The organism is Metabacillus rhizolycopersici (assembly GCF_020075705.1).
The window spans coordinates 57,672-114,271 of record NZ_JAIQUM010000011.1 but is presented as its reverse complement, the minus strand read 5'-3'; the positions used below and the strand labels follow the sequence as shown (position 1 = coordinate 114,271).

47 protein-coding genes, 2 tRNA genes, 2 pseudogenes and 1 riboswitch (1 of these 52 only partly in view) are annotated in these 56,600 nt (G+C 35.9%); of the genes and pseudogenes, 38 read left to right on the top strand and 13 right to left on the bottom strand.

What is annotated here, in order from left to right; all coding sequences use genetic code 11:
• The first annotated feature begins 48 nt into the window (after positions 1-48).
• Both K9V48_RS07710 and K9V48_RS07705 read left to right on the top strand, forming a co-directional pair.
• Positions 49-125 (top strand) — tRNA-Asp (locus K9V48_RS07710).
• A 136-nt stretch (positions 126-261) separates the two neighbouring features.
• Positions 262-334: transfer RNA gene (locus K9V48_RS07705), tRNA-Phe, on the top strand.
• A gap of 208 nt (positions 335-542) precedes the next feature.
• Here K9V48_RS07705 and K9V48_RS07700 read toward each other — a convergent pair.
• Positions 543-1,616: a DctP family TRAP transporter solute-binding subunit gene (locus K9V48_RS07700; protein ID WP_224138117.1), complete on the bottom strand. Its 1,074-nt coding sequence runs from the start codon at positions 1,614-1,616 to the stop codon at positions 543-545.
• A 204-nt stretch (positions 1,617-1,820) separates the two neighbouring features.
• On the opposite strand from K9V48_RS07700, the gene K9V48_RS07695 reads away from it, so the two are divergent.
• The 12 genes from K9V48_RS07695 (at position 1,821) to K9V48_RS07640 (ending at position 15,374) form a co-directional block, all read left to right on the top strand.
• Positions 1,821-3,422 (top strand): ATP-binding protein, encoded by a 1,602-nt coding sequence (locus K9V48_RS07695; RefSeq protein WP_224138116.1) that lies wholly within the window; start codon positions 1,821-1,823, stop codon positions 3,420-3,422.
• Complete coding sequence (locus tag K9V48_RS07690; RefSeq protein ID WP_224138115.1) at positions 3,412-4,110, top strand: response regulator; 699 nt, start codon at positions 3,412-3,414, stop codon at positions 4,108-4,110. Before K9V48_RS07695 ends, K9V48_RS07690 begins: the two co-directional genes overlap by 11 nt.
• Positions 4,111-4,225: 115 nt before the next feature.
• Positions 4,226-5,503 (top strand): C4-dicarboxylate transporter DctP, encoded by a 1,278-nt coding sequence (dctP, locus tag K9V48_RS07685; RefSeq protein WP_224138130.1) that lies wholly within the window; start codon positions 4,226-4,228, stop codon positions 5,501-5,503.
• Positions 5,504-6,614: 1,111 nt separating this feature from the next.
• Positions 6,615-7,322, top strand: a complete 708-nt coding sequence (yycF, locus tag K9V48_RS07680; protein WP_111617238.1) for a response regulator YycF — start codon at positions 6,615-6,617, stop codon at positions 7,320-7,322.
• Between the two features lie 3 nt (positions 7,323-7,325).
• Positions 7,326-9,161 (top strand): cell wall metabolism sensor histidine kinase WalK, encoded by a 1,836-nt coding sequence (walK, locus tag K9V48_RS07675; protein WP_224138114.1) that lies wholly within the window; start codon positions 7,326-7,328, stop codon positions 9,159-9,161.
• Positions 9,154-10,503 carry a YycH family regulatory protein gene (locus K9V48_RS07670; protein WP_224138113.1) on the top strand — a complete coding sequence of 450 codons (1,350 nt, stop codon included), beginning with the start codon at positions 9,154-9,156 and terminating at the stop codon, positions 10,501-10,503. Before walK ends, K9V48_RS07670 begins: the two co-directional genes overlap by 8 nt.
• Positions 10,490-11,305, top strand: a complete 816-nt coding sequence (locus K9V48_RS07665; protein WP_224138112.1) for a two-component system regulatory protein YycI — start codon at positions 10,490-10,492, stop codon at positions 11,303-11,305. The genes K9V48_RS07670 and K9V48_RS07665 overlap by 14 nt, the downstream gene beginning before the upstream one ends.
• Before the next feature lie 19 nt (positions 11,306-11,324).
• Positions 11,325-12,119, top strand: a complete 795-nt coding sequence (gene yycJ, locus K9V48_RS07660; RefSeq protein ID WP_224138111.1) for an exodeoxyribonuclease YycJ — start codon at positions 11,325-11,327, stop codon at positions 12,117-12,119.
• 278 nt (positions 12,120-12,397) lie between these two features.
• Entirely contained in the window at positions 12,398-13,612 is a 1,215-nt protein-coding gene (locus K9V48_RS07655) for a S1C family serine protease (RefSeq protein WP_224138110.1), read from the top strand.
• Positions 13,613-13,724: 112 nt separating this feature from the next.
• On the top strand, positions 13,725-13,880 hold the full coding sequence (locus K9V48_RS07650) for a CxxH/CxxC protein (RefSeq protein ID WP_224138109.1): 156 nt from the start codon (positions 13,725-13,727) through the stop codon (positions 13,878-13,880).
• An 82-nt stretch (positions 13,881-13,962) separates the two neighbouring features.
• On the top strand, positions 13,963-14,442 hold the full coding sequence (gene rlmH / locus K9V48_RS07645) for a 23S rRNA (pseudouridine(1915)-N(3))-methyltransferase RlmH (RefSeq protein WP_111617231.1): 480 nt from the start codon (positions 13,963-13,965) through the stop codon (positions 14,440-14,442).
• A gap of 83 nt (positions 14,443-14,525) precedes the next feature.
• Positions 14,526-15,374 (top strand): MBL fold metallo-hydrolase, encoded by an 849-nt coding sequence (locus K9V48_RS07640; RefSeq protein WP_224138108.1) that lies wholly within the window; start codon positions 14,526-14,528, stop codon positions 15,372-15,374.
• Positions 15,375-15,722: 348 nt separating this feature from the next.
• On the opposite strand, the gene K9V48_RS07630 is transcribed toward K9V48_RS07640, so the two are convergent.
• Positions 15,723-16,904, bottom strand: coding sequence for a NupC/NupG family nucleoside CNT transporter (locus K9V48_RS07630; protein ID WP_224138107.1), 1,182 nt, complete (start codon positions 16,902-16,904; stop codon positions 15,723-15,725).
• A gap of 1,088 nt (positions 16,905-17,992) precedes the next feature.
• Here K9V48_RS07630 and K9V48_RS07625 point away from each other — a divergent pair.
• Together K9V48_RS07625 and K9V48_RS07620 are read left to right on the top strand one after the other, a co-directional pair.
• Complete coding sequence (locus K9V48_RS07625; protein ID WP_224138106.1) at positions 17,993-19,570, top strand: histidine kinase N-terminal 7TM domain-containing diguanylate cyclase; 1,578 nt, start codon at positions 17,993-17,995, stop codon at positions 19,568-19,570.
• Positions 19,571-19,968: 398 nt separating this feature from the next.
• Complete coding sequence (locus K9V48_RS07620; RefSeq protein WP_224138105.1) at positions 19,969-20,847, top strand: radical SAM/SPASM domain-containing protein; 879 nt, start codon at positions 19,969-19,971, stop codon at positions 20,845-20,847.
• A 249-nt stretch (positions 20,848-21,096) separates the two neighbouring features.
• Here K9V48_RS07620 and rluF read toward each other — a convergent pair whose 3' ends face one another.
• On the bottom strand, positions 21,097-21,804 hold the full coding sequence (gene rluF / locus K9V48_RS07615; RefSeq protein ID WP_224138104.1) for a 23S rRNA pseudouridine(2604) synthase RluF: 708 nt from the start codon (positions 21,802-21,804) through the stop codon (positions 21,097-21,099).
• 296 nt (positions 21,805-22,100) lie between these two features.
• On the opposite strand from rluF, the gene K9V48_RS07610 reads away from it, so the two are divergent.
• On the top strand, positions 22,101-22,247 hold the full coding sequence (locus K9V48_RS07610; protein WP_224138103.1) for a hypothetical protein: 147 nt from the start codon (positions 22,101-22,103) through the stop codon (positions 22,245-22,247).
• Between the two features lie 482 nt (positions 22,248-22,729).
• Here K9V48_RS07610 and K9V48_RS07605 read toward each other — a convergent pair whose 3' ends face one another.
• From K9V48_RS07605 to K9V48_RS07595, 3 genes are all read right to left on the bottom strand, one after another.
• Positions 22,730-23,260, bottom strand: a complete 531-nt coding sequence (locus tag K9V48_RS07605) for a DoxX family membrane protein (RefSeq protein WP_224138102.1) — start codon at positions 23,258-23,260, stop codon at positions 22,730-22,732.
• Between the two features lie 581 nt (positions 23,261-23,841).
• On the bottom strand, positions 23,842-24,684 hold the full coding sequence (gene pgoN / locus K9V48_RS07600; RefSeq protein WP_224138101.1) for a glyoxal/methylglyoxal reductase: 843 nt from the start codon (positions 24,682-24,684) through the stop codon (positions 23,842-23,844).
• Between the two features lie 73 nt (positions 24,685-24,757).
• Positions 24,758-25,969 carry an MFS transporter gene (locus K9V48_RS07595; protein ID WP_224138100.1) on the bottom strand — a complete coding sequence of 404 codons (1,212 nt, stop codon included), beginning with the start codon at positions 25,967-25,969 and terminating at the stop codon, positions 24,758-24,760.
• Positions 25,970-26,151: 182 nt separating this feature from the next.
• On the opposite strand from K9V48_RS07595, the gene K9V48_RS07590 reads away from it, so the two are divergent.
• Positions 26,152-26,523 (top strand): winged helix-turn-helix transcriptional regulator, encoded by a 372-nt coding sequence (locus tag K9V48_RS07590; protein ID WP_224138099.1) that lies wholly within the window; start codon positions 26,152-26,154, stop codon positions 26,521-26,523.
• Positions 26,524-27,052: 529 nt separating this feature from the next.
• On the opposite strand, the gene K9V48_RS07585 is transcribed toward K9V48_RS07590, so the two are convergent.
• Positions 27,053-27,949, bottom strand: a complete 897-nt coding sequence (locus tag K9V48_RS07585; RefSeq protein ID WP_224138098.1) for an EamA family transporter — start codon at positions 27,947-27,949, stop codon at positions 27,053-27,055.
• 280 nt (positions 27,950-28,229) lie between these two features.
• Between K9V48_RS07585 and K9V48_RS07580 the strand changes: the two are divergent.
• The 10 genes and pseudogenes from K9V48_RS07580 (at position 28,230) to psiE (ending at position 37,955) form a co-directional block, all read left to right on the top strand.
• Positions 28,230-28,666: pseudogene (locus tag K9V48_RS07580) on the top strand (helix-turn-helix domain-containing protein).
• A gap of 126 nt (positions 28,667-28,792) precedes the next feature.
• Positions 28,793-29,200 carry an ABC transporter substrate-binding protein gene (locus K9V48_RS07575; protein ID WP_224138097.1) on the top strand — a complete coding sequence of 136 codons (408 nt, stop codon included), beginning with the start codon at positions 28,793-28,795 and terminating at the stop codon, positions 29,198-29,200.
• A 315-nt stretch (positions 29,201-29,515) separates the two neighbouring features.
• The gene (locus K9V48_RS07570; RefSeq protein WP_224138096.1) at positions 29,516-30,265 is read left to right on the top strand and encodes a methionine ABC transporter ATP-binding protein; all 750 of its coding nucleotides are present in this window, start codon (positions 29,516-29,518) and stop codon (positions 30,263-30,265) included.
• Positions 30,258-30,920 (top strand): methionine ABC transporter permease, encoded by a 663-nt coding sequence (locus tag K9V48_RS07565; RefSeq protein WP_224138095.1) that lies wholly within the window; start codon positions 30,258-30,260, stop codon positions 30,918-30,920. The genes K9V48_RS07570 and K9V48_RS07565 overlap by 8 nt, the downstream gene beginning before the upstream one ends.
• An 18-nt stretch (positions 30,921-30,938) precedes the next feature.
• Positions 30,939-31,766: a MetQ/NlpA family ABC transporter substrate-binding protein gene (locus K9V48_RS07560; RefSeq protein ID WP_224138094.1), complete on the top strand. Its 828-nt coding sequence runs from the start codon at positions 30,939-30,941 to the stop codon at positions 31,764-31,766.
• Between the two features lie 436 nt (positions 31,767-32,202).
• A complete protein-coding gene (locus K9V48_RS07555; protein WP_224138093.1) occupies positions 32,203-33,273 on the top strand; it encodes a FecCD family ABC transporter permease in 1,071 nt (356 codons plus the stop codon).
• Positions 33,274-33,276: 3 nt separating this feature from the next.
• The gene (locus K9V48_RS07550) at positions 33,277-34,038 is read left to right on the top strand and encodes an ABC transporter ATP-binding protein (RefSeq protein WP_224138092.1); all 762 of its coding nucleotides are present in this window, start codon (positions 33,277-33,279) and stop codon (positions 34,036-34,038) included.
• A 16-nt stretch (positions 34,039-34,054) separates the two neighbouring features.
• Positions 34,055-35,077, top strand: coding sequence for an ABC transporter substrate-binding protein (locus tag K9V48_RS07545; protein ID WP_224138091.1), 1,023 nt, complete (start codon positions 34,055-34,057; stop codon positions 35,075-35,077).
• A 167-nt stretch (positions 35,078-35,244) separates the two neighbouring features.
• Positions 35,245-36,963: an ABC transporter ATP-binding protein gene (locus tag K9V48_RS07540; RefSeq protein ID WP_224138090.1), complete on the top strand. Its 1,719-nt coding sequence runs from the start codon at positions 35,245-35,247 to the stop codon at positions 36,961-36,963.
• Between the two features lie 548 nt (positions 36,964-37,511).
• The gene (psiE, locus tag K9V48_RS07535; protein WP_224138089.1) at positions 37,512-37,955 is read left to right on the top strand and encodes a phosphate-starvation-inducible protein PsiE; all 444 of its coding nucleotides are present in this window, start codon (positions 37,512-37,514) and stop codon (positions 37,953-37,955) included.
• 120 nt (positions 37,956-38,075) lie between these two features.
• Here the strand turns inward: psiE and K9V48_RS07530 are convergent, their stop codons facing one another.
• From K9V48_RS07530 to K9V48_RS07515, 4 genes are all read right to left on the bottom strand, one after another.
• Entirely contained in the window at positions 38,076-38,864 is a 789-nt protein-coding gene (locus K9V48_RS07530; RefSeq protein ID WP_224138088.1) for an ABC transporter ATP-binding protein, read from the bottom strand.
• 15 nt (positions 38,865-38,879) lie between these two features.
• Positions 38,880-39,893, bottom strand: coding sequence for a FecCD family ABC transporter permease (locus K9V48_RS07525; RefSeq protein ID WP_285872162.1), 1,014 nt, complete (start codon positions 39,891-39,893; stop codon positions 38,880-38,882).
• Positions 39,890-40,894, bottom strand: a complete 1,005-nt coding sequence (locus K9V48_RS07520; RefSeq protein ID WP_224138087.1) for a FecCD family ABC transporter permease — start codon at positions 40,892-40,894, stop codon at positions 39,890-39,892. The genes K9V48_RS07525 and K9V48_RS07520 overlap by 4 nt, the downstream gene beginning before the upstream one ends.
• A gap of 85 nt (positions 40,895-40,979) precedes the next feature.
• Complete coding sequence (locus K9V48_RS07515) at positions 40,980-41,939, bottom strand: ABC transporter substrate-binding protein (protein ID WP_410429649.1); 960 nt, start codon at positions 41,937-41,939, stop codon at positions 40,980-40,982.
• A 704-nt stretch (positions 41,940-42,643) separates the two neighbouring features.
• Between K9V48_RS07515 and K9V48_RS07510 the strand changes: the two genes are divergently transcribed.
• Positions 42,644-43,798, top strand: a complete 1,155-nt coding sequence (locus tag K9V48_RS07510) for a M20 metallopeptidase family protein (RefSeq protein WP_224138086.1) — start codon at positions 42,644-42,646, stop codon at positions 43,796-43,798.
• A gap of 880 nt (positions 43,799-44,678) precedes the next feature.
• Positions 44,679-46,187: a DUF8451 domain-containing protein gene (locus tag K9V48_RS07505; protein ID WP_224138085.1), complete on the top strand. Its 1,509-nt coding sequence runs from the start codon at positions 44,679-44,681 to the stop codon at positions 46,185-46,187.
• A 263-nt stretch (positions 46,188-46,450) separates the two neighbouring features.
• On the opposite strand, the gene K9V48_RS07500 is transcribed toward K9V48_RS07505, so the two are convergent.
• Positions 46,451-47,641 (bottom strand): coenzyme F420-0:L-glutamate ligase, encoded by a 1,191-nt coding sequence (locus K9V48_RS07500; protein ID WP_224138084.1) that lies wholly within the window; start codon positions 47,639-47,641, stop codon positions 46,451-46,453.
• 126 nt (positions 47,642-47,767) lie between these two features.
• Here K9V48_RS07500 and K9V48_RS07495 point away from each other — a divergent pair, with 126 nt between their 5' ends.
• From K9V48_RS07495 to K9V48_RS07475, 5 genes are all read left to right on the top strand, one after another.
• Entirely contained in the window at positions 47,768-48,658 is an 891-nt protein-coding gene (locus tag K9V48_RS07495; RefSeq protein WP_224138083.1) for a LysR family transcriptional regulator, read from the top strand.
• A gap of 54 nt (positions 48,659-48,712) precedes the next feature.
• Positions 48,713-49,387, top strand: a complete 675-nt coding sequence (locus K9V48_RS07490; protein ID WP_224138082.1) for a YdeI/OmpD-associated family protein — start codon at positions 48,713-48,715, stop codon at positions 49,385-49,387.
• Positions 49,388-49,636: 249 nt separating this feature from the next.
• A riboswitch (Lysine riboswitch) is annotated at positions 49,637-49,820 on the top strand.
• A gap of 243 nt (positions 49,821-50,063) precedes the next feature.
• Positions 50,064-50,891 (top strand): transporter substrate-binding domain-containing protein, encoded by an 828-nt coding sequence (locus K9V48_RS07485; RefSeq protein WP_224138081.1) that lies wholly within the window; start codon positions 50,064-50,066, stop codon positions 50,889-50,891.
• Positions 50,892-50,956: 65 nt separating this feature from the next.
• The gene (locus K9V48_RS07480; RefSeq protein ID WP_224138080.1) at positions 50,957-51,685 is read left to right on the top strand and encodes an amino acid ABC transporter permease; all 729 of its coding nucleotides are present in this window, start codon (positions 50,957-50,959) and stop codon (positions 51,683-51,685) included.
• 20 nt (positions 51,686-51,705) lie between these two features.
• Complete coding sequence (locus K9V48_RS07475; protein WP_224138079.1) at positions 51,706-52,440, top strand: amino acid ABC transporter ATP-binding protein; 735 nt, start codon at positions 51,706-51,708, stop codon at positions 52,438-52,440.
• A gap of 179 nt (positions 52,441-52,619) precedes the next feature.
• Here K9V48_RS07475 and K9V48_RS07470 read toward each other — a convergent pair whose 3' ends face one another.
• On the bottom strand, positions 52,620-53,381 hold the full coding sequence (locus K9V48_RS07470; protein ID WP_224138078.1) for a DeoR/GlpR family DNA-binding transcription regulator: 762 nt from the start codon (positions 53,379-53,381) through the stop codon (positions 52,620-52,622).
• A gap of 246 nt (positions 53,382-53,627) precedes the next feature.
• Here K9V48_RS07470 and K9V48_RS07465 point away from each other — a divergent pair, with 246 nt between their 5' ends.
• From K9V48_RS07465 to K9V48_RS07455, 3 genes and pseudogenes are all read left to right on the top strand, one after another.
• On the top strand, positions 53,628-54,380 hold the full coding sequence (locus tag K9V48_RS07465) for an ABC transporter ATP-binding protein (protein WP_224138077.1): 753 nt from the start codon (positions 53,628-53,630) through the stop codon (positions 54,378-54,380).
• Positions 54,373-55,977, top strand: a pseudogene (locus K9V48_RS07460) (ABC transporter permease subunit); the annotation flags it as partial. The gene K9V48_RS07465 and the pseudogene K9V48_RS07460, both read left to right, overlap by 8 nt.
• Positions 55,978-56,025: 48 nt before the next feature.
• Positions 56,026-56,600: the 5' portion of an extracellular solute-binding protein gene (locus tag K9V48_RS07455; RefSeq protein ID WP_224138125.1), read on the top strand. The gene runs 418 nt beyond the window's last position; only the first 575 of its 993 coding nucleotides appear in the window; its start codon is at positions 56,026-56,028; its stop codon lies beyond the right edge, outside the window.

The following is a 56,600-nucleotide window of genomic DNA, read 5'->3' as shown; positions in this document are numbered from 1 at the left end:
TCATAACCCGAAGGTCGCAGGTTCAAATCCTGTCCCCGCAACCAAAATGGTCCGGTAGTTCAGTTGGTTAGAATGCCTGCCTGTCACGCAGGAGGTCGCGGGTTCGAGTCCCGTCCGGACCGCCATTTACATAATTGGTAGAACCTATTCTCAAGCAAAAGGGTTTCAATAAGCAAACACCGGAGCGTATGTAAACGTTGAGGATGTGAGTAATGGAGCTGACGAAGAGATTTGAAGATTAGTAGAAGCTGAAAATTATATGGCTCGGTAGCTCAGTTGGTAGAGCAATGGACTGAAAATCCATGTGTCGGCGGTTCGATTCCGTCCCGAGCCACTTCAAAAAGCATGATTCAAATGAATCATGCTTTTTAATTGTTTAGTTTATTATTTCATACACCAAGAAACTATAAAATTCTTGTACTGTGGATAAGCGCACGACATCTAGCGCAAGCGTTAGCCCCTCTAAGTTCTAGCCACTTGCTCTTTTGTTCCTTAATAGCCAGAGTAATACTGATTAACTACAGTTTCTATTGCTACATACCTTAATAGTGCTCATTTTGTTCATTTTCATATTTTGCTCTTAATTTCTGCATATCCTCCACTAACTTATTCCCGATTTCAGGGGCTAGTTCCTCGTAAACAGGATCAAGCACTTTTATCCATTCCTGCTTTTGTTCCTCGGTTAGTTCATGTATTTCAATTGGAGAATTTTGTTTGATTAGTTCGAGCTGCTCTTTGTTCATTTGAATAGAATTCTTGTTATTCCAGGCAGTTGTTTCTTTCATAGCTTCAAGTAAAATTTGCTGTGTATTTTCTGTTTGTGCACCCCAGACTTTCTGGCTCATCATGACAGCGTAGCCTAAGTATCCATGATTACTGATTGTCAAATACTTTTGTAAGTTATAAAATTTTCTAGAGTAGATATTTGAAATAGTATTTTCTTCTCCATCAATCTTTCCATCTACAAGCAGTTTATAGGTGGAATTAAAAGATGCTTGATGGGCTTTGGCATTTAATTGATTAAATTGTGTTTGAATCACACTGCTTTGCATAATTCGAAAGGATTGTCCTTTTATATCCTTAGGAGCAAGAATCGGCCCCTTGTTAGAAGTGAATTGCTTGAATCCATTTGACCAAAGAGCTAGTCCTTTTATATCTTCACTTTGCAGAGATTGGAGCAATTGATTGCCAATATGCCCGTTCAATCCTTCTTGAATGGCTTTATTGTTTGGGAACGCGAAGGGAAGGTCAAGCACACCCCACTTAGGGGAAAGCATTCCGAGCTTTGAAGTAGTGGGAGCTATGAAATGAACTTGTCCCTCCTTTAAAGCGTTGATTTCTTCGATATCAGAATAAAGGCTGCCATTGGGAAAAACTTCTATCTTTATCTTTCCATTTGATTTCTCGTTGACAAGCTGAGCAAATTTAGCTGCTGCCAGCCCTTTAGGTGTATTTTCTGCTACCACATGGCTGAACTTAAAAACGATTTGGTCTTTAAGCCCTCTCTGATCATCATCATAAGGCAGGTCCTGCTGAGAAAAATAGGGATATCCAAAGAAAAGGGCAGCTGCTGCTATTACGGCGATAAGGAGTATTAAGCTATATATGCTTCTCATCTAAATCACCTCTTTAGGATCGTTAATGTAATCATACTTAGAAGTTTTCTTTTCGTAAAGGTAATATTGAAATTAGCTATAGCTGCATGCGGCAGCAATGGTTTTATTCAAAGAAGAAGCGGTAGCTTTTTCGAGGATAAACATCGTACGATTATAAGTGCCAGGAAATAGGAGAAATGCCGTTTGAAGAAGGGAGGGGAACTAATGAAACAAATTCCAATTTTATGGAAGATAACAGTTTTATCGTATACGGTTGTGGTCTTTTCCCTGCTGATCGGCGGGCTTGTTGTCATTGTAAATATTCAAGAGGTAGAAGAAAGGGAATTAAGGCTAAGATCCATGAATACGGCACGAACGGTTGCAGAACTGTCGGATATTAAAAAGGGAGTGCAGAAGCCGGAGGGATGGAAGACAGTAAACCCCATAGCGGAAAAAATTCAAATTATAAATGATAATGATTATATTGTTATAATGGATATGGAACGGATCAGGTATTCTCATCCTGTGAATGAAATGATCGGAAAACCTTCAGAAGGTGAAGATGAAGCTTCTGCTTTTGCTGAGCATATTTATTTTTCTAAGGCAAAAGGTGAGGTTGGGATCGTATTAAGGGCCTTTTTTCCGATTAAAGATGCGGACTTAAATCAAATTGGTGTTGTCATGGTCGGAAATAAAGTACCTAGTTTTAGCGAGATTATGATGGGTTTAATAAAGGAAATACTATTCATTGTCATGCTTACCTTGATATTTGGTCTGATTGGCTCATATATGCTTGCCAAGCAAATAAAAAAACAAATGTTTCAGCTGGAACCATACGAAATTAAGAGGATAGTTGAAGAAAGAACCGCAACCTTCCATTCCCTAAATGAAGGTGTCATTGCGATAGATAATCATGAAATCATAACAATCTTTAATGAGAAAGCAAAAAAGATTTTTGATGTAAAAGGAAACGTTATAGGACAGCCTATTCGTTCGATTATAAAGGATACGAGACTTCCAGAAATTGTGGAGAGAAATCAAGCTGTTTACAATGAACAAATCATCGTGAGCGGAAAAGTGATAATGAGTACACGTATACCGATAAGGAAAGAAAAAGAACTGATTGGAGCGGTTGCGATTTGCCAGGACCGAACGGAAGTCACAAAGCTTGCAGAAGAATTAACAGGGGTTAGAAACTTTGTAGAGGCACTTAGAGTTCAAAATCATGAGCATATGAACAAGCTCCATACGATAGCAGGCTTAATTCAGCTGGGAAAAACAGAAAAAGCATTGCATCTAGCTTTTGATACTTCAGAGGAACAGGAATGTATATCTTTGTTCTTAAATGAAATCATTAAGGACGATGCTGTTGCTGGTCTATTATTGAGTAAAGTAAGACGGGGCAAAGAATTGGGAATTGCTGTGATAATTGATCAAAATAGTAATCTCGAATTTTTCCCTAATCAGTTGGATCACCATGACCTTGTCTTGTTATTAGGTAATCTGATTGAAAATGCATTCGGTGCATTTGAGTCAGCTGAGATTGAGGATAAAAGAATAGAAATTAGTATTGAGCAGACAGCGGATATGTGCTCCATTCTTATAGAGGATAACGGATGCGGTATTCAGGAAGGGCAGTTGCAGAGGATTTTTGAAAAAGGTTTTACCGCAGGCAAGCTAGGTGGAACGGGCTATGGTCTTTTTCTTGTAAAACAAATTGTAGAAAAAGGAAGGGGGCAAATTCAAATTTCATCTTTTGAAGGTGAAGGAACTACTTTCATCATTACCTTTCCAATGGAAGAGGAGGAAGAATTGGATGGCATTTAAAGAGGAAATCAAAGTTCTGCTGATTGAAGATGACCCAATGGTCCAGGAAGTAAATAAAGAATTTATTACAAGTGTTCAAGGATTTCGAATCTTGGCTATAGCAGGTAATGGTGAAGAGGGCATCAAACTAGTAAAAAAGCTAAATCCAGATCTTGTTATTTTAGATGTTTTTATGCCAAAAAAGGATGGAATCCAGACATTGCAGGAGCTGCGAAAGCAGAAATTGAATACAGATGTCATTGTTGTGTCGGCCGCTAAGGATAAGGAAACTATAAAACTCATGCTCCAAAACGGGGCAAGAGATTACATTATTAAACCTTTTAAACTGGGGAGGATTCAACAGGCATTAGAAAAGTATCGCCACTATAGAGAAAGCCTGAAGGCATCCGGAACGATGTCTCAAGAGCAGCTTGATTTATTGCTCTATGCTGAGCATTCCAAGAAAACAATGGAAGACTTACCAAAAGGCCTGAATGAATTTACATTGAATGAGGTCACCTCCTACGTTCGGAAACAAAATGATCCCCGCTCTGCTGAGGAAGTGGCAAATGCTATTGGAATTGCTAGAGTGACGGCTCGCCGTTACTTGGACTACCTTGAAAAATGCAGAATTATTAGGCTTGATGTTCAATATGGGGGGGTAGGCAGACCGGTAAACCGTTATTTTTTTAATAAAGGAAACAGTTAAGACCAAAATGAACAAAATATCCGTTATGACCATAAACTTCTCATTTTTCATTGAAAACGCTACCATTCTAATTAGTAAGAATAGTCAGAAAAGGGGATGGTGACAAATGAAAGCATTGCGGATATTTAAGAATTTAACTGTTCAAGTATTAACAGCTATTTTTATAGGTGTAATGGTTGGACTGATTTGGCCGGAAATCGGAAAAGAAATGAAGCCGGTAGGAGATACATTCATTAACGCTGTAAAAATGGTCATTGCGCCTATTATTTTCTTAACCATCGTAATCGGCATAGCGAAAATGGGAGATATGAAAAAGGTCGGCAAGGTCGGTGGAAAAGCTTTACTTTATTTTGAGGTTGTGACAACATTAGCGCTTGTAATCGGGCTTGTGGTAGTTAATATTATTAAACCTGGTTCTGGTCTTAACTATAATGAACTTGAAAAAGGCGACGTATCGCAATATACACAAGATGGCGGACAGGGCATTAACTGGATTGAGTTTGTTACTCATATCGTCCCTTCTAATATGGTAGATGCATTTGCAAAGGGTGATATTTTACAAGTCTTATTCTTTTCCATTTTATTTGGGGTAGGGCTAGCAGCTCTTGGGGAAAAAGGAAAGAGTATTATCGAGTTCCTAGATAAACTATCACTAGTATTCTTTAAAATTATTGAATATGTGATGAAAGCAGCTCCGCTTGGCGCTTTTGGGGCAATGGCCTACACGATTGGCCACTACGGGCTTTCTTCACTAGTTCCGCTAGGAAAGCTCATGATTTCCGTATATGTAACTATGTTCTTATTCATCTTTGTCATATTAAATGTTATTTGTAAAATGTACGGATTTAGCTTATGGAATTATTTGAAGTTTATTAAAGACGAGATTTTGATTGTGCTTGGTACAAGTTCTTCAGAATCGGTTTTACCAAGAATGATGAATAAAATGGAGCGGTATGGATGCTCTAAATCAGTTGTAGGACTTGTCATTCCAACAGGTTATTCCTTTAATTTGGATGGAACATCTATTTATCTATCAATGGCAGTTGTATTCCTTGCTCAAGTATTTGGAGTAGATTTGTCAATTGGTCAGCAGATTACAATTATCCTAGTGCTAATGCTGACATCTAAAGGGGCTGCAGGTGTAACAGGGAGCGGATTTATTGTCTTAGCTTCTACATTGGCAGCATTACAGGTAATTCCTTTGGAAGGGTTAGCGTTACTTCTTGGGGTGGATCGTTTCATGAGTGAAGGAAGAGCTATTGTTAATTTAATTGGAAATGGAATCGCGACAATTGTTGTATCGAAGAGTGAAAAAGAATTTGATGAGTCAAAGAGTAAGAGGGCAATTTTAGAAATGAAAGCAATTGGAGAACGAACAAAGAAAGCAGTTTAATATAGTGGATCAGTTCCTAGTCAATGAACTTTGGCGCGGAGCTGATCCTTTTTTGGGGGATATGAAACTATAGATTTGCAAGCTGTGTATAATTTTGTGAGCAAATGATCTACATCCATCTCCAGATTCAGCGCCTTTGTTCTTTGTTTTTGGATGTAATGAAACAAGAAACAATATGTGACAAATATAAGTAAATTATGTATGTAATACTACAATAGCGTTACAATTAGTCAAATTTTGCAATGGGTATTATATAATATGTTAGATTAATAGAGTTGATCATAATAAGGATTTTATTAGATAAGTCTTGATAACCATTAGTAGGGAACAAGACTGATGGAAGTAGAAAATTAAAAAATCCTATGGAATACTTATATTGAGCTACTCACGACTTAATTTTCTAACGAAAATTTGAAGTCGGGGATTCTAAAAAATAGACCATACCTGCTCAACTAGGTGATAGATTTTCTGCTTTCACTTTCAGACAGACTTTTCTGCTTCAAGATCGAGTTCATCCTGCAAGAAAGAGTCTACAAGTGTAGAACTTGTCTGAAAGCAAAAAGCTCTGACACATTTGTTCAGGAACGTTCTTTTCCTACTGCACCCGACAGGCTAGACCATTTATCTTCTCTGGTAATCGTGAATAACTTGTCGGTAGACAAAGAACAAAAAACATGCATAGAATTTTACCCAACAAATGATAGGTTAGTTGTTGGAATCCTATATTCTATTCAATTTTCAAAGATCGATTTGTATAGGAACATAATAGGACGTGCGTTCAGTTTATTCAACCATTTTGGCTAGCGCCAACCGATAATCATCCCTTCCCTACCCATTGGGCTACGACCTACGTATTCATTGAGGGAGGGGGTCTTCTGTCGGAAAATGATAAAAAGGGGTCTGACACTAACTATTTTAGGTCAGTCCCTTTTTTCATTAAAGTTATTATAAAGAGGAATTAATACCCACTAATGGGGGATAAAAAGGAGATAGGGAATTTCGTGACTTTAACAAGATACATACAGGAATAGATCTTTAAATGATGAATCTCTTCTGTATAAATGTTACATTTAATTATATAGTTTACACGTAACCTAAAGGGGCGAGTGCATTGGAAAAGAAAATTTTAGTTGTTGATGATGAAAAACCAATTGCAGATATTTTGCAATTTAACTTAAAAAAGGAAGGATATACTGTTTATTGTGCATATGATGGAGATCAAGCTATCGAAATGGTAGAGGAAATTAACCCAGACCTTCTATTATTAGATATCATGCTGCCAAATCGAGACGGTATGGAAGTTTGCCGAGAGGTACGAAAAAAATACGAGATGCCAATTATCATGCTTACAGCAAAGGATTCAGAGATCGATAAGGTTCTTGGACTTGAGTTAGGCGCTGATGATTACGTGACAAAGCCTTTCAGCACGCGCGAATTATTAGCTCGCGTCAAGGCTAATCTACGTCGCCAGCAGTCGATTGATACTAGTGAATCAAAAGGATCTACCAATGAAATTACAGTCGGTTCCCTTACCATTCATCCCGATGCCTATGTCGTGTCAAAACGGGGAGAAACAATTGAGCTAACACATAGAGAATTCGAACTTCTGCATTATTTAGCACAACATATAGGTCAAGTCATGACACGTGAACATCTCCTACAAACGGTATGGGGTTATGATTATTTTGGTGATGTTCGTACAGTCGATGTAACGGTGAGAAGATTACGAGAAAAAATAGAAGATAGTCCCAGCCATCCAACGTGGATCGTAACAAGACGTGGAGTTGGCTACTATTTGCGAAACTCTGATCAGGAGTAGAAAATGAAAAATGTAGGCTTCTTCGGTTCAATTCACTTTAAATTTGTCATGGTTTACGTTTTACTTATTATGATAGCAATGCAAATAATTGGGATTTATTTCGTTAAGGAATTAGAAGTATCATTAAAAAGCAACTTTGAAGACGCATTAACGAAACGTGTAAGTTTACTCGTTTATAATATTGAACAAGAAATGTCACGAGATTCAAAAGAATATACAGATGGCAAAACACCTACTGGAGAGATTACAACGATTATTGAGGGTTTCTTGACAGAGGAAATCCTCGAAGTCCGTGTAATTGATAAAAATAAGACAGTCATTGCTACCACTAGTGCAAATCAGGATATAGTTGGTAGAAAAACGACTGACGAAATGGTACTTCGTGCACTAGTAGGACTTGATTACAATAACGATTATATTGAACCGGATACACAACAGCGTGTTCGCGTTATGACGATGCCAATAAATGCAAATAACTTTAGTGATCAAACGATTGGTGCAATCTATATCGTTGCGTCGATGGAAGAAATTTTTTCCCAAATGAGGATTATTAATAAGATATTTGCTACAGGAACAATTTTGGCATTATGTATTACCGCAGGGTTAGGCATTTTCCTTGCACGAACGATAACAAAGCCAATGAAGGATATGAGAAAACAGGCCATCGAACTAGCAAATGGAAACTTTTCGCGTAAGGTTAAAGTGTATGGTGATGATGAAATTGGCCAATTAGCTGTAACCTTTAATTACCTTACTGAAAGGCTAGAAGATGCTCAAGCGACAACTGATGGTGAACGCAAAAAGCTTGCATCTGTTATCGCTCATATGACCGATGGTGTTATTGCAACGAACAAGAATGGTCAGGTCATTTTAATCAATAATCCAGCATTAGAGATGTTAGATGTTACACGTGGAACATTAAAAAATGTGAACATACTTGAATTACTCGGACTTGAAGAGGAATATACATTTGATAGTATTGTCGAGGGACAAGAATCATTTATTCTTGATTCAAGTACTAGGCAACTACCCTTTATTTTAAGAGTGAGTTTTTCTGTGATTCAAAAGGAATCAGGTAAAATTGATGGCATCATTGCCGTGCTATATGATATTACAGAACAGGAAAAAATTGAGGAAGAAAGAAGGGAATTCGTTGCAAATGTTTCTCATGAGCTTCGAACACCACTAACAACGATGAGAAGTTACTTAGAAGCATTAGCAGATGGTGCTTGGGAGGACAAGGACATTGCACCTCAGTTTTTAAATGTTACGCAAACAGAGACAGAACGTATGATTAGGTTAGTAAATGATTTACTTCAACTATCAAAGCTTGATCGTACAGAGTACCAATTAAATATGGACTGGATAAACTTACCGGATTTCTTCAACAAAATTATTGATCGATTTGAAATGACGAAACCTCAACATGTTTCATTCATTAGGAATATACCTAAGGAAAAGCTTTACGTGGAAATTGATACGGATAAAATTACTCAGGTAATAGATAATATCATTTCAAATGCACTGAAGTACTCTCCTGAAGGTGGGAAAGTGACCTTTAGCATTGATATCCTTCCAGAGGATCTTCAACTACGTATTAGGGATGAAGGTGTAGGAATACCAAAGGAAAGCGTAAAAAAGATATTTGGTCGATTTTACCGTGTTGATAAAGCCCGGACAAGAAAACTTGGAGGAACAGGTTTAGGATTAGCAATTGCAAAGGAAATGGTGCTTGCTCATGGTGGTGATATTTGGGCGCAAAGTGGAGAAGGCCAAGGAACAACGATCTATTTTACTTTGCCTTATGACCCGGAACAAGAGGATGAGTGGGATGAATAAAGAGTCAATAAAAAGTGCCATTTTAGCCGTGCTAGTAATCATAAGTTTATTTTTTACCTGGAATGTATGGAGTCTTCGCCCTTCTAACGAGGAACTTCAAAATCAGATACTTGTTGAAAGAGACCCAATTGCTGAAAAGACAAAAAGGCTATTTGAAGTAGTAAAGCCGCAACAATTATTTATTCATGATAATGAAACACATTATAGTACGTTAAATTCGGACGATTTAAATAGCCTCTGGAGGGAAATGCAAGGGTGGAAGTACAATTATAGTAATGAAAGGGGCTTCTCCACATCGTTTACAAAGGGAGATTTAGAGCAATTAATTCATGAGGATATAGGGGGAAATCTTGAGCTTAGATTTTATGAAGAGATTCCACTCGAAATTTTTCAATCAATGATTGAATGGGATACTGAAATAAATGGAATTACTTCATTTGACCGAATCCTGTTAAAAGTGGCAAAGGCCAATGAAGTACAAAAGGTTTATTTTGTTTCTGATCAGGATATGAAAATTGTAGAATTGACTGTCAATCACGAGGAGGCTAGTCACTTTGTTTCAGATCTCTATGAAAAAAGGGGGGAATTTGACCCCTATTTTGTCTTCAATTCAGGAGAAACAAACGAAATTTTACTACCGGAAAGGGAAGTAAATTTATTTAGCTATAAATATTTGTTTGAGGATATAGAGGGGGAAAGGTTTAAAGAGACCTTATTTAGTAACCCTCGAATTGTAAAGCAGGACGCGGATATTTCAAAAAATAGATATACAGATGGGACAAGGGAGCTTAGTATTTTCCCGAGTACTCATAGTCTGAGGTATGTGAACCCTACATTAAGGGATTCAAATCTTATAGAGGCAAAGACCCTTGTTGAACAAAGTATTGCCTTTATAAATGACCATGGTGGCTGGACAGATGATTATGTCTTATATGATATACTTGAAAATGATCAGGAAATCGAATTTATCATGACGATCGAATCAATACCAGTCATTAATTCAAATGAAGAGCCGTTTGGACCGACTAAGATCTCTCAAAGATGGGGACAAAATGAAATTGCTAAATATGAACGTCCTTCGTATCATCTCAAGACACAGTTTCCAAATGGCGAATCTACCTTAATGTCTGGCAGGGCAGTTGTTGAAGTGATTAAAGATGATGAGCGGTTAAGGAAAGAGCGTATCAAGAAAATCTATATTGCGTATGAACTTGGAGCTTCAGATAGGCAGGAAGTTGTTGAGGTATCCCCTGTTTGGTGTATCGAATTGAATGATGGAACATTAATTAAAATAAATGAAATTCTAGAAAAGCCAAAGGGGGATGAAAATGGATTGGAGTAAAACAAAAACCATTTTTATTCTTGCATTTCTAATTTTGGATATTTATTTAATGGTTGAATTCTATGAGCTACGTGGCAAGAGTGACTATGCTATTATGCAACGGGCGACGACAGAAGAGCAATTAGCCGCAGATGGCATTGTGTATGATAATCTACCAGGAGATATTGGTAAGGGCTTCTATATTACGGCTAAAAGTAAGGATTTTACTCTAGACGAAGTAAGTAAGTTAAAAGATCAAACACTCGTTTTAACGAATAGTAAACTTAGTGGAGATACCTTTAGAATTTTAAATATGGATCTAGGCGAACCATTTCCATTACCAGATGTAAATGAAAAGAGTAAAGTTAGTCAATTTTTGAAGGAAAATGTAATCTCTGGAGAGCTTTATCACTACTGGTATACAGATGAACTGACAAATTCAATGATTTATATCCAACAGTATAAAAATCAAAATATTTTTCAAGTAAAAGATGATCATATTGGAATGGTAATTTTATATTTAAATGAGAAAAATGAGATCATTGCATATGAACAGTCTATGCTTGAAGATATAAATGAGGTTGAAGAAAAGGAAACTGCGATACCTGCCTTGAAGGCAATTGAAGCTCTATATAACAAGAAATATTTAAAATCAAATAGTGAGATCATACAGATTCAATATGGCTTTTATACCCATATTCCACTTTCAAACCAACAAATATTGGCGCCAACATGGCATATTATCGTGGAAACAGATGAAGATATGAGGGAAAGCTATTATGTTAATGCCTTAGAGGGCGAGGTTTTACAATCAGCTCAATAGGAAAAGGGAGTGGAAAGCGATGAGCTTGCAGTTTAGTGTACTTGCAAGCGGAAGTACGGGGAATGCAATCTATGTTGAAACCGAAAGTCAGTCATTTTTAGTTGATGCAGGATTAAGCGGTAAGCAAATGCAACTTTTATTTGAGAAAATCGGACGAGATATTAAAAAGCTCTCGGGAATTTTAGTAACTCATGAGCATAGTGACCATATAAAAGGACTAGGTGTGCTTGCGAGAAAGCATAAGCTACCAATCTATGCAAATGAAAAAACATGGCAAGCAATGAGCGGTTTAATTGGTGAAATTGCTACGGAGCAAAAATTTGTGTTCCAGACGGGAGCGGTAAAAACATTTGGCTCCTTGGATATAGAATCCTTTGGTGTATCACATGATGCAGCAGAGCCAATGTTTTTTGCCTTTCACCATCAAGGGAAAAAGTTAGCCTTGATTACCGATACTGGCTATGTAAGTGACAAAATGAAAGGGACAATTCGGAATGCTGATGCATTTGTTTTTGAAAGTAACCACGATGTGTCAATGCTCCAAATGGGACATTATCCTTGGAGTATAAAGCGGCGCATCTTGAGTGATGTCGGCCACGTGTCAAACGAGGATGCTGCCATCGCGATGATGGATGTAATCGGTGATGCAACAAAGCGAATTTATTTAGCTCATTTAAGTAAAGATAACAATATGAAAGATTTAGCAAGAATGTCTGTAGAGCAAACACTAGCAAGTAAAGGCTTTATTACTGGCGAGCAATTTGAGTTATATGATACAGACCCAACGACCCCGACAACGCTTGTAGCAATTTAAAAAAAGTGAAGCAGCTTGACTAGCCCCAAAACAGGCATAATCACGTTCCATTTTACAGTATGGAGTGACTTATGACTTTTAGGGGCTAGTTGCTGTGAGTATAGTAATAAATCGAATTCTAATTACCTACCATTTACCATCAAGATTTTCAATATTTCTCACACCTCTTTCAATACAAAGCTGAAAAAATGTGGTTAATATGTTATAGACAAGAGAATAATGTTAAGTAGGAATATTGACTATTCATCAAGTGGTATGGAAAGGGATGATGAGTTAACGTGGGTTACTATGATCAAGATAATGGTAATGGAAATGCCAAAAGGCAAAAGGGAAAACGTGGTGGCTGGTTTTTAGCGGGGCTAGTAGGTGCGATTTTCGGAGGCCTGCTTATGCTTGTTGCGATTCCTACATTTGATTTGTTACCTTATGAGATGGACATAAGTGGAGAGGTAACACAAAACGATGGCGAAACAGATACGACTATACCAGCAAGAAATGTCTCTGTTGATATAAATACGGCGATTACAAAGGTTGTTGATGAGGTCTCAGAGGCAGTTGTCGGTGTTGTTAATCTTCAAGAAGCGGGATTTTGGAACGAAGCAGGTGAAGCGGGAACCGGATCAGGTGTTGTTTATAAGAGAGAAGGGAACAGTGCTTTTATTGTAACGAACTATCATGTTATTTCTGGTGCCTCACAAGTGGAAATAAGCCTAAGTGATGGTACGAGAATCCCCGCTGAAATTCTTGGGAGTGATGAATTAAATGATTTAGCGGTACTACGTGTTGATGGTAAGTCAATCAAACAGGTAGCTAAATTTGGAGATTCGAGCAATGTCAGACCAGGCGAGCCAGTCATTGCAATTGGGAATCCATTAGGCTTACAATTCTCAGGATCAGTCACACAAGGGATTATCTCAGGAACAGAAAGAGCCATTCCGATTGATTCAAATGGCGATGGTCAAGTAGATTGGAACGCAGAGGTTTTACAAACCGACGCTGCAATCAATCCAGGTAATAGTGGTGGGGCACTTCTAAATATAGAAGGGCAAGTGATTGGAATTAATTCAATGAAAATTGCCCAATCAGCAGTTGAGGGGATTGGCTTATCGATTCCGACAAACCTTGTGATTCCAATTATAGAGGACCTTGAAACATATGGTGAAGTAAGACGGCCCTATATGGGAATTGGCATGAGATCCTTAAACGAGGTATCGAGCTACCATATAGAGCAAACATTAAAGTTGCCAAATGAGGTTAAAGAGGGCATTGTCGTTATGAGTGTCGATCCAATTTCACCTGCGGGACAAGCTGGTCTTCAAGAATATGATGTGATCACTAAATTAGCTGGAAAAGAAGTAAAAGATATTATCGCTCTAAGGAAAGTCTTATACGCCCAGAAAGTTGGAGACACAGTTGAATTTACCTATTACCGAAGCGGGGAACAGAAAACTGGAAAGATGAAATTAGGAGAAGAAGATTTGTTAGGGAGCTGAAAGGGGCTCTCTTTTTAATGACTGTAAGAGATGTTTATTTGAACTTGTGGATAACATTAAAATGTTAAAATTTAATAAGGAGATATCCACATGTGGATAAGGAGGATTTAAGATGTATTGTTGTGAGGAACATATAGAATTAGCAATTGATATGTATGTTGATGAGAAGGAATTAGCACCAGAAATAGAAAAAATAGAGGGAATTGGAGAGTTATCCACAAATTGCGAAATGTGCACAAACCCTGCTGTATACGTAGTCGGGGGCTAAAAATATCACCTAAATGTGGATAACATATCCAGAAATGTGGATAACTTCTGTAGGTAATGATTCTTTGAAATGGGGAACGAAAGTGAATATTTCAATCGTGACAATCGGAAAGTTAAAAGAGAAGTATTTAAAGCAAGGCATAGATGAATACTTAAAACGACTTTCAATCTATGCCAAGCTAGAAGTAATCGAGTTACCTGACGAAAAAGCACCAGAAAACCTGAGCGAGACGGAAATGGTGCAAGTGAAGGAGAAAGAGGGAGAGCGGATACTAGGCAAAATAAATGACGACACACATGTCATTGCACTTGCAATTGAGGGGAAAATGAAATCCTCAGAGCAGCTTGCAAAGGACCTTGATCAGCTCGCAACATATGGAAAGAGCAAAATTGCATTTGTCATCGGCGGATCACTTGGATTAAGCAACGCCGTGATGAAACGAGCAAATGACACACTCTCATTTTCTAAAATGACATTTCCTCACCAGTTAATGAGATTGATTTTGGTAGAGCAGATTTATCGAGCTTATCGGATTAATCGAGGGGAACCTTACCATAAATAGAGGCAGTTTTTTGAGAAATTCCTCTATGAGTAAACAACCGCTATTCGACTTAAAATATTATAAAAAAAAGGATGCAGCCCTTTATGCACTCAATTAACAAAATAGGTAAGAGTTTTTGGTATATCACTCCAATATCGGTGACGGACCGGCCCATTCTAGGGATGGTGGTGGGCAATAACAAGACATTAATGATTGATGCAGGCAACTCGGAAGACCATGCAAATTATTTTCTGAAAGAACTTTTAAAAAGAGAGGTCCCCAATCCTGATATGGTTGTTCTTACTCATTGGCATTGGGATCATATCTTTGGTCTTTCAGCATTACCTAATACAGTTTCTATTGCTTCCAAAGAAACAAAAAAAGAAATGGAGAAGCTAATCCCGCTTTCATGGTCAGACGAGGCATTAGATGCACGAGTGAAAGAAGGATCGGAAATTGAATTTTGTGCGAATGCAATTAAGGAGGAATTCACGGATCACCGAGATATCACGATTGTCTTGCCGGATTTAACTTTTGAAAAGCGAGTGGAAATTGACCTTGGTGGGGTAACCTGTATCGTACAACACGTTGGAGGGGATCACGCTGCAGATTCAGTAATCGTGTATATCGAAGAAGAAAAGATTCTCTTTCTTGGTGACTGCATTTATCCTGATATTTTTTCCGAAAAAGAAAACTATACAATCAAGGAAACACTACGGCTATTAGATGAATTAGAATTATTTGATGCAGATACATATATACCTTCGCATCAAAAGCCGATTTCAAAAGAGGAATTTAATAAGGAAGCTGCTAAGCTTAGAACCATTGCAAAATATACAGATATTTACGGTGGTGATAAACAGAAAATAATTGAGGAATACGAAAAGTACGTAAAAAGGGAACTTACAGAAGACGAAAGGGAAACAATCGCCGACTTTGTAAATGGTTATTAAATTATCCCTGTGTTTAGTAGGGGGATTTTTTAATGAAATTTGCTTTTCTATGATTACCAAATCAAAGCCCTTTGTCAAATTCTTTGCAGACTTTTTTTATCATGATATTGCTTTAGCGAAGAGTACGAAAAAATTTGAAGAAACATTAATGCTTGATGAGGAAATTAAAGGTCTGTTAATGAGGTTACATTATTAAAAGGCAGTGGTTCGCTCCCACTGCCTTTTTTAAGTAATTATGATAATAAGGATTCTAATGCAATCAGAACCATGTCATTAAAGGTAGTTTGCCTTTCCTCGGCCGTTGTTTTCCATTTCAACAGCCAATACGCCGTAGTTACCCAGCACGTTTTATAAAATGAAACTAACGATGATGCCTGAGAGTATGCTTACAAGTGTCGCGCCATATAACAGTTTCAACCCAAGACGTGCGACGACATTCCCCTGCTTTTCATTCAGACTTTTGACCGCCCCGGTAATAATGCCAATGGATGAGAAGTTGGCGAATGAAACCAGGAATACAGAAAGAATTCCCATTGTGCGGTCACTAAAGTGATGATTGCCTCCGGATAAATCCATCATCGCGACAAATTCATTGGTCACCAGTTTAGTCGCCATAATCCCCCCGGCACTAACCGCCTCCGATAAAGGAATCCCCATAATGAAGGCAATTGGAGCAAAGAGATAACCTAATAGCCGCTGAAAAGAAATGTTAAACAATAGCTCAAACACATGATTGAATGCAGCTATTAAAGCAATGAACCCAATCAGCATGGCACCGACGATAATTGCAACCTTAAAACCATCAAGGATATACTCCCCGAGCATTTCAAAAAAGGATTGCTTTTCCTGCTCTTGTATTTCTAATAGATCTTCACTTGGTTTTACCTCGTACGGATTAATAATAGAAGCTATGATAAAACCGCCAAATAAATTTAAAACTAAAGCTGTGACAATATATTTTGGCTCCAGCATCGTCATATAAGCACCGACTATGGACATTGATACAGTCGACATCGCCGAAGCACATAGAGTATACAAACGCTGTTTCGAAAGCAGGCCGAGTTGTCTTTTTAACGTGATGAAAACCTCTGATTGTCCGACCATCAGCGAAGCAACTGCATTATATGATTCAAGTTTACCCATCCCATTCACTTTACTTAATAGCAATCCAATTCCCTTCATGAGGAACGGCAGAATTTTCAGATGTTGAAGAATTCCAATTAATACAGAAATAAATACAATTGGCAGCAATACAGTTAAAAAGAATGGAGCCTCTCCCTCGTTTGCCATGCCGCCAAATACAAAGGAAACCCCTTCGTTTGCATATTCGAGCAGTATGCTAAAAATAGTAGCAATTCCGTTGATGATGATGAGGCCATATTCTGTATTTAACAGTAACACTGATAAAATAATTTGAATGATAATCATCGTGATAATTGGTTTGAATTTTACCTCTTTTCGATTGGAACTTGCCAACCAAGCCAAAAACAATACAACAAGAATACCTAAAATAGAAATAACATATCGCATATGTAACCTCCTGATGAATTTAAACAATATGTGCAAGCTTCTAGTAAAGTTACCGCTAGAATAGTAACCTCTTTTATTTGTGATTGCAATGGATATTCTGTCCATATTTTACAAAAAAGAACCGGACATGGTTTATTCAAGTAAAAATATCTATTGTGAAGTTTATCCTTAAATCCCCAAGGTATTGAAAATTGAATTCTACGCCTAGATTAGATTGTTCCGTGTTATTTAACCTTTTAAACCAACGAAAAAATGTTTCACCGTTTACGTATACTTTCGCTAAACCGGGGAGATTTAAGAAAAAGCCTGTTTGATATGGGGAAACTTGATGAATAACAGCAAGAAGCTTTGCTAAGTACTGGTGACCTTGAGATAATTGTTAAATAGGCAGAAAAAGATGATTAGAGACTAATTTCAGGATGGGTTAATGAGGGGATAAAAAGCCGGTTAAATAGGTGCGGTGAACCGTATCATAAGTAAATGAGCCCACTGTTTTGACGACAGCTAGTGGAAAAGAGTAATGGAGTAAACGGTGAGAGAACCAACTGGGTCATGGGTGAATTAGTTAAGAGATAATAGATAGTCCATTTTTTATTAAACGAAACTGTCCTGTATTGGTAGCTTTTTATATCCAGATGAGTTCGCGTTTGCTATGATAATGATGGAAATGACCTCAAGATGACATAGGATAAACCTAAAAATATATGAAAGCGAAAGGGGAGTTGGATTGAAACCAATTTTCCTTTCGTTTTTCGTTTTCAGTAACATAAAGTGAGACTTCCATCAGTGGGGGTTTTCTGCATTCCCCACTGATGGTTAGCGAGACTTATCACGCTCAGGAACGCCACATCCTGTGGCTTCGCCTGACTTGGACGTCAATCGTTCGTCGGATCTTTACGGGCAGTTATCTTCCACTTATCTTCTTTGCTTCTCTCCGAATCTTGAAGTCGGAGTTTTACTGCCCGTTAAGGTGGGATAAAGCATCTATAGAGATCAATTCATGAAAATATTGTTCAATAAGGTTCCACATTTATTTTTTTATATACTACATTAAAGGAAAAAGTGTTATCCAAAAGAGGTATCAAATCGTGAATTCGCAATTAACAGCTTATATTACTCTTATTTGTACATCTGGCGTGCTTAATGTGTATTTATGTTCGTACGTAATTGTAAAGCGTCATCATTACATAAATATCGCTAATTTTTTTAATCTTTATACTGTGTCCATCACAATTTATTGTTTTGCTTCTGCTTTTGGCTTAATGGCTACGGCAATTGAGCAAATCAAGCTTTGGACAATCATCCAATATGTTGGCATGCCCTTTTCTCCACCCTTAGGGTTATTGTTTATCATGCAGTATTTAGGAATGAAAATAATGAAAAAAAGGTGTATGGCTCTATTTATTATTCCCTTCGTTAGTTTAGTTATGGTTGCTACGAATGATTTTCATCATCTTCATTATAGAGTGTTTGAAGTTGATCAAAGCTTGGGGGCTCCTTACATTCATCAGGAAATTGGCATATGGTATATGATTCATGGCGTTTTCACATTTGCCTGTATGTTTGTAGCGTTTTTACTAGTACTCTCTCATTGGAAAGAAACAGCCAAGATTTATCGTCCGCAATTAATCTCTTTATTTTGCGGTCAACTAGTTCCTATGCTAACAGCTTTTGTTTATTTACTAGGATTAACACCTCCTGGTATTGATCCCGTACCTATGGTTTTATGGCTTTCTTCGCTTTTATATTTATGGTCTATTAATTCATCACGTATGTTTACAATTATGCCAATTGCTAAAGACGCGATATTTAACAGTATAAATGATGGTGTTATTGTGTTGGATGACTCTAATCGATTGATTGAGTTTAACCGAGCGTGTAAGAGCATGTTTCCATTATTAAACAAGTCCATGTTTGGGATGGATTTTGAAAAGGCTTGGTTTGAACTATCAGGAGACTCATTTCCTTCTAAATTTGAGACTGAATCGTTGACTATGGAAATACAATTAGCTACTGAACATTTAAAGCGTATCTTTCAAGTTCGTACCTCATCATTGCAACATGCTAATAATAGTAAAGGACTATTAATTATTTTTACTGATATCACAGAGTTAAAAAGGCTACAGATGGAATTAGAGTATCAAGCTTATTATGATGAGCTTACAAAAATTTATAATCGGCGAGCATTTTTTCAGAAATGTGAGCAAGAGTTTGCTGCAGCAAGGGAGGATTCATCGCCGTTTTCGATAGTGTTGATTGATATTGATTATTTTAAAAGAGTGAATGATACCTATGGCCATCATGTTGGTGATCAATTGCTTCTGCATGTAGTAAAGGTTTGCCAATCGCAATTGAAGGAAGGCACGCTATTTGCTCGCTATGGTGGTGAGGAATTTGTTCTTGCACTGAAAGGAAGGACAGGTTTAGAAGGTAAAGAGTTAGCCAATCAGCTGCGTAGGCATGTAGAGGCACGGCCTCTCATTACAACGGAGGGAGTTATTTCTGTTACTTTAAGCAGTGGAGTAGCTGAAGCAACTAAAGAGACAGAAGAAACCCTTTATCAGCTTTTAAATAAAGCGGATCAGGCTTTATACTCAGCAAAACGAGAGGGACGTAATCAAGTGCATGTCTATACAGAGATATTATGTACTACAAATCTTACTTAGACACAACTCGGTGAACCTTACCATAAGTAAATGAAGTTTTTAAGTAAGGGTGTCTCCTAAGACTACAGAAAATGGAATACACTATATGGTGGAACATTTTTGGTTAAAATTTCGATAATATGTTAGTTACCTAATCGTTCGCTAACATGTGAAGATCATTGGAGAAAATTCTTTGATGGTTTTCTACTATTATGTAGACAGTACAACTGAAGGAACTCCTGTGTAGATAATAGTAGGATAAATAATAGGAAAAATACAAGTGCATTCTGTTAAACAGAAAAATGGTAACGGTAGTTTCCTTTAATAAGCATGTTCCTATTTATGAACAAATATGCTGTAATAGTGATAGAATAATAGTTTATCCTGTTCTAAGTAGTCAAAGAAGTGAGGAATTGATGGTGAAAAAATTTAAGAAGTTTTACTTAGAGATTACAAGTGTATGTAATCTTGCATGCAGCTTTTGTCCGCCAACAGAACGACAGAAGCAATTCATTTCTGTGGAGGATTTTTCTAAGAGATTAGACCAAATTAAACCGCACACAGACTACATTTATTTACATGTAAAAGGTGAGCCACTGCTCCATCCTAAAATAGACCAATTGTTAGACTTAAGTTATGAAAAAGGGTTTAAAGTTAATATCACAACCAATGGAACATTAATTAATAAAAAGAGGGAAAAACTATTAAATAAGCCTGCGCTAAGACAAATGAATTTCTCACTCCATAGCTTTGATGGCCATATTGGTTCTAAAGATAAGGAAGGGTATGTGAGAAGTATCCTTTCTTTTATTAAAGAAGCAACGAGCCAATCAGAAATGATTGTTTCCCTGAGATTATGGAACCTTACACAAGACAATACGACGAATATTGAAAGAAAACGAAACAGAGAATTACTGGAAATTATTGAGAAAGAATTTGATTTAGACTACAAAATTGAAGAGAAGGTCGTACCAGGAAGCGGCGTGAAAATTGCGGACCGCATCTTCATCAATCAAGATTACGAGTTTCAGTGGCCTGCATTACATGAAGAAGAAGATGATGGGAAGGGCTTCTGCTATGGCATGCGAAATCAAGCAGGTATTTTAGCAAACGGAACTGTTATTCCTTGTTGTCTAGATGGTGAGGGAGTTATCAATCTTGGAAATATTAATGATAATTCATTTTCTGATATTATCGAGATGGATAGAGCAAAAAACCTTGTAGATGGTTTTTCACGAAGAGTGGCAGTGGAGGAACTATGTAGAAAATGCGGATATCGCAAAAGGTTTGGAAAATAGATAGGCAAATGGCTAGGATTTAGTAAGTTAGATAGAGTCATTCCAACTTATTACCTCATTTAGATATAACGCGGTGAACCGTATCATAAGTAAATGAGGTTCTTAAGGGTATAGATGGCCCTTATGCATATCTTCCTTAGTACTTCTTTCTTGGAAAGAAGTACTAAGATTTAATTATAATGAGATTGTCCCTTTAGTTGGACATTAATCCAATGATAATTCTACCTAAACTTGATATTCCATAGTTTTCTACCATTCTTTTGGCTCATAGTTTAATTCTCTAAATAATTGAGTTCGCTCTTTCTTGGATAAGTCTTTCCATTGTCCAGGAGGAAGGTTGCCTAAATGAATATTCATGATTCGGGTTCTTTGCAATCGGTAAACGTCGTATCCTAATTCAGCGCACATGCGGCGAATTTGACGATTTAGCCCCTGTGTTAAAATGATTTGAAAATCAAATTTTGATAATTGAACTACTTCACAAGGAAGTGTTTTTGTACCTAATATTTTGACACCCTCTGACATCTTCTTCAAGAATTCAGGAGTAATTGGCTTGTCTACTGAAACGATATATTCCTTTTCATGCTTATTTTCAGAACGCAGAATTTCGTTAACAATGTCGCCATCGTTCGTAAGAAGTATTAAGCCCTCTGAATCTTTATCCAGGCGCCCAATATTAAATATTCTTAATGGATGGTTGACCAAATCAACAATATTCCCCTTTACACCTTTTTCTGTTGTACTAGTAATGCCGACAGGTTTATTTAAAGCAATATAGACATTATTCCTTGCTACTTGGATTGGATTTCCATCTACTCGAACTTCATCCCCAGGTTCAACTTGGCTGCCTATAGTTGCACGTTTACCATTAATAGTAACTCTCCCATCGGTAATTAATTTATCGGCACCTCGTCTAGATGCTTTTCCAGATTCACTTATATATTTATTAATACGCATGTTGACACATCCTTAATCGGAGGATTATTTTATTAGATACTAACTATACTTTATTTTAAGGGTGAATCACAAACTCTTATTTAGATATAACGGATAAAAGTTTGTTTCAAAAGAAGCTACCTTTTCTCAGCTGCAATTGTTATTTTTATTTTAATTAAAATCCTATTTTCCTTTAAATAGCGTTAAAAGGTTAATTTACTTATATTCCAAATAGTGAAGGCTGTATTGTTGGGACGGCATTAAATGAAAGAAGACTAGTCAATGGACTAATTTTCCCGTCGGGTGGAGGAGAAGAATTGCGAGAATGTGTTGACCTGCAAAGACAACAAGCATTTAGAGAATTAAAAGATGCAAAAGGCTTACAAGGATTTATTATTAGAACGTTTAACACGCTTGAAAAAGATGAAAAACAAGATCAAGGGACGTATCAAAAAATGATGTAAAAGAAATTAGAGAAAAGCATACACTAGGAAATAGAAGGGAGCGATAACTACCCTATCATAGGTATAAGGATATTATTCTGAATAGCAGAAAGTGGTTGAAACGCAGTTTGCAAACCCTTAACTAGCATTTCATATCAAAACCTACTTATGGTACGTTACAGTGAATCGTACCATAAGTAGTACAAAGTTTCCTTTAAGAAAAGAATAAAAGAACGATTGAATTTCCTTATTGTAATGATGTAAGTATCATAAATTACCGTCACAAAAATTAGTGACGGCTTTTTATTATATACTTAGATAGAATTTTATGGTTATTATAGAATACAATTATTGTAAATAACTATTAACATCAATAGGTAAAGGAGTAATGACATTGAAGGTTAATAGAATATTGTTATATTTATTTGTGTTATTCAATATCTTTGGGTTACTGTGTTGGATTACTTTAATGTTAATAGACATATTTACCTAAAGGTAATAGGCTAATTGTTACTAAGCAACTTTTCTTTTTTAGGTGGCATGGATATCTTAGTAGTAAACAGAATATCTAAATGAAAATACTTATCAAGACTTAAATGATAAATATTCATTCTAAAAATGATTAAAGTAAACGCACTTGTATAAAGAACAAGGCTCATTAAATTCATATTTCCAGAAAGTATGAAGTTAATGTGCATGAAGAGACAGATTAAAATTGACGGTACAGTAAGTAATCCCATTACAATAAGTACACCAAGAATAATTTGAACGATAGGAATGACATAGTTTAAAGTCATCACATATTCTAAAGCTACGTTTTCAATGAAAACTTTATAAAACAATGGGACATTTGGCTTCTCTAATGTACTGATTAAATACTCATTCAGAAATATCCCAGGTTCTTTAAACCATAATTTTTCGGAAATTTTGGTTACTCCAGCTAATAGCCAACCAATTCCAAAGAGAACACGCATTAAAACAATAAGAGATGGGAACAACCATCTTTTTTTATTTGCTTTTGATTGAATTGCCATTCGAGTACTCCTCCTCTTTAAATATTTAGGTTGTTTTTTCTTTATACAAACTTTTTTGCCTTAGGTAAAAAATGAGAACAAAAAAATTTGTATGTTTGATTTTGGGCTCTTGTATTTTATGCATTAGGACTAAAATGTTTCCTATACACAAAATATTTTATCATATTAAAAAACAATTAGTAAATTTTAATGGAATAGTACTTTATTTGTTGGAGCAGGAAAGCTAAAAACCCCACATAAGGTTGTGGGGTAGAATATTAAATAGATATGAAAACTTTTTGTTCAAAACTAACTTTGTGTATAGTATTAATACGGTGAACCTTACCATAAGTAAATGAGGTTTTTTAAATCAAAGTGAACGGAATACATTAGACGTTCACTTTGACAATGAAGAATTGTGCTTCATGAAATGACGCTATGGTGGTAAGAAAGCTGTAATACCAAGTTTATGAACTCATGAACAGTAGCTAATTTTTTGTTCTAAAGTATATATAGCGATAAAAACTACACCGTCAATTGATAGATGCGTCTAACAATTGGGGTGCAGTTCCTTTATTAGAGGAAAAGTGTCTGTTTTTTATTTAAAAATCAAAGTTGTCAGGATCTGGCCCTACTCGATGATTTTGATTTAGCTCATTAATTCGCTGCATCTCTTCTTTAGTTAGTTCGAAGTCGAATATAGTTGAGTTCTCAACAATTCGATGTTCCTTCGTGGATTTTGGAATAGTTACAACACCATTTTGTAAATCCCATCGTAAAATCACTTGGGCAATGGTCTTGTTATACTTATTTGCAATTCCTTGTAAGACTAGATTATCTAATAATTGACCTTGCATTAAAGGTGACCAAGCTTCTAACTGAATTCCATGTTCTTGACAAAAGGCTTGAATTTCTTTCTGAGTTAAACGTGGATGGTATTCTACTTGATTGACCATCGGTTTAATTTCAGCATCATTCATTAAGTCTTCAAGATGGTGGACCTGGAAGTTACTTACTCCAATAGCCTTTACTCTTCCTTCTTTATAAAGAGTTTCTAATGCACGCCAAGCTTCCTTATATTTACCTTCTACAGGCCAGTGAATAAGATAGAGATCTAAATACTCAAGATCAAGTTTCTTTAGGCTTGTTTCATAAGCTGCTATAGTTGATTCGTAACCTAAGTCAGAATTCCAAACTTTCGATGTTATAAATAGTTCTTCTCTAGGGATACTTGCTTCTTTTATCCCCTCTCGGATAGCTTGACCAACTCCTTCTTCATTTTCATAAATGGCTGCTGTATCAATACTACGGTACCCATGTTTAATTGCAGATTTAACTGCATTAACCAGTTCAGGTCCTTCTTCTACTTTAAACACCCCAATTCCAAACCAAGGCATTTTTACACCATTATGCAAAGTAGTTGTATCTTGTATGTTTTTAATCATTATAAATAAACCTCCAATTTTTATTATGAGAAATGAGATCGTTCTATATTTGGTGATTTCACACATTTATTACTTAGGAAACCACCTCCTTCAATTTATCCCCTTTTTGGTCTTTTCTTTCAAGAGATGCACTCCAACCTGCAAGGATGGCAGCTATCAGTACCATAAGTGCTCCTACCCAAGAGGTGTGAATCAGTCCAATAGAGTCCGTGATAATACCACCTAAGTAGGATCCAATTGCAATTCCAGCGTTAAATGCAGCAATATTGATGGCTGACGCCACATCTACTCCAGTCGGTACAAATCGTTCTGCTAACATGACCACATACACTTGTAATCCCGGCACATTCATAAAAGCCAGAACCCCCATTAAGAAAATGGTCATCAATCCTGCTATTTTAAATGGTGCCGTAAACATCAGAATAAATAGTATCACCGCTTGTACAATAAACATGTAAAATAATGCCCTAATCGGATTGCGATTAGACAGCTTTCCACCTACCATATTGCCAATAGCGATCGCAATACCATATACAAGAAGAATCACAGCAACTGTTCCTTCTTTATATCCTGTTATTTCCTGTAGCATCGGTGATAGATAAGTAAAGACAACGAATGTTCCTCCATAACCTAAGGCAGTAATCATAAATAAAAGTAATAAGCGACCATTTGTCACTAATTTGAATTGATCACGAAACGTTGTACGAGTACCTTTTCGTAAACTAGATGGAATCAGGATACTATTCGCGATTAAGGCTATAATTCCAACGACAATGATGATGATAAAGGCCATTCTCCAACCAAATTGTTGTCCAATAAATGTTCCCAATGGTACACCTGTTACAGTGGCTACCGTGAGTCCTGAAAACATAATGGATATGGCACTAGCTCTTCGATTTTCTGGTACTAAATCTGCAGCGATGGTAGAGCCAATGGACATAAAAACTCCATGTGAAAAGGCAGAAATAACACGAGCAACAAGTAACACACCAATGCTTGTCGAACTAGCAGCAATACTATTGCCTATTATAAAAATAACCATAATCCAAAGTAGTAATGATTTTCGTGACATACTAGAAGTAATGGATGTTAGAATCGGTGCCCCAAATGTTACTCCTAATGCATATAAGGAAACTGTTAAGCCTGCTGTCGTAACAGATATTTGTAAATCATTTGCTATTAATGGTAATAGCCCTACACTGATAAATTCAGTTGTTCCTATTGCAAATGCACTTATAGCTAAGGCTAACAGTGCTAATGTGCTTTGTTTTTTATCTAAAGACATTTTTCTCCTCCTTAATAATTTGGTAATGTATGAACGATCTTGTTTTAAGTAAACTAAAAAATAATTACATTAAAACTCAACCGATAAATGCTATTATGATACATATAAAATCAATAGAGAAGTACGTACTTAAAAGTACTATAGGTACTTTTAAGTTCCTATACATGAGGAGGAACTATAATATGAAGAAAAGGAAATACAATATTTCAGTAGAAGCGACACTGGAAGTGATAGGGGGAAAGTGGAAATGTGTAATTCTATGCCATCTAACACACGGTAAGAAACGAACAAGTGAATTGAAACGTCTTATGCCAGATATTACACAGAAGATGTTAACTCAACAATTACGTGAATTAGAGGTAGATGGAGTCATTAATAGAATTGTTTATAATCAAATTCCTCCAAAAGTGGAATATGAGTTAAGTGAATATGGATGGAGCTTACAAGGTATCTTAAATTCGCTTTGCACTTGGGGAGAAAAACACATTATCAAAGTGTATGGCGATACATTTGATGTCTTGGAAGAGAACGTTCTAAATGAACATCTAAAATAATGAACTGGGGAATTTGAAAATATTTCCTTACTATTCTGTATATAGCAACCTATCCGATGGCTGCTTAAATGAATAAGCAAAACCTCATTTAAATATATCATGGAGAACCGTATCACAAGTAAATGAGGCTTTTTATAATCGGAGAGTGACACAGAAACGATCATTGATGTAGCAGAAGATGGAGAATTTAGAACCCTTTATAATGAACTAATGGGTCGTGATCTAGATGAGCGAGATATCAGCATTTTCTCCATCGGCTATGCAAAAAATGAAGAAGGAAAAGTCTACAACCGTTGCGGACCGCTTAACCGGTTCATTCAACAAATAATTATATGTCTTCTGTTGCTATGAAAAGCAATACTACAAACAAAGGAAGATGAATTAATCGTTGATTGCTTCTCTTTGTTTGTAGTATCCATTTTCTTGACATAATATAGTAATCCTTTTATATATAAATATCTACTAAAGGTTGATCGTCAAGTTCGCAAATATCATTGATTTCACCTTTGTATTATGCAAATTTTGATCCTTAATAATGCTTTCTAATTCGGAAGAGATTAGTATCAAGTTCATTTAATGCTATAGCTGCTAGTATAATAGCCGTGCCTAACCACTGAAGCGGTGTTACTGTTTCAGATAAAATAAGACTAGCTGACAGGATTGCGATAGGTAATTCAATGGATGTTAATATATTTGCAATTCCTCCTGAAACCAAAGGTGCGCCCACCGCGAAAAATAATGGTGGAAGTACGGCGCCAAATAGCGAAACTCCGATAGCGGTCGTTAATAGGTTTTGCTCCAGTGGCAATACAGATGGGATATCACGCATAAATAGGATAAGTACTAAAATGGTTGATCCTGTTACCATCAATGAGCTCCGAGTCCATGGGTCCACATTTACAGCGACCTTTCCACTGAAAAAAATAAATCCTGCATAAGTGAAGGCCGATAAAATACCAAAAACCAAACCTTTAAAAGGAAGGCTCTGTATATCTCCATTTAAAATATTCGAAGCAAAAAAGACCCCTACTAAAATAAAAATGATGGATAATACTGTCATAGGTGCAGGCTTTATTTTGCTGAAAATCCACTCTAAAATGATCCCTATCCAAACGAATTGAAACATTAAAATGATTGCCAATGAGGCCGGTAGATATTGCATTGAACCATAATAAAAAATACTTGTTAGTCCGATAAAACAGCCGGTCATCATAATTTGAAGAACATTCTTCTTATTAAGCCCTTTGAAACTAGAGCGTTTACTAAGAGTAAAAGACCATAATAATAAAAAGGAAATAGTCATTTGAACGATATTAATTTGGCCAAGTGAGTAGCCGTAGCTAAATCCCAATTTAGCAAATATTGGTGTAAAACCAAAGAATGCAGCACCTAATAATACGAATAAAATCCCTTTATTTAACTTCATCATTAGACCTCCTTGGTGCCAAAACATAACTATACTATTATATCATATATGCATAGAAAACTGGCTTCCCTGTTTTGTATCAATGTCTTCTAGAGAGATATAAAGAGTATAGATTGAAATGGAATTATTATTTTAATATGATGAAAAGCTAGAAGTTACCGATAGAGTGGGGGCAATTTAGGTGGCAACTAGAGGTTGCGTCTTGATGCACCTAGAACTAGCTTTACTTCATCTACTTACTTCATGAATACTGAAATTGTAAGGAAGGGCGATGAGAAATATGATTTTTAGTGAACGATTAAAAAGAGAAAGGGAAAAAAAGGCTGGTCACAAACAGAGCTCGCTGAAAAGATTCATGTTAGTCGCCAGTCCGTTTCCAAATGGGAGACAGGAAAAAACTATCCAAGTATCGAGGTAATCATCGATTTAAGTGATTTATGTTGTATTACGATAGACGAACTATTAAGGAGTGATGAAGAGTTGAAAGCAAAAGTAATTCAAGATAGTAAGCAATTGGCGTATCCAAAGTGGAAGCTTTTGTTCGATAGTGTGTTTTTATTAATTTCAAAAATAGTCATTATCGCTTTAAATCATTTTGTCCGTACAAATATTCTTATACTAGAAGGGTTACCGAAAGTGGTCACCAATTTTCTACCGCTAATTTTAATGGTGATTGGTGGCATAGGCAGCGATAAGTTAAAAGATAAATATAAATGATGAAATATCCCCTTTTTATTTAGTCCGCTACCAAACTTATTGCAAAGATAGGCTAGACAAGGTATTTAGAAGATCTTGTCTAGCTAACCTTGTTCAATCCTCCTTAGCTAAATAAATTTTACCTTCGTGAATCATTTTTTTGATTCCTTCTGTCACATATCCATTTCACTTTTTCATGAATCTATCTCCCCATCATTTTTAAATATTTTTGGAGTATCAGAGGGATTACAAAAAGATTTATTAACAAAGTTGAATCTTGTACCAGCTGTTGAAGGTAATGGTAATGGTGCAGACCCATCATTAGAAACACTTATCAGTTCAAACCCAGATGTAATTGTCTATATAAAGGCAGATCGTAATGCAGATTTAGATGCAAATGCTGTTGAGAGTATTTTAAATGAACCTCTTCTTAAAGATGTAAGTGCGATTAAAGAAGGTCGTGTTTATGAAGTAGGGTATGATGAATTTATGGATTACGGTGTTCGAATTTTTGATACGCTTGAACTATTAGGGAATAACATTTACGGTGAATAATTCAAGCAGGATGGAGTGAGTATTGCGCTCAAGGCACAAAAAATGCTTCAAGTAGTGAATGAACTTACTCCAAAATGGAAATAACCACTTATTTATCTAAGCATGTTATAGAAAAAGCCAAAGATACATTGTTGTCTTTGGTTTTTTCGAATATAAAGAGGGAGCTTAATTAGGTAGGGAGTCTTTAACTGTTAATTTGTGTCTTTGCAATTTATCCTAATTAGTTGGTAAAATAGTTTTTCAGCTGTTTTTCTCTGATTAAGCTATAATGGGGATCAGTATGCTTACCTTTCAACAAATAGAAAGTGGGATTTTATGATTAACCTGCAACAAGTGAGTAAAGCATTTTCACAGTTTCAGGCGATTAAGTCTGTTACGTTAACAATACATAAAGGTGAAATTCATGGAATAATTGGAGCGAGTGGAGCAGGGAAATCAACCTTGCTGCGGTTAATGAATTTGTTGGAGACCCCCGATGAGGGAGAAGTGGAGGTAAATGGCGAAAGACTGACAGCTTTGAACAGTAAAGCACTTCGAAGGACCCGGAAGTCGATCGGCATGATCTTTCAGCATTTTAATCTTGTGGCAAATAAAACGGTTTATGACAATGTAGCTGTCTCTTTAGAATTGGCAAATTACCCAAAGGGAGAACGTCGGAGCCGTGTTGTGGAGTGTCTTCAATTTGTCGGATTGGAGAATGAGATGGGGAAATATCCTGCCCAATTAAGTGGGGGACAAAAGCAACGTGTTGCCATTGCAAGGGCATTGGCAAATAACCCGCAAGTTTTGTTATGTGATGAACCAACCTCTTCTCTTGATCCCAATACAACGGCTGAAATATTAGACGTGCTAGGGAATATTAACAAACGTTTCGGTGTGACGATTGTCATTGTTAGTCATGAGATGGACGTCATTAAAAGTATATGCAATCGTGTAACGATCATGGCAGATGGAGAGATTTATGACACTGTCTTAATCGAACCAAATGGGATTCAAAAAATCGATAATCGTCCAGAATACTTTATCGAACAATTAGTAGAGAATGGTGGGCTAGGTTATGCCTGAGGTTTTAGTTCAATATGAGGCGGAAATTTGGCAGTCAATTGGAGAAACCATTGCAATGGTTGGTGTTTCCATTTTAGCTGCGATTTTCATAGGATTGCCTGTCGGGACCTTGCTATTTCTTTGTAGGAAGGGTCATTTGCTTGAGAATCCATGGACTTTCTCGATTTTAAATTTATTGGTCAATATTATTCGTTCTTTCCCATTTTTGTTATTAGTTGTTTTTTTAATCCCATTTACAAGACTCATGATTGGCACAGCTATTGGTACAGCAGCTGCAACAGTTCCATTATCGATTATTGCCATTGCTCATTATTCGCGATTGGTCGAGCAATCCTTATTGGACGTGCCAAAGGGTGTGATAGAGGCAGCGATTTCCATGGGGGCTTCTGTAAAGGATGTCATGTTTAAATTTCTTTACGTGGAGGCACGCTCTGGGCTTGTCCTCGGACTAACAACATCGATTATCAGCTTTATTTCCTATTCAACGATCATGGGAGTGGTAGGAGGTGGCGGTATCGGAGACTTTGCCATAAGGTATGGCTATCAGCAGTTTAAAACAGAGCTAATGATATATATGATTATAATTATGATTATCCTGGTGCAGCTCATCCAATTTACTGGAACAACTGTATCCAGAATGATTGATAAAAGATAAATAATGGAGGAAAACATCATGAAAAAAATACTCTTTCTCATGACAGCACTTATTGTACTTTTAGTAGGATGTGGCAAAGAGAATGAAGCAAAAGAGAAAGAAAGTACACAGAATCAGGAGAAGGAAGAGGTAACATTGAAAGTGGCTTCTCTTATTCCTCCAATGACGGAAATCCTTGAGCTTGTAAAACCAAAACTAGCAGAGGATGGTATTAATCTGGAAATGGTTGTATTAAGTGATAATGTACAGCCTAACAGCGCACTAGCGGCAGGAGAAGTAGATGCAAACTTCTTCCAGCATGTTCCGTATATGGAGGAATTCAATCGAAACAATGATGCCGAGCTTGTACCGGTGACACCAATTTATTTTGCAAATTATGGTGTATATGCGAAAGAATACGATTCAATCGATAAATTGCCAGAAGGTGCCGTTATTGCCATTGCAAATGATGTGTCAAATATTGATCGCTCATTAGCTTTGCTAGCACAGCATAAAGTCATTACTTTACAGGAAAAAACAGGTCCATACTATACAATGGCTGATATTACCGAAAACCCTAAAAACTATCAGTTTAAAGAAGTAGATTTGTTAATGCTGGCGAGAATGTATGATGATGCAGATGCAGTCGTTATGACACCTGCTTATGCTGCACCGCTTGGTTTAACACCAAAAAATGATGCTCTTCTCACAGAGGGCATTGACAACGACTTTGCGATTACATTAGTAGCACGCAAAGATAACGTCGATTCTGAGCCAATTCAAAAATTGGCCAAGGCTATGACAAGTCCAGAGGTACGTAAATTTTTAGAAGAAAATTATAGTGAAACTGCCATACCGGCATTTTAATTTTAATACAAAAAAAGGGCTATTCCTGTTGATTTTTCAACAAGAATAGCCCTTTTTTATAATATCAGAATTTATAAGTTTTGGCTTCGAGAATTGTCCAGCTCCAGCGCCTAGCCCCTCGGGGTCATAAGACGCATATGAATTGAAGGCAAAGAACGCCTTCTATTCATATGCGTCTTATGCCTGTAGGGGCTGAACAAGGCGCTTGCGCTTTTCTTAGGTGTCAATAGCTTATCAGTCCCCTTTCGTCGTAATCGGTAACGAAGCCCTTAGTTTGACTTGTATGTAATCATCAAATTTTAAAAAGATTATTATTTAAATAAATATTTTATTGTATTTTTTCATTTTGCATATTATTCTTGTTAAGAATGATAATCATTATCAATTTTAGGTTGATGCTATTTAATCATAATGCAGGAGGTGAATTTAGGATAAAATGGCTACAAACGGAGTAAGTAAAGGAAATTTTTATTATTTTATTATTTTATTTTTAATAGGTCTAATTATGGTATCTGCTGTTTACTCTGTATCCATAGGGCAAGTTCATATCCCATTCAAGCAATCGATGGAGATCATGGTTCATTCATTGACAAATGGTAGATGGGGTTCACTAAATAATGTTGAAAATGAATCATATTTGAATATTATTTTACAAGTTAGAATGCCTCGAGTTATTTTTGCCCTTCTGATTGGTATGGGACTTTCATTGTGTGGAGCCGTTATGCAGGCAGTTGTACAAAATCCACTTGCTGATCCATATATTCTTGGGATTTCATCAGGGGCTTCTCTAGGAGCAACCTTTGCTATCCTAGTAGGACTTGGAAGTGGCGCGATTTTATCCCAATTTGGAGTAGCATTTGGAGCTTTTACAGGTGCTATGTTGACTTCGATAGCAGTGCTTGTTTTATCCAGTATAGGTGGTAAAGCAACATCAGTAAAACTCGTCCTATCAGGAGTTGTTATTGGTGCATTGTGTGGTTCTTTTTCGAGTCTTATTATCTATTTTGCTAATAATGCTGAAGGAATTAAAACAGTTACTTTTTGGTCTATGGGAAGCCTGGCTTCATCAAGCTGGGGGAAAACGCCTATTCTGGCGATTATAGTTTTGCTTGGATGCGTTATGTTTCTTTTCCAACATCGAGTACTAAATACCATGCTTTTAGGCGATGAATCCGCAATTACACTTGGAATTAACTTAAGCACCTATCGTAAATTCTATATGATAGTTGCAGCACTTATCACTGGAACAATGGTTGCATATGCAGGAATGATTGGTTTTGTAGGTTTGATCATCCCTCATATAACTAGAGGAATATTTGGCGCGGACCATAAACGGTTAACGTTAGGAACAATCCTTTTAGGAGGCCTGTTTTTAATTTGGGCGGACATCTTGTCAAGAACGTTAATCCCAAATGTTGAATTGCCTATTGGAATCATTACATCTGTTATTGGTTCGCCATTATTCATCTACATGATTGTGAAAAAAGGCTACAATTTCGGAGGGTGAAAAATGGAATTGATCGCGAAAGAAATGGGAATAAAAATTGGCAAGAAGGAAATTGTGAAAAACATTTCAATTCTAGTAAAAAAACAACAATTTGTTGGCTTAATTGGTCCAAATGGATGTGGAAAATCGACTCTATTAAAAAGTATTTATAAAAGCCTATCTCCTTATAAGGGAACCGTTTTATTAGACGATTTAGATGTTCTGAAATCTTCTGAAAAGAAGGTATCACAGCGATTAGGTGTAGTTGGTCAATTTAATGAAGTGAATTTTGATTTGACAGTGCACCAAATGGTTATGCTAGGCAGAACTCCACATAAGAAAATGCTAGAGTCAGATAAACAAGAAGACTTTATGGTTGTTGAAGAAGCGCTAGCACGAACAAATTTACTTGATTACAAGGATCGGAGTTTTTTATCGCTTTCTGGTGGAGAGAAGCAAAGGGTAATTTTGGCCAGGACGATTGCACAACAACCAAAATTTATGATTTTAGATGAACCAACGAATCACTTAGATATTCGCTATCAGATTGAAATTTTATCGTGTGTAAAGGATTTACATATCGGGGTACTTGCAGCCCTTCATGATTTAGAAATGGCTGCTCATTATTGTGACTATCTTTATGCAATAAAAGATGGAGAAGTCTATGCGCACGGTACACCTGAGACGGTACTAACACCTGACACAGTCGAAGCATTATATCAAATCAAGTGCCAAACGTATATCAATCCAGTTACGAATGGATTAGGTTTTGCGTATGGCGTATAAAGTAGGAGGAATTCATTTGAAAAAGAAATTATTACTAGGAGTCGGTTTAGCTGCTATGCTAGCATTAACAGCTTGCGGAACCTCAACTAAGACGAGCTCTGAAGAGAAGCAGGAACCGAAAAGTCAATATCCATTAACAATTGAAAATTACACAAAGGCTGAAGGTGGAACAACGTGGGAGAAGAAGGATCAAGTCTTCGATAAAGCACCTGAACGAGTGGTGGCGAATACTCGACCAGCAGCAGAGCTGTTATTGCACTTAGGATTAGGTGACAAAATTGTTGGCGTAGGTGCAAACTTTGGGGCACCAGATAAAGCAGTAGAAGAAGAATACGAAAAATTAAATATACTGAGCGACAATTATGTTGGAAAAGAAGTTACATTAGGGACAAATCCAGGTTTAGTCTACGGTCGTGGTGGCCTATTTGACAATGCTGACTGGGGAGTAGGAACGGTAGATTCGCTTAATGAAATGGGCGTTAAAACGTACATTCTTGAATCCTCTGTTACTGGTGGAACGTATAACTCGATCTATAAAGATATTGAAAACTTAGGTGAACTTTTTAGTGTACAGGATAAAGCAAATCATTTTATTAAAGAATTAAAGGATAGACAAGATTCTATTACTTCTAAATTATCAAGTATTAAAGAGGAAAAAACGTTTGCTTATTTACATATGAGTGATCCGAAAGAACTGTATGTATACCCAGCTCATGACGAAACATTCTTTAATGATTCATTTTCAATGGTGAAACTAAATAATATTTTTGCAGATGAAGCTGGAGAAGTTAGTACTGAAATGCTTATTAATGCTGATCCCGATGTATTAATCATTCCTAATTGGGGTACATATGATGGGTCAAGTCCAGATAAGATCAAAGAAGCACTTTATGCAAATGAGAAGCTTTCTAGTATGAAGGCAATAAAAAATAAACAAATTTTTGCAGTGGATTACAACTATATGTTTAGCTATAGTTACAATACAATAGACGGAATGGAAATGTTAGCTAAAGAAATGTATCCAGACTTGTTTAAATAATAGGCTATTCGCTGGAGCTAAACAGATTATTTTTCAGGAAATACTAGATTAGTATGTTATATTAAGTGAATTTATTGCGATTCCTATTGAGAATAATAATCATTTTCTGTTGATTAGTTTCAAGGGAATCGCCTTTTCATACTATAAAGGGGGAAAGCCTAATTAATATGTTAAGGAACTTTTTTGCTTATTATCGACCGTATAAATGGTTATTTACTATTGATTTTTCTTGTGCAATTTTGGCAGCATTACTGGAGCTGGCCTTTCCTCTAGCAATTAATAAGGTAATCGATGATTTATTGCCTATGGGTAACTGGACTTTTATCGTGTGGGCGTGCATTGCTTTGCTAGGGGTTTATGTAGTAACTGCTTTCCTTCATTACATTGTCACATATTGGGGACATATGCTAGGAATTAATATTGAAACAGATATGCGGAGAAAGTTATTTGATCATGTTCAGAAACTGTCCTTTCGCTTCTTTGATAATAATAAGACAGGGCATCTCGTTTCACGGATGACCAATGATTTAATGGATATTGGAGAAATTGCTCATCATGGTCCTGAAGATCTGTTTATTGCTGTGATGACACTATTTGGAGCCTTTGGTTTAATGCTCTCAATTAATTGGAAGCTTGCTTTGCTGACATTCATTATTATTCCATTCTTAATCTGCCTATCTATTTACTTTAGTAGGAAAATGTCCCATGCATTCAGTCAAATGTTTGCTGATATTGCAGATTTTAATGCAAGAGTTGAAAATAATGTTAGTGGCATTCGTGTCGTAAAAGCATTTACGAATGAAAATCATGAAATGGAGAAATTTGCAATAAACAATGGTCGGTTTCGTAAAACAAAGCTGGTTGCCTACAAGGTAATGGCGTGGAACTCATCGATTAGCCATTTGCTAATGAAGGTTATTTCATTGTTTGTTCTAGGTTGTGGTACATGGTTTGTCATTTATGGACAAATGACCTTTGGGGAATTTATAGCGTTTGTGCTTCTCTCTAATGTTTTCCTTACACCGATAAATCAAATTAATTCAGTTATTGAAACGTATCCAAAGGGGATAGCGGGTTTCCGTCGTTATTTGGATTTGCTAAACACTGCACCTGATGAGAAAGATGATCTAGATGCTATTGATGTTAAACATTTAAATGGAGACATTGAATACAAAGATGTAACATTCGGTTATGAAGGGAAAGGAAAAGTCCTCAGTAATATTAACTTTAACGTAAAGAGAGGAGAAACAATTGCACTTGTTGGCCCATCTGGAGCTGGGAAAACTACGATTTGTAGTTTACTTCCAAGATTTTATGATATTGAATCAGGCAACATTGAAATTGATGGCCTAAATATTAAAGGGATGACAATGCAATCATTGCGTCATCATATTGGAATTGTACAACAAGATGTGTTTCTCTTCGATGGAACAATTAGAGAAAATATTGCCTACGGAAAGCTTAATGCAACAGAAGAGGAAATTTGGGATACAGTTAGACGGGCTCAGTTGGAGGAAGTTATACATGATTTGCCTGATGGGTTAGATACATTTATCGGTGAACGCGGCGTCAAATTATCAGGAGGTCAGAAACAAAGGGTTTCTATTGCTCGGATGTTTTTGAAAAATCCGCCAATTTTAATTCTTGATGAAGCTACATCTGCATTGGATTCTGAAACAGAGGTAGCGATTCAGAAAGCCTTAAATGAACTATCACAGGGGAGAACTACACTTGTGATTGCCCATCGTCTAGCTACAATTAAAAATGCCGATCGAATTCTAGTCATAACAGAAGAGGGAATAATAGAACAAGGAACACATAATGAGCTGATTGAAGTTGGAGGAACGTATAGCAAACTTCATAATGCACAGTTTCAAATGGGGTAATAAGTTAGTGGTAACACGAAAAATTTTAAAGTGATGGAGAATACCCAACGATATATGTTTTTAGATAAATTTCATGGGTTATTTTGCACAAAAACTCCAAGTAAACCACACTAATAATGGATGATCAGAACGTTGGGGCTGTCCAATAGGTCGTTTTTGCGGCTTTTGGACAGCCCTATCGCTGTTTAAGAGCCTTAATCCCTATTTATAAATTTTCACTAGGCTTGCATTAAATTAATTTCCTATTGTCAGTAGTTTTTTTGAAAAAAACACTGTTAAAACAAAAAACTCCTTATAATCAAATTTGGAAATCTTATCTAAATCCCTAACTATAAGGAGCTACCTCATTTTTTGAGTGAAAATAATTTTTAACAAAAAATTCAAAAAAGTAAATTAAATCTTGATTGGAAAGTGATATATTAAAAAGGGGCACAAACGATGAAAGGAATTGTAAGAAAGATAAGAAGCTAGGAATAAGTAATCTAATGAAGTTGTTGATGATTTTTACTAAAGTGGAAAAAAAAACATCGATGTGAAGGAAGGTATGTATGTTAAAGATAAAAAAGGATTTTTCCTTTATAGTACTTGTTATACCAAAGATCCTCCAAATAGTTTTGAATATTTCACTTGTTTTTCTATCAATTATTCTTTCCTTTTTACTAGTAAAGGAATTAGTCATTTCAAGTCAGATAATGATAGAAAGTGATACTCTTGACCATCAACTATTCCTTGCAAGTATACTTACCTTCTTTTTATATTTTGAGTTTATTGCGATGATTGTTAAATATTTCAAAGAGCAGTATCATTTCCCACTAAGATATTTTATCTACATAGGCATTACCGCTATGATCAGACTTATTATTGTTGAGCATAATAATCCGGTACATACATTGCTTTACTCGCTTATCATCTTAATTCTAATCATTGGTTATTTTATTATGAATTTGACTCCGCGTGAAAGACCAGATAGTAGCTGGTTCTTTAAAAAATAATCTTTGTATTCAACCTCATATAGAGAATTGAGGCTTATGTATTGCTAATACCTATAATTTATACCCTTTAAAAAAGAGGCCGCTGTATCTTAAAAGACAGCGCCTCTTTTATATTTATGATTATTGTAACGATAAGCCAATAGGGATACAAAGCGGTGTCTGGTCAACAGGATTTTCAATAATACAGCATTCAAGTCCGAAGACTTCTTTAATCATATTCTTGGTAAATACGATTTCAGGTGGTCCCTCTTGATAAATTTTACCCTTAACAATGCTAATGAGATGATCAGCATATTGTGCTGCTTGATTTAAATCATGTAAAACCATGACAATCGTTCGACCATGTGTTCTGTTTAAGTCGCGCAGTAATTCTAATATTTCAATTTGGTGCGCTAAATCTAAATAGGTTGTTGGTTCATCTAATAATAAAAGATCTGTGTCTTGAGCTAAAGCCATTGAAATCCACGCTCTTTGCCTTTGTCCCCCAGATAATTCATCCAATGTACGATCCACAAAATCAGTCATCTTTGTTGCCGATAACGCACGGTTTACAATCGCCTCATCTTCCGGAGTTTGTCTAGAAAACAAACCTTTATGCGGATGTCTCCCATAGTAACATAGGTCTTTAACGGTTATATCCTCCGGAGCTTCTGGACCTTGAGGTAAAATAGCCAATTTCTTCGCAATCTCTTTGGAAGATTGCTGATGAATCACTTTTCCATCTAAATAGACTACGCCTTCTTGGGGCATTAATAATCTAGCTAAGGACCGCAAAATGGTTGATTTGCCGCAACCATTAGACCCAATAATCACACTAATCTTACCTTCAGGAACCTTTAAAGTGATATTATCAAGGATTCGAGTTGATCCATAAGAGAGAGAAAGATGCTCTGCTGATAATGTTGTCATAATTGTTCGCCTTTCCTATGCCTTTTTTCTTTCAGAACGTAATAAATATAAAAAATATGGTGCCCCAATTACTGCTGTAATAATGCCGGCGGGTATTTCTAAGGGAGGAAATAAACCTCTACCTAGGCTATCGGCAACTAGTAGAAGGATAGCGCCGAAGAGAGCTGAAGCAGGGAGTAAAACTTTAAATTTAGATCCTACAATTTTTCTGGCAATATGAGGAGCAATTAAACCGATAAATCCGATAGAACCGACTGTGGCAACACATACACCAATTAAAACAACCGAAACGCCTAGTAAAATATATCTCAGGAATTTTGACCTTTCACCGAGACCTGTAGCTAGATCATCTCCAAGGCTCAGTATATCCAATTTAGAAGTTAAACCAATTAGTATTGGGATAAGGATAAGACATGGAAGCAAGAGATACACTTGATCCCAGCCTCTTGCCCATAGACTTCCTGTCAACCACAAAAGAGTCATATTTACATCGTCTGGAAACTTAATCATAAAATACTCTATTCCTGCTTGGCATATTGCTCCTAGAGCTATTCCCACTAAAGCTATTGTATTAGGTTGAGCACCTTTTTTGTAAACAAATAACATCAAAATCGTAGCAATAATAGCTGCTCCAATAAAAGCGGAAAGGGGAAGAAAAATAATAGGTGACATTGGGAATAGAACAATTATGATAACAGCGGCTAATCCGGCCCCTTTCGTAACACCAATTACATCAGGAGAGGCTAATGGATTGCGAAGAACTCCTTGTAGAATAGCTCCAGCTGTTGCTAGTCCAGCCCCTACGATGATAGCGATTAAAATACGAGGTATACGATAATTGTGTAGTATAAATGTTTGGCTTTGTGTCCCTTCACCCATTAGATTTTGAATAATTTCTGACGGTGTAATGTAAATAGCCCCTAAACCTAGACTTACTATTGATAAGATTAGGATGATAATCAATAGCGCAATAAGAATAAAGTTAGGATGGAAATTGCGTTTCAGCATAAATTTTTGTTTATTATTCATTGCTTAATATTCCTCCCTCTCCTTGCTAAATAAAGGAAGAATGGCGCCCCGATGATAGCTGTAACAATTCCAACTGGCGATTCAAAGGGATAAGCGATAAACCGAGCGAGAATATCCGCGTAAACTAAAAGTAAAGCCCCGAATAATGCAGAAAATGGAATGATTCTTCGATAATCTCCTCCCACCAATTTCCTAACAATATGAGGAACAATTAATCCAATAAAGCCTACCGGACCTGCGACAGCTACCGAAGATCCAGCCAAAATAATGACCAATATTCCAGCTAGAATACGGATGCGATCTACTCGTTGCCCAAGCCCTTGCGCAGTACTTTCTCCTAAGACAAGAATAGAAATTGATCGAGAGAACAATAATGCAATTAATAATCCAGAAAGAGACCAAGGAAGAATGATCGTAACGTGTGTCCATGATTTTCCATTGATTGATCCCACTAGCCAATACAGAACATCTTTTGCTTGTTCATTAAAGATGATGATTCCTTGGGTTAAAGAGGATAAAAGAAAGTGCACGGCAATTCCAGCTAACGCTAGTTTTACATGTGTCATTCCTCCTCCAGAAGCAAAGGAATAGACTGTTATTCCTCCTACTGCTGCCCCGATAAATGCAGAGAAAACAAGAGATGGGGAAGAGAGAGTAGGAAAAAAGGCAAAAGCAGTGACAATAAAGAATGAAGCACCTGCATTCACACCAAATACTTGTGGGGAAGCTAATGAATTCCGGGTAATCGCCTGCATAAGGGCACCTGCCACAGCTAAATTAGCCCCGACTAATGCTCCGATTATGGAGCGAGGCAACCGAAGGGTTTGTATAATCAACTGTTCTTTCGATAGATTTACTTCAAAAAAGGACTTAAACACCATCGATAGATCAATATCTGCTGTTCCTACAGTAATACTAATGATGATTCCTAAAATTAATAAAATTATTGCAGTTATTGCTGTACTATATACTTTTACTTTACCTTTCATTACAGATTCCATTAACTACAACACACTTTCTTACAAAGTATAAGACTAATAGAAAAAGAAGTAAGGTGAAGATATCTTACTTCTTTTTTTGATTCCTTTACTTTTTATCTAGCATTGTTAAAGTGTCATTAGCAATAGCTTCTCCGGATACAACTCCGCGGAATCTTGTCCATAAATCTCTATCAACATTATAAATTTGTCCATTTTTTACAGCTTTTAAATCTTTCCAAAGAGGATTTTCTTTCCATTCATCAGTAAGTAGTTTTCCTTCATTATTAGCTAAAAGTAGTACATCTGGATCAATCTCGACAAGTTGTTCTAAGCTCATTTCAACATAAGGTTGTTCGTTCTCAATTGCCACTTTCAGACCTAACAGTTCAAGTAACTCTCCATCATAAGAAGAAGTAGTATGAGCTTGGAATGATGTATCTCGTACAACTGCAGGTAAAACAGTTAGATCTTTATCAAGGTAAAGCTTTGATTTAATGTCATTTATCGTTTTTTCATGCTCATTTAAGCGTTTTTCAGCAACTTCTTTTTGATCAATTGCTTCTGCAATCGTTTTAAAAGAGTCTAGATTCTCCTGATATGTTGATTCGCGACTCTTTAAGACAATTGTAGGAGCAATTTGTTGTAAATCTTTATAAATAGCGCTGTGTCTCTCAGCATCTGCAATGATTAAATCTGGCTGTAATGAGCTAATAACCTCCAAGCTAGGCTGTTCGCGAGTTCCTACAGACGTATAATCGATGTCACTGCCGACAAGCTTTGAAATCATATCTTTTTTATTGTCATCTGCAATTCCTATTGGATTGATTCCTAAAGCATTTAAAGTATCAACAAAAGATAACTCTAGGGTAACGATCTTTTCAGGAGTATTTTCAATTTCTGTTTCTCCCATTTCGTGTTTAATTGTTCTACCTTTTTCCTCTTTTGATTCTGTAGAAGCCTGTTCCTTTTTCTCTGTTTCTGTATTTTTTTGATTAGCATTGCAACCTGTTAAAATCATCATTATTGTTAATAGCAGGATAAGCATTGTGCCGCTGAATTTTCGTATTTTATTAAATCCTTGCATCTTTCCAACCTTCCCTTTTTCGTATTCAATGTCATAAGTGAAAATGATAATCATTACTGGTATTTATCATAGGATACTCAATTTATTGAGTCAATATTATGAAAGTTTTGTGGAATAAAAAATATATGAGCAAAATGAACATTTTGAACATTTAATTCATAGTGGTTAATGAGGATCACTTAGTTTCCTTGTTCATTACTTTTGCACTTTCCATTTTTCACCTTATCTTTCGTTATAGCTTTCTACGATTAGATTAAATAGGATTGATAAAAGCAACGAAACTAAGAGTTCATAAACATACTTTCATTTGCAATAGTTACCCCCTCTAAGGGAGGAGTTAAATTCCTTGTGTAAGAGTTGGCCTCTTTAGTGTAGAAAGGAACCACAAAAAATAAGGTATTACCTAAATTCCCCTCTTGAAATGTACTCATAAGACCTTAGTAGTTTAGCTCTTTAATTCCTTTACTTATATAATTGTATAAAAATAAAAACCCCTGTATAATGGCTCTTATTTTGAAAATAGGTATATATTATAAAAAATTTAGATCATGTATTACTTGCCTATTTTGTAGCAGCATGATTTTCCCTATTTATGTTTATATCATTTTATCTTAATTCAAATTATGATTACTGTTATAGCACAGTTAATTCAATACGGTCCATTTTAAACAAGAGGAGGATTTTTCATGCAGATTACGAATGTAAGTGAGCATTTAACGAGGCAAGCGATTGAGGATCGTCGCTATCTTCATCAACATCCAGAGCTTTCTGGACAAGAATATGAGACGAGCAAATTTATTCAAAATCGACTTGAAACGTTAAATATTGAAATATTGGATTATCAACCACCAAGTGTGGTTGGTTTTATAAAAGGTACAAAAGGGAACAAAACGATCGCTTTAAGAGCAGATATTGATGCTTTACCGATTACCGAAGAAGGCGATAAGCCTTATCTATCGAAAAATCTAGGAGTAGCTCATATGTGTGGTCATGATGGCCATACTGCGGTCTTGTTAGCTGTATCTGAATGGTTATTTAACAATCGAAATGAAATTGAACCAAATATTGTCCTGATTTTTCAATCTGCCGAGGAAATTACGCCTAGTGGAGCAGACGCACTCATCAAGCAAGGCATTTTAGAAAACATTGATGCGATTTTTGGCATTCATTTGTGGCAAGGACTTGAGAAGGGGAAAATCGGACTAACTCATGGACCAATGATGGCATCAATTGATGACTTTGAAATCTCGATACAAGGGTACGGCGGTCATGGCTCGATGCCACATGAAACGGTTGATCCGATCTATGTGGCTTCCCATGTTATTCAATCCTTGCAAAGCATCGTTAGTCGAAAGATTAATCCAATTGATTCTGGTGTGATTTCAGTTGGGAAAATTGAAGCAGGTTCTACCTATAACATTATTCCAGACAAGGCAAAATTAATTGGTACGATAAGGGCATTAACACCAGCAGCAGTCCAGACGCTTCAACATCAAATGGTCAAGCTAACAGAAGGAATTTGCGATGCTTTCGGCGCAAAAGGTCAAGTTGATTTTATCGTCGGTACGCCGCCGCTTGTTAACGATCCTACAGAGGCTAAATTTGTTGAATCCGTTATTCGTAAATCATTTGGTCACGAGGTGTTTGAGTTAGTCGAACCAGTAATGGGTGGCGAAGATTTTTCTTATTATTTACAGGAAAAACCCGGAGCGTTTATTTTTGTAGGCATGGGTGGAGAGAAGAGCGGGTATCCTCATCACCATCCAAAATTCGATATCGATGAAGATGTCATACCGATTGCTATCGAGCTATTTATCGAAATTGTAAAAAGCTACAACTAATCGAATGATCCCGATAGTGTCATCTTAATTAAAAATAACTCAAAGGGTAAAGGAATGCCAATGATCGAGTGTTGAATACACAAATACTCTATAATGTTTCACATGGAACAGTTGGTCCGTTAATGTTTGCAAAAGATGTAGCAGGAGTTAAATATAATGGTGTGCCTCGGCTGTTATAGTTGGCTTGAACATTTTATGTGGAAGAGCTTCTTTTCCTTCCGCAACCTTCTATGTTCAGCTGTCAATGAACAATCTATTCAGGAATATCATACCGCGAGAATTAGTGTTCTAATACACAAAAAGGCACTTCACCCCCTCCCTATTCATTGGGCTATGCCCTTCGCATTCCTTGAGGAAGGGGTATTCTTGCCTGAAATTGATAGAAGTAGATGAAGCTTATGTTAAGGAAATTACAAGCTTTTCTTGTGAAATAGAATAATCATGCACTTCTAAAAATGGACTTTCCGATTACGGAAGTCCATTTTTGTGTTATGAATCATTAAAAGAATACCATTTAGATCCATTATGGAGAGCTTTACTGTAAATAATAGCAAACAAAATTAAAGGTGTTGGGGAATATAAAAGTATTCAAATATAATATTTTTAGTGTATTAAGAGAAAAGGACATCAAAATAGTCTATTTCGCAAAGGAATGAACTATTTTAATAGATGGTTTAAAAAGGAAACGGATTGGATCGATTTAAATTATATTAATATATTAATAGGTTAATGTAATCTATTTTCTATTTGGAATGCTCCTTTTTGGCAATTCATATAATGGGAAATCCTGCTTGTTTATATATAGAAGAGAAGGACTAGACAAAAGATGATAAAATAAGAGTAACAAAGAAACAAATTGAGTATAAGGGGGAGATTGAATGTGAATATAAATGTACATCATCCACCTGATTATTCATCCGTTCCACAGGATAACTTAATTTTAGAACATTATGGGATAAATGAACTAAACTTTGAATCTATTAAAAAATACCGAGAAAGGTTCTCTGTTATTAAACCAGACCACCCTTGGAACGGACTGGAGATGAAGGAATTTTTATATAAAATTGGTGCATGGGGAAAGGTGCGAAACACGAATAAGGAAGGCTTGACTCTTGCTGGCCTACTGATGTTCAGTGAAGAAAGGATCATTACGGAGGTATTGCCCCAGTATTTTCTTGAGTATAGAGAAAGCTTAGAGGAAACACTAAATGCGGGGTGGTCCCAGCGTTTCACTTCACAGGACGGAACTTGGTCGGGGAATGTATTTGACTTTTATTTTAAAGCAAGCGCTGATTTAGTGGCTGATTTTACTAAGTCTGACGAGGATGTTGCTATATCCAGCTTATATGAATCATTGATAAATACTTTAGTCCACTCTGATTACTATGGAGAAGGTGGTATTGTAATTGAAAAGGAAAGGGCTTTATTTCGATTCTCAAACCCTGGTCTTTTTCGTATATCAGTAGAGCAGGCATTAGAGGGCAATATAAGTAACCTTCGTAACCCTAATCTCTTTAAAATGTTTATTTTAATTGGGCTTTGTAAAAGGACCGGTTCCGGATTAAAAGGCATTGAAACGACATGGAGACATTATGGGAATGATGCTTTTGACTTAATCCAAGATTCAGAGGCAGAACGTACGATCCTCACGTTACATGTAGCCCTAAATGTATTGGAGAAAGAAGAACATTCTGAGACAATAACTGAGAACAATCGACTTTTATTTCCCGAAGAAGATGAGCTATTAATGGAAGATTTGGATGCTTTTGACAACTCCGTAAATAAGGAAACGGACTCCTATAATAGTGAAGACGATGCCATTAACAAGAATGATAGCTCCTATAATAAAGAAAAAAAACCTTATATTAATGATGATAGCTCCTATAATAACGAGATTAACTCCTTCAATAACGAGGATAACTCCTATAATAGTGGTATTAACTCCTATAATAGTGATGAGAACTCCTATAATAACGAAAAGTTCTCTTTTGATAGTTTTGACAATGTTTTGAACTCCTATAATAGTGAAGAGCGTGCGACAAATGTGGAAAAAACAAATATAGTGGTAAGTAATTCGACAAATGAATCAGAACAGGAAGAAGTAAACGTATCTTCCCCAAAAGAAATAGAAGAAATATTATGGGAAATATCAGAACTTGCCAGAAGGAAAAAGCGTTTGTCACCGAGTGTAATGGAAGAAATTATCGTAAGACTTTGTACCTATAAACCATTAATGTTAAAAGAACTAGCAGATTTATTAGAGAGAACGCCTGATGGATTAAGAAATAATTATTTAGCAAAGCTATTAAATAAGGGGAAAGTAAGGCTGAAATATCCAAATCAAATAAATCACCCGAGACAAGCCTATATAACTGTTGAGAAACGATAAAAGTAAAGCTACATCTTTTTTGCGTACAGTAACTAAGTTATAGTAGTATAAGGAAGAAAGTGGATTCCTTTTTGTAAAAGGGGTTTAACCTATATTGGAAATAAACATAAATAACAGAGAAAAACTCGATGCCATTTACTCTACTAGGAGGCATCGAGTTTTCTTTGTAATATCAGAATTTATAAGTTTAGGCTTCGAGAATTGTCCAGCGCAAGGCGCCATCGGCTCGAGGGCACAAGCCTTGCGTTTTTCTTATTAATACCTTATTTTGTATAGTTATCAAAATAGCCTTGAATAAAGACAATAGGTGTACCTTTATCGCCACTTCCTGAAGTTAAATCAGATAAAGAGCCGATAAGGTCAGTAAGTTTTCTTGGTGTAGTACCTTGTGCTTCCATTGATCCTACAAGGTCAGAACCTTTATTGTTAATATATTGAGCGATTGCTTGTTGCAGTTCTTCACCTCTTAAATCGGCAAAGTTGTTATCGGCAAGATATTTTAACTTTACTTCATTAGGGGTACCATCAAGTCCTGATGTGTAAGCTGGTGATACAACTGGATCAGCAAGCTCCCAAATCTTACCTACTGGGTCCTTGAATGCTCCATCTCCGTAAATCATGACTTCGACATTTTTTCCAGTTTTTTCTTTAAGGATATGCTGAATTTTATCCACGATAGGTTGGCAATTACGCGGGAAAAGTTTCACACCATCTTCTGTTGATTTATTTGATCCAAGTAGACCGTAAGCTTCATTACAACCACTGCCATCAATAGACTCTGCTAAGATGTTATCAAGGCTGTAAATTTTTTCGCCACCATTTGCTTTTAATATTTTCTTTGTTCTAAATCTTGTATGGATATCACAAGTTAGAACGCTTTTTGTGTAATCTAAAATCGTTTTTGGGTTATTTGAGAAGATCACTTCACATTCAACACCGTATTCTTCAACTAATGATTTATAATAATCAATATAGTCAACACCAGTAAATGTATGTTTATTATAGCCAAAATGATCACGGAATTGTTTTTCAGTTAAAACATCTGTCCAAGGATTAATTCCCTTTTCATCAAGCATGTCTATGTCCACTAGGTGATTACCCACTTCATCAGATGGGTAGCTAAGCATTAATACAACCTTTTTAGCACCTTTTGCAATCCCACGAAGACAGATCGCAAAACGATTACGACTTAAGATCGGAAAGATAACGCCAATCGTATCTTCGCCAAATTTTGAGCTAACATCTTTAGCGATATGATCGATCGTCGCATAATTTCCTTGAGCACGAGCAACGATTGATTCAGTTACCGTCACGATATCTTTATCATTAATGTTAAAGCCTTCAACCTCTGAAGCCTTTAACACACTATCGACAACGATTTCCTCGATGTTGTCTCCTTGATTGATGATGGGACAACGAAGTCCTCTAACAACAGTTCCAACTACTCTTTCCAATATAACCGCTCCTTATAACTAGTAAGTTTAATTTTAGTTATGTATCTTATAATACTTGTACTATACACGAGGTTAATGATATAAGTAAAATTAATATATTGAATAAGAGATATAAGAGGTGCTTATATGGTGAGTAAGTTAGATTTATATAAAGTATTTTGTATGGTAGGAAAAAGGGAAAGTTTTTCAAAGGCTGCAAAAGATCTTTATATGACACAACCGGCAGTTAGTCAGGCAATTATGCAATTAGAAAGAGAGTTAGATACACGCCTTTTTAATCGGACACCTAAAGGGGTATCTTTAACACATGAGGGAAGTCTTCTATTTGAATATGTTCATTCTGCGATTAATTTAATCGAGGTTGGGGAAGAAAAGATGTTAGAATTTAAAAATTTAACAACTGGAGAACTAAAGATTGGTGTAGGTGACACGATTTCTAGATATTTTTTACTTCCTTATTTAGAGGATTTCCATAATAAATACCCGAATATTAAGTTTAAGATTGTTAATGGCACAACATTAGACCTTTGCTCTCAATTAAAATCAGGAGAGGTTGATATTGCCGTTTGTAATCTCCCGATTGATGATCCTTCGTTGGAGCTAAGACCATGCTTTGATATCCAGGATACGTTCGTTTGTGGAGAGAAATATAAGAATATATTATCTAAACCGCTAGACTTCCATGAGTTAATAAAACTGCCATTAATCTTTCTTGAACCAAACTCAAATTCCAGAAAGTATGTTGAGGATTATATACTATCCAAAGGTATAAGGATTTCACCAGAATTTGAACTAGGCTCACATGAATTATTACTAGAGTTTGCTAAAATAAATTTAGGAGTAGCATGTGTGACAAAGGAATTTTCACTGGAATACTTGAATAAAGGGTTATTGTATGAAGTAAAATTAACTGAAGAAATACCAAAGAGAAATATTGGTGTATGTTCTTTAAAAAGTGTTCCGCTATCACGAGCTTCGACAAGATTTGTTGAGAACTTAGAAAATAGACAGATATAAAATGTTTTCCCCTTCAGACTAAAGAAGCAATAAAATAAATTTAATAGGTGGAACATGATGGTTAAAACAATAGTAGAAAAACTAAGCTTACAAAAGTATGAAAACGTAGCTGTATTGCATTTACCAGAGGGATCAGATTATTTGGTAGAGTTAACAAATTATGATACAGAGCTAACAGGGAGCAATTATGATCTTATTTTTGCCTTTGTGCTCGATATGGAATCTTTAAAAGCGCTCGTAAACAAGGTTATCGAAAAAAATTATCTAAATGAAAATGGTTATATCTTTTTGGCTTATCCGAAAAAAGGAAATAAACAATATTCAACGTTTATTCACCGCGATGATTTACTTGATGGGTTAGGTGCAGATGAAAATGGTTATATAGGGACAAGTAGCGTTAAATTTGCACGCATGGTTGGATTAGACAATGTCTTTACAGTTGTCGGTCTAAAAGAGGATGCTCGAAATAAGAATCGGCTATCTACAAAAGCAAGTCAGTGCGTAGATGATTATATTGCGATGACCCCAGATGTGGAAAAAGATTTGCAAGATACTCCAGATTTACTTACATTCTATCAATCACTCACATCAGGGTACCGTAAAGATTGGGCTCGGTATGTTTATAGTGCGAAACAAGAGGCAACAAAGGAAAAACGACGTAAGGAAATGAAAATGATCTTGAGTGAGGGATACAAGAGTAGGGATCTATATCGCAGGGATAAACAATGATAAAAATCCAGGCTATTTTTCACCATATTTTCACTCTTTCTTCTACTAAATAAAAACACCTACTATAGAGAACAGATAAAAGAAACATTCAATTCTTGAAATAAATATCAGTAGAAATAATGATATACTCGCATCCTGACTGTGATTGATAGACCAAAGATAAGCAGCTATCTTTATAAGCTTGGTTGACAGATGGAACTCGATGTTATATAAATATAGTATAAAAATTGAATATAGCCTCACTTTTAACAGTGAGGTAGAGGCGCGATATTTAACAGTCTTTAGTGGAGTTTGAGAAAACAGTGATGCTAAGGAGAAGGAAATGTCGCCGAAGTAAGTATATATGCTCGGTATTACTTGCTGGGTCTGCAGTTAATAGCTGTAGAACTGTCTCAATAAACTTCCTGGTTTATTGAGTTGTGCTATCTCATTAGGAAAAAAGAGGAATTTGGGGCAACTATACATACCACGACCTGAGTTTATCTCGGGTCGTTTTTAATTGTATAGAAAAGGATAAAATGATTGTACGCTGGATAATGCTTCGTCACCCAGCTTCTAGCTCATCGTGGATGTAAGGGAAAGAACACGCTCTATTTATGGGTGTCATATGCTATTGCCTTGGTTTTAGCAACGTTTTTTTGTGAAATAAATGGAAAATAGAAGGAGAGGAAAAATTATGAGGAAAAAATCATCATTTTTTATAGTTATGCTTCTTTCAGCTATTATGTTATTAGCAGGATGTGGCACAAAAGATAATTCAGGATCAGAAGATAACACATTTAAGGTAGGACTTGAAGCGGGATATGCGCCATTTAACTGGACTCAAACGGATGATGCTAATGGTGCTGTTAAAATTGGCGGAAATGCAGAGTATGCTGGTGGATATGATGTAGAAATCGCTAAAAAGATTGCTGATGGTTTAGGAAAAGAATTAGTAATTGTTAAAACGGAATGGGACGGTCTTGTACCAGCATTAACTTCAGGTAAAATTGATGCAATCATTGCAGGAATGTCACCAACAGCAGAACGTAAGAAGACAATTGACTTCTCAGAAAACTATTACAAATCAAATTTAGTTATGGTTGTTAAAAAGGGCGGAAACTATGAAGGTGCTACTTCGATCCAAGATTTTAAAGGGGCAAAAGTAACGGCTCAATTAAATACCTTTCATTATTCAGTCATTGATCAAATTGAAGGTGTAGCCAAGAAGCCTGCTATGGACAACTTCTCAGCAATGAGAGTTGCACTTGAATCGGGAGTAATTGATGGGTACGTTTCTGAACGACCTGAAGCTGTTAGTGCTTCTGCTGCAAACGAAAACTTTGCAATGGTTGAATTTACAGATGGATTTGAAACGTCTGATGATGATACAGCAATTGCTGTAGGTGTTGGAAAAGATAGTGCATTAACGGAAAAAATCAATGAAATCTTAGCAAATATTTCAGAGGAAGAACAGAATAGCATCATGGATGCTGCTATAAAGAATCAACCAGCAGCACAATAATTTGGAAGTGAAACCGGCTGCAGCTTTGCGCAGTCGGTTTTATGATGAATCAAAGGAGGAGAAAAATGACCATCGAATGGATTGTAAAGATTATTGTTGAAAACTGGCCAATGTTCCTTCGTGGAGCGGGCATAACACTATTAATTGCTTTGATTGGTACTGTTTTTGGGGCTATTATTGGTTTACTTGCAGGAGTTATTCGTACCATTCCTAAGCCTGAAAAGGGAGCAAAAAGGGCCTTTTTAAAAATTATTAATGTCATCCTTTCTATTTATATTGAATTTTTCCGTGGAACACCGATGATTGTACAGGCTATGGTCATTTTTTATGGTTCAGCTTTAGCATTCGGTCTTGATATGAATCCATTAACAGCGGCAATATTTATCGTCTCAATTAATACAGGGGCTTACATGGCTGAATTTGTTCGTGGTGGAGTTCTTTCTATTGATAAAGGGCAATTTGAAGCAGCACATGCGCTAGGGATGAATCATATTCAAACAATGTTTAATGTCGTATTACCGCAAGTTATCCGTAATATTTTACCGGCAACAGGAAATCAATTTGTCATCAATATAAAAGATACTTCTGTACTTAATGTCATTTCTGTAACTGAATTATTTTTCCAAACAAAATCAATTGCAGGAAACAACTTTAGATATTTTGAATCGTTTTTTGTTGCGTGTGTCATTTATTTTGTCCTGACATTTACAGTAACGATTATTTTGCGCTTAATTGAAAAGAAATTAGATGGTCCTGATAATTACACAATGAATATTGGGGCTGAAAATAAATAACGAAAGAAGGAGGAGAGCTTATGGAAAAAGTAATTGATATTCAACATTTAAGAAAATCCTATGGATCTCATGAAGTTCTAAAAGACGTTGATTTTTCAGTAAATAAGGGAGAAGTCGTCTGTATCATTGGTTCCTCGGGGTCTGGTAAATCAACTCTTCTTCGTTGTATTAATCTGTTGGAAAAGCCAAGTGGCGGACAAATTATCTATAATGGTGAAGATATTTTAGATGACAAGCATGATATTCATGCCTATCGCCAAAATCTAGGTATGGTTTTTCAACAATTTAACTTATTTAACAATCACAATGTGTTAAGCAATTGTGTAGTGGGACAGGTTAAAGTGTTAAAGCGTACGAAAGAAGAGGCTGAAAAAATCGCGATGAACTATTTGCAAGTCGTTGGAATGGATAAATATCTAAATGCCAAGCCAAGTCAATTATCAGGTGGTCAAAAGCAACGTGTCGCGATTGCAAGAGCACTTTCAATGGAACCAGAAGTAATGTTGTTTGACGAACCAACATCAGCACTTGATCCTGAGATGGTAGGAGAAGTGCTTAAAGTCATGAAGGAGCTTGCAGAATCGGGACTTACAATGTTAATCGTAACGCATGAAATGGAATTTGCTAAAGAGGTATCTGATCGTATCGTCTTTATGGACAAAGGAGTTATTGCTGAAGAGGGAAGTCCAGAGCAAATTTTCAACCATCCAACACAAGAACGTACGAGGGAATTTTTAAAGCGGACGTTAAAATAGTTTGTCTATGAGGTTTTTGACAGGTAATAATGATGATAGACAGCGTAAGTGATAACTATATAGTAATTTACCCCTAATGACTAACAATTAGGGGCTTTTCTGTTTTCTAGATATATGTTTTCCCCTGAACTAAACGAGAAGAATTATTTCATTTGATTGCCGCTTTCTCAGAAGAATTCCTATTCAGAAATGATTAAGTTTGTACTTGTTTTTTCAAATTTAGGAATAAAATTTTTATTTAAATGATGGTCTGTAATAATGTAATCAATTTTATCAAGTGAAGCAACACCAACCGTTACATCTTTATTAAATTTTGTGCTATCAACGGCAACGTAGACTTCCTTTGATAATTCAATCATTTTTTTCCTTGTGACGGTTTCCTCTAAGTTATAGTCAGAAATTCCCTTTTCAATCGTAATGCCACTCGCACAAATAAATGCTTTTGATATATTTAATTCATGAAAATTAAATAAATAGTCATAAGATACGACTGACTTTTCATTTTGTCTTACTTTTCCTCCAATAATAATTAGCTCTACATCACTAGTTAATAACTCATTGACAACCGGGATTGAATTTGTGACAACCGTTAGCTTCTTTTTATCTTTAATATATTTAGCTATTTGATAAGTTGTTGAGCCACTATCAATATAAATACAATCACCGTCATTGATGTATTCACAACATTTTTGTGCAATCGATTCCTTTTCTTCTAAGTGACTGACCATCCGTTCATCGATTGTAGATTCTCCAAACTTCGATTCAACAAGCTTAATTCCACCATATATTTTTTCAATTTTCCCTTGTTTTGTTAGGAGGTTTAGATCTCTACGAAGTGTATCAACTGAAACTTGTAACTCCTCCGTTAGCTCAGATATCTTCAGTACCTTTTTAATCATTAGCAATTCGAGAATTTTCTTTTGCCTTTCAAGCGGAAACATACAATCCCCCATTCAACGTTATCATTTTAAACTTCTTTATAAGTTAAGTTTACTGTTAACGGATTATATATTCAAGATTGATTCAAAAAGTACATATAAAGTAATTAAAAATATTGATTAATATTGTCATGAAGTAGTCATGAATTAGTTATTATTTATGCAAAATTTACATAGTATTTACATAAATCTGTATTTTTATTTACATTTAACTTTTATACTAAGGTTGTGTTTAAGGAGGTGAACGGTTTGCTGAAATTACAAAATGTTAGCAAACATTACGATAATAAAGTTGTTTTAAATAATATAAATGTAGAAATTAACACAGGAGAAATCGTTTCACTACTAGGTCAAAGTGGAAGTGGTAAAACAACACTATTAAATATCATCCTGGGATTAACGAAGATGAACGATGGAAAAATCATTTTTAATGATATCGATATAAGCGACGTGACAATGAAGAATCGTGGATTTAATATCGTATTCCAAGATTATGCGCTTTTTCCTCATTTAAATGCTTACGAAAATATTGTATATGGTTTGAAAAATAAAAAGGGCCTCGTAACGGAAAAAGAGGTTCAGGAATATATAGAATTTTTGGAGTTAAAGCCTCATTTAACTAAGAAAATAGGAGAGTTATCTGGTGGTCAGAAACAACGGGTAGCGCTGGCGAGAACATTGGTCATGAAACCAAAAATTTTATTATTGGACGAGCCGTTGAGCGCATTAGACGGTGTCATAAAGGAATCGATTAAGCAACGTATTCAATCAATTGCAAGGGAATTTAAGCTTACGACAATTATTGTAACGCATGATCCAGAAGAGGCATTAACGCTGTCAGATAAAATATTAATCATCAATCAAGGTGAAATTTCTCAATTTGGCACACCTAAAGAGATCATTAACGAACCAAAAAATGATTTTGTGAAAGAATTTATTCTAAAACAATTACAAATTAAGAGACAAAATATTTATAACTTATTCGGTGAAACGGATGTCTAAAGTCAAACCAGAGATGCGCATCATTTATATACCGATATTATTGTTGTTTGCTATTTTTCTCTTATTGCCTCTCTGTATTTTATTTATCCGTTCAATTGAAACGGACAGTGGATTTGGTTTTGCAAATTATGCATCACTCCTGTCTAACCAAGATTTAATAGAGTCAATTGGAAATAGTATAAAAATTTCTAGCGTTACGGCTGTGATCACAACTATTTTAGCATTTATTCTTGCTTATTCGATTCATTGTACGAGAATCTATCGTCCGATAAAAGGTGCGATAAAAACTGGAATCCTTATCCCGATGTTACTTCCTACAATTACGTATGGATTTGCGATCATGTATTCCTTTGGAAACCAAGGATTAATAACGAAGATTGTTGGACGAAATTTATTTGAGATTTACGGATTTAACGGATTATTAATCGGCTATGTGATTTATACATTACCAGCAGCCTTTCTTCTTATTAATAACTCTTTTAAGTATATTGATAAAAAATTTATTATCGTTTCAAAGCTAATGGGTGATTCGGCGGTAAGAAGTTTTATGAACACAATCATTCGTCCACTTTTGGGAACATTGGGAGGAGCTTTTGTCCTTTCTTTTATCTTAAGTTTTACGGATTTTGGAATACCAGCTTCGGTTGGAGGAACGTATAACGTGGTAGCGACGCATCTGTATCAAGTTATGCTTGGTTCCATACCTGATTTTAATAATGGGGCTGTCATTGCAGTATTAATGTTGTTGCCGGCCGTGTTTGCAGTGTTCCTTTTAAGTTACCTTGAAAAGTTTAATTTCCATTATGATAAGTTTTCAGATACAGAGCTGATTCAACATAAGCTTAGAGATACTTTCTTAGGAATCATTTCATCTGTCATTTTGTTAGGAATGTTTTCTGTTTTTGTTGTCATGTTTATCGCACCATTTTTAACGAGTTATCCTTATGATCTTACCTTTACATTGAAGCATTTTATTGATGTATTTCAATCAAGTGATTTAATAATGGTTTATAAAAATTCATTATTCGTTGCGGCAGTGACTGCGGTATTTGGTACGCTAATTGCTTTTTGCTCAGCGATATTAAATGTTCGCACACCGTTAAAAGGGAAAGCAACAATTGATATCGTGTCGATGATTACGAACACAGTCCCAGGTATGGTACTCGGGTTATCGTATTTACTGCTTTTTAATGGCAGCAGTCTAAAAGGAACATTCATCATTATTATTCTATGTAATATTGTCCATTTCTTTACTACACCTTATTTAATGGCAAAAAACTCGCTATCTAAAATGAATCCATCTTGGGAAACGACTGGTGAGTTATTAGGAGATAGCTGGATCAAGACCGTCTATCGCGTCATTTTACCAAACTCAGCATCAACGGTAATTGAAATGTTTAGCTACTATTTTATTAATGCGATGGTAACGATTAGTGGAATTATCTTTTTAGTTTCAGCTCAAACCTCATTAGTAGCGAGCAAAATAAAAGAGCTGCAGCATTTTGCGAAATTTAATGAAATCTTTGTTTTATCACTATTAATCTTCGTTACCAATTTAGTAGTTAAATTACTTTGTGATTATTTTCAAAGAAAAACAACAATTAATAAACCACCCAAAATTAACGATACAAAGCGAGGAAAATTTATGATTAAAAACATGAACAAAATCATGCTGTCTCTTTTTGCACTGGGTTTAATCGTTGTATTAGTAGCGTGTAACAGTCAAAAGGAAGATGAAGTAAAAACAGTTGTGATTCAAACAAATGGTGATGAAGAAGCGATTGTAGCTATGGAAACTGCATTAAAAGAAGCTGGATATGAAGGAAAGTATACGCTTCAATCGTTAGGTACTTCTGAGTTAGGTGGAAAGCTCATGGCTGAAGGAGATCAAATGGAAGCAGATTTAGTCACAATGAGTTCTTATTTTACCGATAGTGCTCAACAAAAACACGCAATGTTTAAGGACCTAACGTTTAAAACAGATGCATTTGAACAATACCCATCATACTATACACCGATTTTAGCAATTACAGGTTCAATCTTTGTCAATACAGAAGTAATGAAAGAGAAGGGTTTAGCAACCCCAACCTCGATTAAAGATTTAACGAAACCAGAATATAAAGGACTAGTGTCGATTCCAAATATTTTAGACTCTTCGACAGGTTGGTTGTTAATTCAAGCTATTATTAGCCAATACGGTGAAGAGGAAGGAAAAGTAGT

Bases quoted from the DNA above. Each gene is read 5' to 3' on its own strand.
- K9V48_RS07570 (WP_224138096.1), top strand. From the start codon at position 29,516: ATGATTAACCTGCAACAAGTGAGTAAAGCATTTTCACAGTTTCAGGCG.
- K9V48_RS07585 (WP_224138098.1), bottom strand. From the start codon at position 27,949: ATGAAGTTAAATAAAGGGATTTTATTCGTATTATTAGGTGCTGCATTC.
- K9V48_RS07650 (WP_224138109.1), top strand. From the start codon at position 13,725: ATGTATTGTTGTGAGGAACATATAGAATTAGCAATTGATATGTATGTT.
- walK (WP_224138114.1), top strand. From the start codon at position 7,326: ATGAAAAATGTAGGCTTCTTCGGTTCAATTCACTTTAAATTTGTCATG.
- K9V48_RS07540 (WP_224138090.1), top strand. From the start codon at position 35,245: ATGTTAAGGAACTTTTTTGCTTATTATCGACCGTATAAATGGTTATTT.
- K9V48_RS07690 (WP_224138115.1), top strand. From the start codon at position 3,412: ATGGCATTTAAAGAGGAAATCAAAGTTCTGCTGATTGAAGATGACCCA.
- rluF (WP_224138104.1), bottom strand. From the start codon at position 21,804: ATGCGTATTAATAAATATATAAGTGAATCTGGAAAAGCATCTAGACGA.
- K9V48_RS07630 (WP_224138107.1), bottom strand. From the start codon at position 16,904: ATGCGATATGTTATTTCTATTTTAGGTATTCTTGTTGTATTGTTTTTG.
- K9V48_RS07595 (WP_224138100.1), bottom strand. From the start codon at position 25,969: ATGTCTTTAGATAAAAAACAAAGCACATTAGCACTGTTAGCCTTAGCT.
- K9V48_RS07590 (WP_224138099.1), top strand. From the start codon at position 26,152: ATGAAGAAAAGGAAATACAATATTTCAGTAGAAGCGACACTGGAAGTG.
- K9V48_RS07490 (WP_224138082.1), top strand. From the start codon at position 48,713: ATGATGGTTAAAACAATAGTAGAAAAACTAAGCTTACAAAAGTATGAA.
- pgoN (WP_224138101.1), bottom strand. From the start codon at position 24,684: ATGATTAAAAACATACAAGATACAACTACTTTGCATAATGGTGTAAAA.
- K9V48_RS07510 (WP_224138086.1), top strand. From the start codon at position 42,644: ATGCAGATTACGAATGTAAGTGAGCATTTAACGAGGCAAGCGATTGAG.
- K9V48_RS07560 (WP_224138094.1), top strand. From the start codon at position 30,939: ATGAAAAAAATACTCTTTCTCATGACAGCACTTATTGTACTTTTAGTA.
- K9V48_RS07700 (WP_224138117.1), bottom strand. From the start codon at position 1,616: ATGAGAAGCATATATAGCTTAATACTCCTTATCGCCGTAATAGCAGCA.
- K9V48_RS07555 (WP_224138093.1), top strand. From the start codon at position 32,203: ATGGCTACAAACGGAGTAAGTAAAGGAAATTTTTATTATTTTATTATT.
- K9V48_RS07640 (WP_224138108.1), top strand. From the start codon at position 14,526: ATGCACTCAATTAACAAAATAGGTAAGAGTTTTTGGTATATCACTCCA.
- K9V48_RS07520 (WP_224138087.1), bottom strand. From the start codon at position 40,894: ATGGAATCTGTAATGAAAGGTAAAGTAAAAGTATATAGTACAGCAATA.
- K9V48_RS07550 (WP_224138092.1), top strand. From the start codon at position 33,277: ATGGAATTGATCGCGAAAGAAATGGGAATAAAAATTGGCAAGAAGGAA.
- K9V48_RS07605 (WP_224138102.1), bottom strand. From the start codon at position 23,260: ATGGCAATTCAATCAAAAGCAAATAAAAAAAGATGGTTGTTCCCATCT.
- K9V48_RS07470 (WP_224138078.1), bottom strand. From the start codon at position 53,381: ATGTTTCCGCTTGAAAGGCAAAAGAAAATTCTCGAATTGCTAATGATT.
- K9V48_RS07475 (WP_224138079.1), top strand. From the start codon at position 51,706: ATGGAAAAAGTAATTGATATTCAACATTTAAGAAAATCCTATGGATCT.
- K9V48_RS07665 (WP_224138112.1), top strand. From the start codon at position 10,490: ATGGATTGGAGTAAAACAAAAACCATTTTTATTCTTGCATTTCTAATT.
- K9V48_RS07670 (WP_224138113.1), top strand. From the start codon at position 9,154: ATGAATAAAGAGTCAATAAAAAGTGCCATTTTAGCCGTGCTAGTAATC.
- K9V48_RS07565 (WP_224138095.1), top strand. From the start codon at position 30,258: ATGCCTGAGGTTTTAGTTCAATATGAGGCGGAAATTTGGCAGTCAATT.
- K9V48_RS07480 (WP_224138080.1), top strand. From the start codon at position 50,957: ATGACCATCGAATGGATTGTAAAGATTATTGTTGAAAACTGGCCAATG.
- K9V48_RS07495 (WP_224138083.1), top strand. From the start codon at position 47,768: ATGGTGAGTAAGTTAGATTTATATAAAGTATTTTGTATGGTAGGAAAA.
- K9V48_RS07485 (WP_224138081.1), top strand. From the start codon at position 50,064: ATGAGGAAAAAATCATCATTTTTTATAGTTATGCTTCTTTCAGCTATT.
- yycJ (WP_224138111.1), top strand. From the start codon at position 11,325: ATGAGCTTGCAGTTTAGTGTACTTGCAAGCGGAAGTACGGGGAATGCA.
- K9V48_RS07525 (WP_285872162.1), bottom strand. From the start codon at position 39,893: ATGAATAATAAACAAAAATTTATGCTGAAACGCAATTTCCATCCTAAC.
- K9V48_RS07695 (WP_224138116.1), top strand. From the start codon at position 1,821: ATGAAACAAATTCCAATTTTATGGAAGATAACAGTTTTATCGTATACG.
- K9V48_RS07530 (WP_224138088.1), bottom strand. From the start codon at position 38,864: ATGACAACATTATCAGCAGAGCATCTTTCTCTCTCTTATGGATCAACT.
- psiE (WP_224138089.1), top strand. From the start codon at position 37,512: ATGTTAAAGATAAAAAAGGATTTTTCCTTTATAGTACTTGTTATACCA.